Origin of the sequence: Curtobacterium sp. MCLR17_040, from assembly GCF_003234735.1 — a bacterium.
Classification (GTDB): domain Bacteria; phylum Actinomycetota; class Actinomycetes; order Actinomycetales; family Microbacteriaceae; genus Curtobacterium; species Curtobacterium flaccumfaciens.
In genome coordinates this window covers 223,793-278,398 of sequence record NZ_QKTE01000003.1, presented here as the reverse complement: position 1 = coordinate 278,398, position 54,606 = coordinate 223,793, and the positions used below count along the sequence as shown (strand labels likewise).

52 protein-coding genes and 1 pseudogene (1 of these 53 running past the window's edge) are annotated in these 54,606 nt (G+C 71.5%); 35 read left to right on the top strand and 18 right to left on the bottom strand.

The window, feature by feature from the left end:
• From DEJ01_RS18070 to DEJ01_RS05290, 5 genes and pseudogenes are all read left to right on the top strand, one after another.
• Positions 1 to 213 (top strand): annotated as a pseudogene (locus tag DEJ01_RS18070) (hypothetical protein); the annotation flags it as partial.
• Between the two features lie 213 nt (positions 214 to 426).
• Positions 427 to 711, top strand: a complete 285-nt coding sequence (locus DEJ01_RS05305) for a hypothetical protein (protein ID WP_111092398.1) — start codon at positions 427 to 429, stop codon at positions 709 to 711.
• The gene (locus tag DEJ01_RS05300) at positions 711 to 2,468 is read left to right on the top strand and encodes a hypothetical protein (RefSeq protein WP_111092397.1); all 1,758 of its coding nucleotides are present in this window, start codon (positions 711 to 713) and stop codon (positions 2,466 to 2,468) included. The genes DEJ01_RS05305 and DEJ01_RS05300 overlap by 1 nt, the downstream gene beginning before the upstream one ends.
• Positions 2,465 to 2,974, top strand: a complete 510-nt coding sequence (locus DEJ01_RS05295) for a hypothetical protein (protein WP_111092396.1) — start codon at positions 2,465 to 2,467, stop codon at positions 2,972 to 2,974. The genes DEJ01_RS05300 and DEJ01_RS05295 overlap by 4 nt, the downstream gene beginning before the upstream one ends.
• Before the next feature lie 96 nt (positions 2,975 to 3,070).
• Positions 3,071 to 3,538 carry a hypothetical protein gene (locus DEJ01_RS05290; RefSeq protein ID WP_146247561.1) on the top strand — a complete coding sequence of 156 codons (468 nt, stop codon included), beginning with the start codon at positions 3,071 to 3,073 and terminating at the stop codon, positions 3,536 to 3,538.
• A gap of 281 nt (positions 3,539 to 3,819) precedes the next feature.
• Here DEJ01_RS05290 and DEJ01_RS05285 read toward each other — a convergent pair whose 3' ends face one another.
• The 4 genes from DEJ01_RS05285 to DEJ01_RS05270 all read right to left on the bottom strand — a co-directional run bounded on the left by DEJ01_RS05285 (position 3,820) and on the right by DEJ01_RS05270 (position 6,656).
• Positions 3,820 to 4,029, bottom strand: coding sequence for a cold-shock protein (locus DEJ01_RS05285; RefSeq protein WP_071405807.1), 210 nt, complete (start codon positions 4,027 to 4,029; stop codon positions 3,820 to 3,822).
• A 16-nt stretch (positions 4,030 to 4,045) separates the two neighbouring features.
• On the bottom strand, positions 4,046 to 5,155 hold the full coding sequence (locus DEJ01_RS05280) for an acyl-CoA desaturase (RefSeq protein ID WP_110864824.1): 1,110 nt from the start codon (positions 5,153 to 5,155) through the stop codon (positions 4,046 to 4,048).
• Positions 5,156 to 5,289: 134 nt separating this feature from the next.
• The gene (locus DEJ01_RS05275) at positions 5,290 to 6,330 is read right to left on the bottom strand and encodes an AraC family transcriptional regulator (RefSeq protein ID WP_071405798.1); all 1,041 of its coding nucleotides are present in this window, start codon (positions 6,328 to 6,330) and stop codon (positions 5,290 to 5,292) included.
• Positions 6,324 to 6,656: a hypothetical protein gene (locus DEJ01_RS05270; RefSeq protein ID WP_071405799.1), complete on the bottom strand. Its 333-nt coding sequence runs from the start codon at positions 6,654 to 6,656 to the stop codon at positions 6,324 to 6,326. The genes DEJ01_RS05275 and DEJ01_RS05270 overlap by 7 nt, the downstream gene beginning before the upstream one ends.
• A gap of 184 nt (positions 6,657 to 6,840) precedes the next feature.
• Between DEJ01_RS05270 and DEJ01_RS05265 the strand changes: the two genes are divergently transcribed.
• Genes DEJ01_RS05265 through DEJ01_RS05250 form a run of 4 tightly spaced genes read left to right on the top strand, consistent with a single transcriptional unit; the run spans position 6,841 to position 10,146 of the window.
• On the top strand, positions 6,841 to 7,629 hold the full coding sequence (locus DEJ01_RS05265; RefSeq protein WP_111092394.1) for a helix-turn-helix transcriptional regulator: 789 nt from the start codon (positions 6,841 to 6,843) through the stop codon (positions 7,627 to 7,629).
• Positions 7,622 to 8,335, top strand: a complete 714-nt coding sequence (locus tag DEJ01_RS05260) for a GAF and ANTAR domain-containing protein (protein ID WP_111092393.1) — start codon at positions 7,622 to 7,624, stop codon at positions 8,333 to 8,335. Before DEJ01_RS05265 ends, DEJ01_RS05260 begins: the two co-directional genes overlap by 8 nt.
• Positions 8,332 to 9,045 carry a GAF and ANTAR domain-containing protein gene (locus tag DEJ01_RS05255; protein ID WP_111092392.1) on the top strand — a complete coding sequence of 238 codons (714 nt, stop codon included), beginning with the start codon at positions 8,332 to 8,334 and terminating at the stop codon, positions 9,043 to 9,045. The genes DEJ01_RS05260 and DEJ01_RS05255 overlap by 4 nt, the downstream gene beginning before the upstream one ends.
• Before the next feature lie 54 nt (positions 9,046 to 9,099).
• Positions 9,100 to 10,146 carry a LacI family DNA-binding transcriptional regulator gene (locus DEJ01_RS05250; RefSeq protein ID WP_111092391.1) on the top strand — a complete coding sequence of 349 codons (1,047 nt, stop codon included), beginning with the start codon at positions 9,100 to 9,102 and terminating at the stop codon, positions 10,144 to 10,146.
• A gap of 71 nt (positions 10,147 to 10,217) precedes the next feature.
• Here the strand turns inward: DEJ01_RS05250 and DEJ01_RS05245 are convergent, their stop codons facing one another.
• Genes DEJ01_RS05245 through DEJ01_RS05230 form a run of 4 tightly spaced genes read right to left on the bottom strand, consistent with a single transcriptional unit; the run spans position 10,218 to position 15,918 of the window.
• Positions 10,218 to 12,731, bottom strand: a complete 2,514-nt coding sequence (locus DEJ01_RS05245) for a TIM-barrel domain-containing protein (RefSeq protein ID WP_111092390.1) — start codon at positions 12,729 to 12,731, stop codon at positions 10,218 to 10,220.
• Positions 12,732 to 12,741: 10 nt separating this feature from the next.
• On the bottom strand, positions 12,742 to 13,653 hold the full coding sequence (locus tag DEJ01_RS05240) for a carbohydrate ABC transporter permease (RefSeq protein ID WP_111057388.1): 912 nt from the start codon (positions 13,651 to 13,653) through the stop codon (positions 12,742 to 12,744).
• Positions 13,650 to 14,621, bottom strand: coding sequence for a carbohydrate ABC transporter permease (locus tag DEJ01_RS05235; RefSeq protein ID WP_111030381.1), 972 nt, complete (start codon positions 14,619 to 14,621; stop codon positions 13,650 to 13,652). The genes DEJ01_RS05240 and DEJ01_RS05235 overlap by 4 nt, the downstream gene beginning before the upstream one ends.
• A 25-nt stretch (positions 14,622 to 14,646) precedes the next feature.
• Positions 14,647 to 15,918 carry an ABC transporter substrate-binding protein gene (locus DEJ01_RS05230; protein WP_111092389.1) on the bottom strand — a complete coding sequence of 424 codons (1,272 nt, stop codon included), beginning with the start codon at positions 15,916 to 15,918 and terminating at the stop codon, positions 14,647 to 14,649.
• 258 nt (positions 15,919 to 16,176) lie between these two features.
• On the opposite strand from DEJ01_RS05230, the gene DEJ01_RS05225 reads away from it, so the two are divergent.
• Together DEJ01_RS05225 and DEJ01_RS05220 are read left to right on the top strand one after the other, a co-directional pair.
• Complete coding sequence (locus DEJ01_RS05225; protein ID WP_111092388.1) at positions 16,177 to 16,461, top strand: YrhK family protein; 285 nt, start codon at positions 16,177 to 16,179, stop codon at positions 16,459 to 16,461.
• 54 nt (positions 16,462 to 16,515) lie between these two features.
• Complete coding sequence (locus DEJ01_RS05220; protein WP_258371321.1) at positions 16,516 to 18,345, top strand: BCCT family transporter; 1,830 nt, start codon at positions 16,516 to 16,518, stop codon at positions 18,343 to 18,345.
• Between the two features lie 174 nt (positions 18,346 to 18,519).
• Here DEJ01_RS05220 and DEJ01_RS05215 read toward each other — a convergent pair whose 3' ends face one another.
• A complete protein-coding gene (locus DEJ01_RS05215; RefSeq protein WP_181438363.1) occupies positions 18,520 to 19,674 on the bottom strand; it encodes a low temperature requirement protein A in 1,155 nt (384 codons plus the stop codon).
• A gap of 151 nt (positions 19,675 to 19,825) precedes the next feature.
• Here DEJ01_RS05215 and DEJ01_RS05210 point away from each other — a divergent pair, with 151 nt between their 5' ends.
• The 11 genes from DEJ01_RS05210 to DEJ01_RS05160 all read left to right on the top strand — a co-directional run bounded on the left by DEJ01_RS05210 (position 19,826) and on the right by DEJ01_RS05160 (position 35,768).
• Positions 19,826 to 25,297 carry a discoidin domain-containing protein gene (locus DEJ01_RS05210; RefSeq protein ID WP_111092387.1) on the top strand — a complete coding sequence of 1,824 codons (5,472 nt, stop codon included), beginning with the start codon at positions 19,826 to 19,828 and terminating at the stop codon, positions 25,295 to 25,297.
• Positions 25,298 to 25,330: 33 nt separating this feature from the next.
• The gene (locus tag DEJ01_RS05205; protein ID WP_111092386.1) at positions 25,331 to 26,077 is read left to right on the top strand and encodes an NADPH-dependent F420 reductase; all 747 of its coding nucleotides are present in this window, start codon (positions 25,331 to 25,333) and stop codon (positions 26,075 to 26,077) included.
• Between the two features lie 215 nt (positions 26,078 to 26,292).
• On the top strand, positions 26,293 to 27,252 hold the full coding sequence (locus DEJ01_RS05200) for an alpha/beta hydrolase (RefSeq protein WP_111092385.1): 960 nt from the start codon (positions 26,293 to 26,295) through the stop codon (positions 27,250 to 27,252).
• Positions 27,245 to 27,736, top strand: a complete 492-nt coding sequence (locus DEJ01_RS05195; protein ID WP_181433040.1) for a nuclear transport factor 2 family protein — start codon at positions 27,245 to 27,247, stop codon at positions 27,734 to 27,736. Before DEJ01_RS05200 ends, DEJ01_RS05195 begins: the two co-directional genes overlap by 8 nt.
• Positions 27,737 to 27,810: 74 nt before the next feature.
• The gene (locus DEJ01_RS05190) at positions 27,811 to 28,167 is read left to right on the top strand and encodes a nuclear transport factor 2 family protein (protein ID WP_244993449.1); all 357 of its coding nucleotides are present in this window, start codon (positions 27,811 to 27,813) and stop codon (positions 28,165 to 28,167) included.
• Positions 28,168 to 28,261: 94 nt separating this feature from the next.
• Positions 28,262 to 28,777: a MarR family winged helix-turn-helix transcriptional regulator gene (locus tag DEJ01_RS05185; protein ID WP_111030391.1), complete on the top strand. Its 516-nt coding sequence runs from the start codon at positions 28,262 to 28,264 to the stop codon at positions 28,775 to 28,777.
• A 72-nt stretch (positions 28,778 to 28,849) separates the two neighbouring features.
• Positions 28,850 to 31,675 (top strand): LuxR family transcriptional regulator, encoded by a 2,826-nt coding sequence (locus tag DEJ01_RS05180; RefSeq protein WP_220038664.1) that lies wholly within the window; start codon positions 28,850 to 28,852, stop codon positions 31,673 to 31,675.
• A gap of 129 nt (positions 31,676 to 31,804) precedes the next feature.
• The gene (locus tag DEJ01_RS05175) at positions 31,805 to 32,506 is read left to right on the top strand and encodes a hypothetical protein (RefSeq protein WP_111092384.1); all 702 of its coding nucleotides are present in this window, start codon (positions 31,805 to 31,807) and stop codon (positions 32,504 to 32,506) included.
• Positions 32,503 to 33,237 carry an ABC transporter ATP-binding protein gene (locus tag DEJ01_RS05170; RefSeq protein ID WP_111092383.1) on the top strand — a complete coding sequence of 245 codons (735 nt, stop codon included), beginning with the start codon at positions 32,503 to 32,505 and terminating at the stop codon, positions 33,235 to 33,237. The genes DEJ01_RS05175 and DEJ01_RS05170 overlap by 4 nt, the downstream gene beginning before the upstream one ends.
• A 1-nt stretch (position 33,238) precedes the next feature.
• Positions 33,239 to 34,609, top strand: a complete 1,371-nt coding sequence (locus tag DEJ01_RS05165; protein WP_111046538.1) for an FtsX-like permease family protein — start codon at positions 33,239 to 33,241, stop codon at positions 34,607 to 34,609.
• Positions 34,610 to 34,631: 22 nt separating this feature from the next.
• Positions 34,632 to 35,768, top strand: a complete 1,137-nt coding sequence (locus tag DEJ01_RS05160) for a glycosyltransferase (RefSeq protein ID WP_111054331.1) — start codon at positions 34,632 to 34,634, stop codon at positions 35,766 to 35,768.
• 12 nt (positions 35,769 to 35,780) lie between these two features.
• Here the strand turns inward: DEJ01_RS05160 and DEJ01_RS05155 are convergent, their stop codons facing one another.
• Positions 35,781 to 36,380: a TetR/AcrR family transcriptional regulator gene (locus tag DEJ01_RS05155; protein ID WP_111092382.1), complete on the bottom strand. Its 600-nt coding sequence runs from the start codon at positions 36,378 to 36,380 to the stop codon at positions 35,781 to 35,783.
• Positions 36,381 to 36,404: 24 nt separating this feature from the next.
• On the opposite strand from DEJ01_RS05155, the gene DEJ01_RS05150 reads away from it, so the two are divergent.
• The 4 genes from DEJ01_RS05150 to DEJ01_RS05135 all read left to right on the top strand — a co-directional run bounded on the left by DEJ01_RS05150 (position 36,405) and on the right by DEJ01_RS05135 (position 38,511).
• Entirely contained in the window at positions 36,405 to 37,460 is a 1,056-nt protein-coding gene (locus DEJ01_RS05150; protein ID WP_146247560.1) for a hypothetical protein, read from the top strand.
• A 144-nt stretch (positions 37,461 to 37,604) separates the two neighbouring features.
• Complete coding sequence (locus tag DEJ01_RS05145) at positions 37,605 to 37,877, top strand: hypothetical protein (protein WP_146247559.1); 273 nt, start codon at positions 37,605 to 37,607, stop codon at positions 37,875 to 37,877.
• 74 nt (positions 37,878 to 37,951) lie between these two features.
• Positions 37,952 to 38,197, top strand: coding sequence for a hypothetical protein (locus DEJ01_RS05140; RefSeq protein WP_111092379.1), 246 nt, complete (start codon positions 37,952 to 37,954; stop codon positions 38,195 to 38,197).
• Positions 38,198 to 38,202: 5 nt separating this feature from the next.
• Positions 38,203 to 38,511 carry a hypothetical protein gene (locus tag DEJ01_RS05135; protein ID WP_111092378.1) on the top strand — a complete coding sequence of 103 codons (309 nt, stop codon included), beginning with the start codon at positions 38,203 to 38,205 and terminating at the stop codon, positions 38,509 to 38,511.
• On the opposite strand, the gene DEJ01_RS05130 is transcribed toward DEJ01_RS05135, so the two are convergent.
• The gene (locus tag DEJ01_RS05130) at positions 38,480 to 39,400 is read right to left on the bottom strand and encodes an NmrA family NAD(P)-binding protein (protein WP_111092377.1); all 921 of its coding nucleotides are present in this window, start codon (positions 39,398 to 39,400) and stop codon (positions 38,480 to 38,482) included. The genes DEJ01_RS05135 and DEJ01_RS05130 overlap by 32 nt on opposite strands.
• Positions 39,397 to 39,990, bottom strand: coding sequence for a MarR family winged helix-turn-helix transcriptional regulator (locus DEJ01_RS05125; protein WP_111092376.1), 594 nt, complete (start codon positions 39,988 to 39,990; stop codon positions 39,397 to 39,399). Before DEJ01_RS05125 ends, DEJ01_RS05130 begins: the two co-directional genes overlap by 4 nt.
• 93 nt (positions 39,991 to 40,083) lie before the next feature.
• Between DEJ01_RS05125 and DEJ01_RS05120 the strand changes: the two genes are divergently transcribed.
• Positions 40,084 to 41,265: an epoxide hydrolase family protein gene (locus DEJ01_RS05120; protein ID WP_111092375.1), complete on the top strand. Its 1,182-nt coding sequence runs from the start codon at positions 40,084 to 40,086 to the stop codon at positions 41,263 to 41,265.
• On the opposite strand, the gene DEJ01_RS05115 is transcribed toward DEJ01_RS05120, so the two are convergent.
• Genes DEJ01_RS05115 through DEJ01_RS05100 form a run of 4 tightly spaced genes read right to left on the bottom strand, consistent with a single transcriptional unit; the run spans position 41,171 to position 44,254 of the window.
• A complete protein-coding gene (locus tag DEJ01_RS05115; protein ID WP_181438362.1) occupies positions 41,171 to 41,848 on the bottom strand; it encodes a signal peptidase I in 678 nt (225 codons plus the stop codon). The genes DEJ01_RS05120 and DEJ01_RS05115 overlap by 95 nt on opposite strands.
• The gene (locus tag DEJ01_RS05110; RefSeq protein ID WP_111092374.1) at positions 41,845 to 43,113 is read right to left on the bottom strand and encodes a fibronectin type III domain-containing protein; all 1,269 of its coding nucleotides are present in this window, start codon (positions 43,111 to 43,113) and stop codon (positions 41,845 to 41,847) included. The genes DEJ01_RS05115 and DEJ01_RS05110 overlap by 4 nt, the downstream gene beginning before the upstream one ends.
• Entirely contained in the window at positions 43,110 to 43,661 is a 552-nt protein-coding gene (locus DEJ01_RS05105; RefSeq protein ID WP_111092373.1) for a hypothetical protein, read from the bottom strand. The genes DEJ01_RS05110 and DEJ01_RS05105 overlap by 4 nt, the downstream gene beginning before the upstream one ends.
• A 23-nt stretch (positions 43,662 to 43,684) precedes the next feature.
• Complete coding sequence (locus tag DEJ01_RS05100) at positions 43,685 to 44,254, bottom strand: alternate-type signal peptide domain-containing protein (RefSeq protein WP_111033128.1); 570 nt, start codon at positions 44,252 to 44,254, stop codon at positions 43,685 to 43,687.
• 339 nt (positions 44,255 to 44,593) lie between these two features.
• Between DEJ01_RS05100 and DEJ01_RS05095 the strand changes: the two genes are divergently transcribed.
• From DEJ01_RS05095 to DEJ01_RS05085, 3 genes are read left to right on the top strand one after another with little or no spacing between them, the layout of a single operon-like run.
• Complete coding sequence (locus tag DEJ01_RS05095; RefSeq protein ID WP_111054323.1) at positions 44,594 to 45,241, top strand: MerR family transcriptional regulator; 648 nt, start codon at positions 44,594 to 44,596, stop codon at positions 45,239 to 45,241.
• Positions 45,238 to 46,200, top strand: a complete 963-nt coding sequence (locus DEJ01_RS05090) for an NAD-dependent epimerase/dehydratase family protein (RefSeq protein WP_111092372.1) — start codon at positions 45,238 to 45,240, stop codon at positions 46,198 to 46,200. The genes DEJ01_RS05095 and DEJ01_RS05090 overlap by 4 nt, the downstream gene beginning before the upstream one ends.
• Positions 46,197 to 47,156: a hypothetical protein gene (locus DEJ01_RS05085; protein WP_258375644.1), complete on the top strand. Its 960-nt coding sequence runs from the start codon at positions 46,197 to 46,199 to the stop codon at positions 47,154 to 47,156. Before DEJ01_RS05090 ends, DEJ01_RS05085 begins: the two co-directional genes overlap by 4 nt.
• 4 nt (positions 47,157 to 47,160) lie before the next feature.
• Here the strand turns inward: DEJ01_RS05085 and DEJ01_RS05080 are convergent, their stop codons facing one another.
• Entirely contained in the window at positions 47,161 to 47,727 is a 567-nt protein-coding gene (locus DEJ01_RS05080) for a TetR/AcrR family transcriptional regulator (protein ID WP_111092371.1), read from the bottom strand.
• A gap of 78 nt (positions 47,728 to 47,805) precedes the next feature.
• Between DEJ01_RS05080 and DEJ01_RS05075 the strand changes: the two genes are divergently transcribed.
• The 5 genes from DEJ01_RS05075 (at position 47,806) to DEJ01_RS05055 (ending at position 53,511) form a co-directional block, all read left to right on the top strand.
• Positions 47,806 to 48,741, top strand: a complete 936-nt coding sequence (locus tag DEJ01_RS05075; protein WP_111092370.1) for a ketopantoate reductase family protein — start codon at positions 47,806 to 47,808, stop codon at positions 48,739 to 48,741.
• A 116-nt stretch (positions 48,742 to 48,857) separates the two neighbouring features.
• Positions 48,858 to 50,030 (top strand): ROK family transcriptional regulator, encoded by a 1,173-nt coding sequence (locus tag DEJ01_RS05070; protein WP_071246751.1) that lies wholly within the window; start codon positions 48,858 to 48,860, stop codon positions 50,028 to 50,030.
• Positions 50,031 to 50,236: 206 nt separating this feature from the next.
• Positions 50,237 to 51,352, top strand: a complete 1,116-nt coding sequence (locus tag DEJ01_RS05065) for a sugar ABC transporter substrate-binding protein (protein WP_111030413.1) — start codon at positions 50,237 to 50,239, stop codon at positions 51,350 to 51,352.
• 129 nt (positions 51,353 to 51,481) lie between these two features.
• Positions 51,482 to 52,246 carry an ATP-binding cassette domain-containing protein gene (locus tag DEJ01_RS05060; protein ID WP_110864792.1) on the top strand — a complete coding sequence of 255 codons (765 nt, stop codon included), beginning with the start codon at positions 51,482 to 51,484 and terminating at the stop codon, positions 52,244 to 52,246.
• Positions 52,243 to 53,511 (top strand): sugar ABC transporter permease, encoded by a 1,269-nt coding sequence (locus tag DEJ01_RS05055; protein WP_111092369.1) that lies wholly within the window; start codon positions 52,243 to 52,245, stop codon positions 53,509 to 53,511. The genes DEJ01_RS05060 and DEJ01_RS05055 overlap by 4 nt, the downstream gene beginning before the upstream one ends.
• 186 nt (positions 53,512 to 53,697) lie before the next feature.
• Here the strand turns inward: DEJ01_RS05055 and DEJ01_RS05050 are convergent, their stop codons facing one another.
• Positions 53,698 to 54,606: the 3' portion of an SPFH domain-containing protein gene (locus DEJ01_RS05050; protein ID WP_258375647.1), read on the bottom strand. 99 nt of this gene lie beyond the right edge of the window; the window shows 909 of its 1,008 coding nt (coding positions 100-1,008); its start codon lies beyond the right edge, outside the window; the stop codon is at positions 53,698 to 53,700.

Below are 54,606 nucleotides of genomic sequence, written 5' to 3'. Positions count from 1 at the left end.
GGCAAGGTCGCCGCGGCCAACGCGTTCCTGTTCGAGCTGCACGGCGGCTCCCTCAAGCCCCTCCAGCTCGAGGGCGACAACGCCATCCTCACCGGCACCACCGTCCACATCTCCGAAGACGCCGCCGGCCTGCTGAACAAGACCTTCGGCACCGACGCCGTCAAGCGCGGCCTCCTCGTCGGCACCGCCACCATCACCGCCCAGATCAAGTAACACCTGCCGCAACACCGCAATCGGCCCGGACCACGCAGCAGCGTGGCCCGGGCCGACTTGCGTCGGTTGCGGTGGACGTGAGGAATGACGAACTGGAGGCGCGGTGCCAGACCGCACCGCGCCTCCAGTCCGTCTCGTCGGTGCTTCCACAGCCCCACCGCGTGCGGTGGCGACCGCTGCTATGGTCGTTGCAGGCCACGGGAGGGGTGACCGATGGGGGATCTGCAGGTCGACGAGACGACGCTCGATGCGCTGACGAACGCCTTGACGCCGGTACCGCAGGCGGTCCGGCTCGACCGGGCCTTCAGCGATCCGCGAGAGGACGCACTCGGGTCGGCCGAGGTCGCAGACGCGCTGGGGACGGCGGGCACCGCCATCACCGACCGTGCCGAAGTGCTCGCGCAGTCCCTCAGCGCCATCGGGCAGTACCCGCGCGAGGTGGCAACCAAGATCTCCGCGGTCGAGGACGACCTCGCGGGCCGGTCTGGTGGTCGCTGATGTCCTGGACGACCACCGACCCCGGAGCTGGCGACACCGCCGCCGTCGCGGCGCTGGCGACTGCGCGACGCACCAAGGCTGATGACCTGCAGGACGTCGAACGGACCCTGCGTGACATCGCGAGCGACGGCCAGAGCGCCGACTGGAAGGGACGCGCGAAGGAACCGTTCCTGTCGAACATCGGCGATTTCGGCGCGGACACGATGATGCTCCGGGCTGCGCTCGTCGAGCAGGCGTCCGCTCTGGAGCGGTACGCGATGGACCTCGAGGCAGTGCAGCAGGAGCAACAGCGGCTCGAGATCGCCCGGGCTTCGGCCGCAGCGGCTCTCGCGTCCGCCCAGACTGCGTCCGAGACGGCTCGCGACGAAGCACGCTCGGCTGCGAAGGACGCCACCACGACCCCCGAGGCGGGCGCTGCCTTGCAGACCACCGCGAACAGGGCCGACGACCAGCTTTCCCACGCAGTCGCGACGACCCGGTCACTCGACATGGAGTGGGACGCGCTCGTCGAGCAGCGTCGTGCGGCCGACCAGCGGTGCATCGACGCGCTCTCGGCCCGCCGGGCGAACGGACTTCCCCAGAAGCTGAGCGGGTCCGACATCGCGAGTGCGACCCCGTTGACGCTGCTCGCCCTGCTCCAGGGCATGAGCGCCGACGAGGCTGCAGCGTTCCTGAAGGCCCACCCCGAAGTCGTCGAGACCATCCAGCAGGCCGACCCCGGCGCGGTGCGCGCGTGGTGGCAGTCGCTCGGGAGCGGCGACGACGGAACCCTGTCCCCCGAGCAGCAGGCACTCATCGCAGCAGTGCCGTCGGTGCTCGGCGGACTGAACGGCCTCCCGCCCGCGGCGCGCGTCGCGGCGAACAAGAATCTCGCGGGGAACCGCCTCTCAGCCGTGCAGTCTCGGCTCCAGGCGCTCCGACTGGCTCTGGCCTGGTCCGAGGCGCTCTCCGGTCGGACCGACAAGTCGACCAAGGACGAGATCGACCGGCTGGCGCTCGAGGAGAAGTACCTGCTCCGGGTCACGGCCGAGCCGCCGAAGACCCAGCTGTACCTGTACGACCCGGACGACCATCGGATCATCGAGATGATCGGCACGCCGTCGCCGGACACGAAGCACGTGATCACGTACGTGCCGGGGACCTTCAGCAATGTCGAGTCCTTCTACAACGGCAGCGTGCAACAGGTGCCCGAATACCTCCAGGGGTACTCCCCCGAGGACACGGTCGTCTTCGTCGCGAAGGACGGCGTCTTCCCTGGCGAGGAGACAGCCGGCGCCGCTGGGGTCGCGGAAGCCAACGACCCCGACTTCGCTCTCGCTCCCGCAGAACGACTGCGGCAGTTGTCGGCCGGGCTCGACGTGGACCCCGACCTGACGGACGCGCAGACGACGGCGATCGGGCACAGCTGGGGCCTGGCGAACATCACGACCTCGGAGACCCTCGGTGCACAGTACGACCAGGTCGCGTCGCTTTCCGGAGCCGGTATGCCGGAGACGTGGCAGCCCAACCGACAGACCACCTACACGGACTACTCCTACGTCGACATCTTGCAGGTCGGGCAAGCGACGGGCGGGGTGTGGGACGGGAACAATCCTCGCCGGAACCCGGCGTTCGGCCACGGCGAGTACTACGGGCCGCCGCCCGAGGACGTGAACCCGTACGATTTCGGGTACCTCATGGACCAGCACAACAAGGTTGCTCGGATCGAAGGAAACCAGGACGTCCTCGACGACCTCGTGGAGGATCTCTTTCCGTGACCAGACACCCGGCCATCTCATCCGCAATCGGGGCGATCATCGCCCTCGCACTGACCGCATGCACCGGAGGGCAACCCATGACGGCAACACCGACGACCTCATCGGGTTCCGATCAAGCGGAGACCCGCGCTGCGGCCGAGGAGCGCACGGGTGCCGTGCAACGAAAGATCGCCGACACGTTCGACGCCGAGAAGATTTCGTCTGAGATGACTCGGAAGTGGGTGCTGCTCGCATGTTCTGACTCAGAGGTGCAGTCTGCCGGCGGCATCACCCTGCGGCTGACGAAGTCAGAAGCAGTGGATCCCGCGTACGGCAAGATCCGGTCGGAGTTCTCAACGGACCCCTCGTTCACTGCCGAGACAGACCGGACCGGCAATGGCCTCAAGCGGCTCGCGCTCAGCCGCGGCACCGGCGAGCGATACCTGGTCACTGTCGACAACGAGTCGCTGACCGTCCGGATCGCCTCGTTCTCGCCCTGCTATCGGGGTTCCTTGTCCGACCGTTGAGCACACCGATGGGCTGGAGGACCGTGCCGCCCTCGACCGGCTCGCCGAGGAGATCTTCGAGTGACCACCCGTTCCGCCTGGTTCGTCGCGGGCCTCATGACGACGTTCGCACTGTCCATCACTGCCTGCGCTGGCGGACCATCGATGAAGGAACAACACGAGCCGGGCGCAACCGCCTCGGTGTCCCGGACAACTGCCGAACGTCGCACGACGGAGATCCAGGACCGGGTGATCGGTGCGATCCCGGACGACGCGGTCGCCAGCAGCCGCACGATCGACTGGACGCTGTTGGCCTGCTCGGACACCGCTGTCTCGGCAGCGGGCGGCGCCGCAATCACGCTGGCGCGCCCAGTGGACGTCGATGAGACCTACGAAGCGATGACCGCCGCTGTGCGGGACGACGGGTACACGGCCGCCACTGACACGACCGACAAGGGCGCGAAGCGATTGACGCTCACCGGGACGAACGACGACCAGCACCTCATCACGATCTACAACGACACCAGGAAGGTTCGGTTGTCGTCGTTCTCGCAGTGTTTCCCGGGTTCGTTGAACGACGAGTGAGTGAACGACCGCCTCGTTTCGGGCTGAGCGACACCTTGCGTGGTTCACTGGGCGTGGGCTGTCGTTCGGCGCGAGATCACGGCCCGAGCTCGTGGTTCGCCGGGCCGGCGGCCCCTGCCGAGACTCGGTTCCGCGGACACCCTGCGGATGCCGGGTCACGCAACGTGTCCGGCAGGGCGAGACTCGGTCGGCCGCGGCCGCGGCCGCGGCCACGGCCACGTCCGCAGCAACGAGCAACGCCCCGACCGGACCGGTCGGGGCGTTGCTCGTGGTGGTGCCGATCAGCGGATGATCGAGATGTTGTCCGCCTGCGGGCCCTTCTTGCCGGGCCCGATCTCGTACTGCACGTGGTCGTCCTGGGCGAGCGGCCGGGAGCCGGTCGCTGCGACGATGCTGGAGAAGTGCGCGAACAGGTCCTGGGACCCGTCGTCGGGGTGGATGAAGCCGAACCCCTTGCTGTGGTCGAACCACTTGACGGTGCCCGTGGGCATGGCGGTCAACACGGCGTCAGTGGATGCGCAGCTGCGCGACCATGGGGCACGCGAAGGGGTCGCGGGCGGCGAGGCCGACGCGGTTGAGGTACCGGACGACGATGCCGTACGAACGCAGCAACGTGGTCTCGGTGTACGGCACGTCGAGGGTGTCGCAGTGGTCACGGACGAGCAGGCGGGCCTGCTTCAGCGCCGGACGCGGCATCGACGGGAACAGGTGGTGCTCGACCTGGTAGTTCAGGCCGCCCATCAGGAACGACACCCACCAGCCGCCACGGATGTTGCGCGAGGTGCGCACCTGGCGGGAGAAGAAGTCGACCTTCGCGTCGTGGGCGATGGTCGGCATGCCCTTGTGGTTCGGGGCGAACGAGGCACCCATCATCACGCCGAACACGGCCAGCTGCACCCCGAGGAACGCACACGCCATCCCGAACGGCAGGAACCAGAACACCACCGTCAGGTAGATCGCGAAACGGGCAACGAGCAGGGCGCCTTCGATGAGGCGGTGCTTCTTGTCGGCCTTGGTGCCGTTGCCGGTGACGATCGACATCACGGCGTAGCGGTGCAGGTTCAGGCCCTCGAGCGTGAGGAGGGGGAAGAAGAGCCACCCCTGGAAGCGCATGAAGGTCTTCATCGCGCCACCCTTGACGGCGGCGGCGTCCTCCGGCAGGAACCGGATGCCGTCGGGGGCGATGTCCGGGTCCTTGCCGACGGTGTTCGGGTTGCCGTGGTGACGGGTGTGCTTGTTCATCCACCACGAGTAGCTCAGGCCCACGAGGAACGTGCCGAGCCAGCGGCCCGCGCGGTCGTTCCACTTCTGGGACTCGAACACCTGACGGTGCGCGGCTTCGTGCGACAGGAACGCGAACTGCGTGAACAGCACGCCCAGCGCACCGGCCACGATCAGCTGGAACCACGAGTCACCCAGGAACGCGAACGCGACCCAGGTGAGGGCGAGGCTGCCGACGAGTGCGCCGAACAGTGCCCAGTAGAAACCGGTACGACGGCGCAGGAGGCCGTTCTCCTTCACCTGCGCCAGGAGCGCGGAGTAGGTCGAGGTGCCCTTGCGGGCCCCCGTAGCGGGACGAGTGCGGGTGTAACCCGGAGCGAGCGGAGTGGTGGTCATGTGGACCGCCTTCCGGTACGGATCGGTCCTTCAACCGGTTCGAGGGAGTTCACGCGATTGCGCTTGCGGCGACCCTAGGGGCCGAACTTGCGTGTTCACCGTGGTGTCCAGAACACGTTGCGCAGTGCACGAACTCAACCCGCGTGGCGCTCCGGACCGTCCGCGCACCGACCGGACGATGCACGCAACGTCTGCCCCGGGTACTCCCCGAACCGACGGAAGTACGTGCCCGAGAACCGCCCCAGGTGCCGGAAGCCCCAGGCCATCGCGGCCTCGCTCACACTCGTCTCGTGCCGGCTGCTGGACTCCAGTGCCGCGCGCACCCGATCGAGCCGCATCCGCAGTAGGAACGTCATCGGCGACACACCGTGCTCCCGCATGAAGGCCGTCTGCAGGGTCCGCGGGCTCACGCCCACGGCGTCGCAGATGTCGGCCAGGCACAACGTCCGCTCGCAGTGTCCTTCGAGGTAGGCCTCGGCGAGCTCGACCGTCGACGGCGTCACCGCACGGCGGAGGACCGCGGGCGTCCGCACGCCGAAGGCTCCGAGTACGGCCTCGACCAGCGCGACCTGCGCACCGGTCCGGGCACCGGACGTGAACCCGTCGCGCGTCGCGGTGACGGCCACCTGCTCGACGCACCGGCGCAGGTGTTCGAGGGCAGCGACGGCGGGCTCGGCACCCCGCGTCGGCAGTTCGGACGCTGCTCCCAGCGACGAGCGCACCTGGTCGAGGAGCGACCGGTCGATGCTCACGAGCTGCAGCGTGCCCTTCGGGGCGCGCACCGAGAACTCCCCGGACGTCGGCATCAGGACGGGCGTGCCCGGGCGGGTCTCGAGGACGACGCCGTCCTCGACGGCGATGCGGACACCTCCAGTGCTCGACCACCCGACGACGATGCGGTCGATGGGCTCGAAGACCCCGGAGAAGCCGGAGGTCGCCGACGCGGTGACGAGGCTCACGCAACCGTCCCGTCGGGTCCGGTAGCGGAAGCGGAACGGCAGCCGGAAGGCGTCGTCCTCGACGTCGAAGCGCACGTCACGGCCGTGCCCGGCCTGGGCGAGCACGCGTGCGGCGAAGGCCCGGTCGGTACCGGATCGTTCGGTGCGGCGTCGCTGCGCGTCGATCCTCGCGGTGACGGTCCGGGCGGCGTCGGTCCCGTGGACCGCGGTCAGCACGGTGCCTCGTCGAAGCGCTGTCCGCAGCGGTGTTCGAACCAGGCGCGGGCGTCCTGCAGGCTCGCTCGCCGGTCGTGCTCGTGCAGCGCCGCCATGAGCGTGCAGTCGAACCCGTCCACCGTGCGCTCGATGAAGCCGAGGAGCATGTCGGGATCCCCCCACGCAGCTGCGGCGTCGACCACCCGCCAGCACCCGGCGTCGACCGGCTGGACGCGGATGTCCGTCGGGTCCGTCGCGGCGAGCGCACGGATCCGGTCGGTGTGGACGACCTGCTGCCAGACGGCGGCCTCGGTCATCACGGTCGTGGACCCCTGGCGGTGTCCCATCGCGCCCTCCCTGTCGGTTCGATGTGGCGCATCGCTTCGACCGCGATGCACGAGACACTTTCAGTATCGACAGGACGATTCCGGTCATGTCAGGGGTTGACTTCGTACCGCGCAAGGTGGATCATCCGTCGCCTCGATCGGTGCCCTGGGAGCGCGCCATCGGCGGGTCCCGTACGGTCGGCGCATGAGCGACGGGAGCACCGCGACCCAGGACGGCCCGCCCCGACTCTCGCGCGCGGTCCGGGATGCGATGCGGTTCGTCCACGAGCAGGCTGCGACCCACATCACCGTCGCCGACGTCGCCGCGGCCGTGCAGCTGTCGCCGCGGAGCCTGCAGAAGCGGTTCCAGGCCGAGATCGGGCAGTCCCCGGGAGCCTTCCTGCGCGCCGTGCGCCTCGAGGGGGTCCGTCGCGACCTGCAGGCAGCGTCCGGCGCGACGGACCGGAGGACCATCGCCGAGATCGCCGAGCGATGGCAGTTCAGCAACGCGGGCCGGATGGCTGCGGCGTTCCGTGCGGCGTACGGCATCGCGCCGTCGGCGGCGGTGCGGTCCTTCGTGCCCGAGGACGACGAGGACGGTGCACCGAGCCTGTCGGACCGGAACCAGCGGCGGTTCCGCCTGGTGCTCGACTGCGAGGTCGACATCGACGACACGAAGGCGGTGCTCGCCGGTGCGCTGCAGCGAGCGGGGGCCGGTCCGTGGCGGGACTACCGGCCGGACGGCGGCAGCGAGGACCTGATGGCGTTCCTGCTCGGCAACGCGGTGCGGACGGCGGTGCGGGAGACCCCGGGCGTGAACCTCGTCGCCCTCGACGCGATGCTCCGGGTGCAGGACGAGCAGGGGTCCTACCCTCCTGCAGAGCTCCCGGCCTGGCGCGCCGGCCCACCGCCGAACACGCCTGCGCCGTCCGGATCGTCCGACACCGCCCAGCGCGTAGGATCGAGAGACGGCAGGGAAGGCGCCCATGGATGACGCATTCGAGCGTGCACTCCGTGCGCTCCGGTCGGCGGACGTCGCCGACCACGAACTCAGTCGGCCGTTCGCGCTCGCACTGCCGATGGGCGGCGTCTCGATCTCGACGTTCGGCGAACTGTGCCCGAGCGAGACCGTGTCCGCGACCGACGAGGTCGCCACCCGGGTCGACGAGATCCAGTTCGACCTGTCCGAAGGACCCTGCTGGACCGCGCTGGCGAACGACGCCCCCGTCCTGGAGACCGACGTCGTCCGTCGACCGAACGCCGCGTGGCCAGCCTTCAACGAAGCCGTCCGGAGCGAACCCGTCGGTGCGGTCTTCGCGTTCCCGGTCGCGTTCGGGCCGTTCCCGCTCGGCGCCGTCGACGTGTACGTGCCGCAGCCCGCCACGATCGAGGACGACACCGTGCGGCAGGCCATGACCCTCGCCTCAGCCGTCAGCCGACGGGTCCTGCGCCGGGCGCTCCGCTCCATCGCGGACGAGGACGACGCCCTGCTCGACCGCAGCCCGTCGTCGCGGCGCGTGGTGCACCAGGCCACCGGGGTCGTGCTCGCGCAGCTCGACATCAGCCCCGAGGACGCCTACCTGCTGTTGCAGGGCCACGCCTTCGCCCGTCGGACGACGATGCGGCGGGTCGCGGAGGAGATCCTCGACGGCACGGTCCGGTTCGAGAAGCGAGGCGACCTGATCGAGGAGGTCCAGTGACGACGGCAGGCAGAGAAGCCCGGATCCTCGAGACGTTCACGTCGCTCGCCGACACCCTGGTGGACGCCTACGACGTCGTGGAACTCCTGCAGACCCTGGTCGAGACGTGCGCCGACGTGCTCGGCATCGACGCCGCGGGCATCCTGCTGGCGAACGACGACCAGGAGCTCGAGGTCGTGGCCTCGACATCGGAGGCGACGCGGCTCGTCGAGGTGCTGCAGCTCGATGCCGAGGCCGGCCCCTGCATGACCTCGTTCGCGACCGGACGGGTCGTGACGTGCCCGGACATCGAGGCCGCCCCGGCGGAGTGGGCGATGTTCCGCACGGGTGCGCTCGCGCTCGGGTTCCGGTCGGTACACGCCGTCCCGCTCCGGCTGGGGAGCAACGTCATCGGGACGCTCAACCTGTTCGGTGTCAGCGTCGGTTCCCTGGCGGAGTCGGACCTTCGGGTCGCCCGGGCCCTGGCCGACGTGGCGACGATCGGCATCCTGCACGAACGGTCCCTGCGCGAGCACGAGGTCGTCCGCGCGCAGCTGCAGCGGACCATCGGGTCGCGCGAGGTCATCGAGCAGGCCAAGGGCGTCGTGTCGTACCTGCGCGGCGTCTCGATCGAGGACGCCTTCGCGGTGATCCGTGGGTACGCGCTCGAGCACCACGAGCCGCTCTCCGAGGTCGCCCGCGCGATCGTGCAGCGCCGACTCGTCCCGTAACGAGCCCGGCCCGTCCCCCGGGTCCGGTGCCCCTCCGCCCGCTACGGTGAGCGGATGGGCAAGGTCACGCTGCAGGACGTCGCCGCGCACGCCGGCGTCTCGATGAAGACCGTGTCCAACGTCGTCCGTGGCTACCAGCACGTCAGCGACCCGATGCGCAGCCGGGTGCAGGCCGCCATCGACGAGCTCGGGTACCGCCCGAACGTCTCGGGCCGGTCCCTGGCGACCGGACGCTCGAACATGCTCGCCTTCGCGTTCCCCGACCTGCGGCGTCCGTACTTCGCCGAACTGGCCCACGTGTTCTCGCGGGTGTGCGCCGACCGCGGCTACCAGCTCCTGCTCGAGGAGACCGGCGGCGACCCCGACGGTGAACGCTCGGCGGTGCGGGGACGCGAGGCCGGTGTGGTCGACGGGGTCGTGATCCACCCGCAGGTGCTCACGCCCGAGGCGATCGACCGGATCCGCGGGGACACCGCCGTGGTGTTCCTCGGCGAGGACGTCCGGCCCCCGCACGCCGACCAGGTCGTCATCGACAACGCCGGGGCCGCCACCGAGGCCGTCGCGCACCTCGTGGCGCTCGGCTGCCGCCGCATCGGGTTCTTCGGGCACGAGACCGGCCCGTCGTCGCGCACGTCCGGACTGCGTCTGGACGGCTACCGCGCCGGACTCGTCGCCGCCGGCCTGTCGCTCGACGACGCGCTGCTGGTCCCCCGCGAGGTCGGTGACGCCGCCGGCGCCGAGGTCGCCTTCGGCGCCGCGCTCGACGCCGGACTCCGCGTCGACGGTCTGCTCTGCCGCGACGACCTGGCCGCGCTCGGGGCGCTCCGGGCGATGCACCTGCGCGGCCTGGACGCCCCCGGCGACGTCGCCGTCGTCGGGTGGGACGCGGTCGGCCTCGGGTCGAGCCTGGTGCCGAGCCTGACCTCCGTCGCGCCCGACACGGTCGCCCTCGCAGACACCGCACTCGACCTGCTGGTCGAGCGGATGGACGGCTCCGACGTGCCGGGCCGGCTGGTCACGGTCGGCCACCGCCTGCTCGTCGGCGAGAGCGCGCCGTACGCGGACGGCACGTCCGACCGGGCGGCGCACCAGGGCGCGTGAAGGGCGGACGGGAGGCACGGCGCGCGCCCGGCCACGAGCCTCCAGTCCGCCTCTTCCCCCGTCGCGTGCCGTCAGCGGCCTGCGGGAGCCGACTCCCCCGGGTGCACGCTGCCGAGCAGCTCGACGACGACGTCCCGCAGGGCGTCGGGCAGGCCGACGGTGCCGAGCTCGACGATGCGGTCCGCACGCGGCAGGTCCTTCGCCACGACGTCCCACGCCTCGAGCTTCTCCGGATTGCCGGCCTGCGCGCCCTCGAGGACCCGCCGCACGGCCTCCCGTGCGTCGACACCGACGACCGGAGCGCCGACCAGCGTGACCGATCCGCCCGACGCCGAGTCGACGGACACGTCGACCGAGAACCGGTCGGCCGAGCGTGCCGACGTCGGTTGCCCGTCGGCCGGTGCGGCGAGGAACGTGATCCGCCAGTCGCGGTGGGCGGGGACGACGTCGAGGGCTCCGGTGGTGGCGTGCACCCGGAACTCGGCGTGCTCGGGATCCCAGGTCAGGCGGGTCCGGGCGGTGCGGCTGCCCTCGCCCTCGTGGTCCTCGACCAGGGTGAAGTCACCCGCCGCACCCGGTGCGACGAGGACCTCGAACGCCGTCGGGTTGACGGTGGCGTCGAGCTGGTCCTCCGCGGCGAGCGGCAGGATCCCACCGGCGCGCAGCAGGACCGGCACCGTGTCGAGCGTGCGGTGCAGGTCGACGAACCGGTCACCCGCGTACACCGTGCCGGTGAAGACGTCGGTCCAGGTGCCCGGCGGCAGCCAGGCCCGGGCGACCCCGTGTCGGCTGACCGGGTCGCGCGGCGCCACGATGGGGGCGACGAGCAGCTCCGAACCGAACGCGTAGGTGTTCGGCACCCGGTACGCCTCGTCGCGGCGCGGCTCCAGGTGGTACAGCGGCCGGACCAGCGCGGTGCCCTCGGCGGTGCCGTGGTTCATCGTGTGCAGGTACGGCACCAGGCGGTGACGGAAGCGGAGTGCCTCCCCCATCGCGGCGCGGGCCTCGGCGGGGAACGCCCACGGCTCCTTGCGGATGAACGGGTTGTTGGCGGAGTGCAGGCGCATGATCGGCGAGAACACCCCGAACTGCACCCAGCGGGTGGCGAGCTCGTCGTCGCGGACGCCGCGCGTGTGGCCGCCGATGTCGTGGCTCCACCAGGGGTAGCCGATGTTGGCGGCGGTGGCGGTGAACTCGGGCTGGAACGCCAGGGACGCCCACGACACGACGGCGTCGCCGGAGAACCCGACGGCGTACCGGTGGCTGCCGGGGCCGGCGTAGCGCGAGAAGGTCATGCCGTCGACGGGGGCCGGGACCGCGGTTGCGTCGGTGTCTGTGTCCGCGGTGGTGTCGGTGTCCGCGGTCGTGTCGGCGGTTGCGTCGCCGGACGCCGCGTGTCGCGCCGAGTCGAGCAGGTGGAAGTGGTTGAGCAGCCACAGCGGGTCGACCCCGGGCAGCCCGGTCTCACGACCCTGCTGCCAGTCGATCCACCAGAAGTCGACGCCCTGCTCCTCGAGCGGGCGGTGCAGCTGCTCGAAGTAGGCCTGCAGGAACCGCCGGTCCGTCGGGTCGAACGGGATCGGCTGCTCGGTCTCCGGGTCGACGCCCATCGCCCGGGCCACCGCGGGGTAGGCGTCCTCGAATGCCCGCACGCCGTCGGCAGGGTGCAGGTTCAGCGTCGTGCGCATCCCCCGGCGGTGCAGCTCGGCGAGGAACGCCTCGGGGTCCGGGAACAGCGACGGCTCCCAGGAGTACCCCGTCCAGCCGTTGCCGAAGCGCGGCGGGACCGAGTCCACCCGGTGCCAGTCCATGTCGATGACGGCGACCGAGAACGGCAGGTGTTCGGCGGCGAAGCGGTCCAGCAGCTCGAGGTACGAGGTGTCGCTGTACGGGTGGTACCGGCTCCACCAGTTGCCGAGTGCCCACCGCGGCATCCGTGAGGGCGGCCCGGAGACGGCGTGGTACGTGCGGAGCGCGGCGTCGTAGTCGCGGCCGTACGCGAAGACCGTGACGTCGCGGCGCCCGGGGACCCGTGTGCCGATCCAGCCGTCGTCCGCGAACAGGAACGACTCGCTGTCGTCGAGCGCGGTGATGCCGTCGCGGGCCAGGATCCCCGACTCGAGCGGCATCCGGCCGTCGACGTCGTCGAGGGTGCGGCCGGTGCCGCCGAGGTCGCGCGGCTCCTGCCCCCAGCGCCAGCGGTTGGCGTCCGGACCGGTGGTCTCGACGACAAGGCCGCTCGGGCTGAAGGGGCGGCCGTCGTAGCGCAGGCGGGCGCGATCCGTGGTGACGACGACGCCGGCGGCGGTGCCGGTGCCGTCGGCGCCGGCCGTCCGCTCCACGGTGAAGGCCGGCACGGGCAGGCGTCGGCGCATCGCGAAGGTCGATGCGCGGTCCTCGAACCCGCCGTCGTCGCTCCACTCGATGCGGAACGCCCCGGCGTCGAGCACGGTGATGCGCCAGTGGTCGCCGGTGACGACGGCTGCGGGGTCGGCGACCGGGTCCGACCCCGGGAACGGACGGATGGTGGGGAGGACGGCGCCGGTGGTGCCGGTCGTGCTGGTGCCGGTGGTGCTGCTGCTCACGTGGTGCCTCTCAGCTCTTGACCGCGCCCTGCGTCACGCCGCTGATGACCCAGCGCTGCGCGAACAGGTAGACGATGATCGTGGGCGCCATCGCCATCAAGTACGAGGCGAAGGCGACGTTGTAGTTGGTGCCGAACTGACTCTGGAAGATGTTCTGCACCACGGGCAGGGTCTGCAACCCCGGATCCGCCGTGATGAGCGACGGCATCATGAAGTCGTTCCACGATGCCAGGAACGCGAAGATGCCGACCGTCGCGTTCATCGGGCCGAGGAGCGGCAGGATGATCCGCCAGAAGATCTGCCACGTGGACGCCCCGTCGATGCGGGCGCTCTCCTCGAGTTCGACCGGGATCGACCGCAGGTACGCCGAGTAGAGCAGCACGCTGAACGACAGTTGGAACATGGCGTGCAGGATCCCGACGCCGATCGGGTTGTCGAGGCCGATCTCGGCGGTCAGCTTGATCTGCGGCAGCGCCACCACCGGGAACGGCAGGAACATCGCCGCGAGCAGGTAGACGAACGAGTACCGGAAGAACCGCTTGTGCCAGTTCCGGACGATCGCGTACGAGGCGAACGAGCTGAGCAGCAGCGTCGCGACGACGGTGAGCGCCGCGACGCCCAGCGACACCGAGAAGGACACCGGGAACCGGGTCAGCTGCCAGGCCTCGGCGAACGAGCCCGGGTTGAACGGGAACGGCAGCGAGAGTGCATTGCCGTCGACGGACTGCTCGGTCGTCTTGAAGGCCATCGAGAGCGTCACGTACAGCGGGATCAGTACGGTCAGCGACGCGAGGCCGAGGACCACGGTCAGCGTCCAGTTCGTGCCGCCCAGTCGTCGGCGGTGGCCGCGGCCGGAGCGACCGGTGCCGCCGGTGGTCACGGCGCGGGTGTCGGTCGGGGGTCGTGTGTCGATGGCGGTCATGCGAGTCGCAGGTTCCTTCCGCGGGTCGCCGCGAGCTGCAGCACGGAGATGAGGACGGTGATGATGAAGAACACGGTCGCGTTCGCCATCTGGTAGGCGTAGTCGCCGCCGGTGAAGCCGCCGAAGATGGTCATCGCGACGCTGCTCGTCGCGCTGCCGGGGCCGCCGTTGGTCAGACCGACGATCACGTCGTACGCGCCGAGGTAGCCCTTCACACCGAGCACGGTGTTGATGACGATGAAGCCGCCGAGCAGCGGGAGCGTGATCGAGCGGAGCTGCTTCCAGCCGGTCGCGCCGTCGAGCGCACTGGCTTCGTACAGCTCCTCGGGGATGGACGTCAGCCCCGCTGTGTAGATGAGGAGCGCGCCGGGCACGGTCTGCCAGGCGGACACGATCACGATCGCGAGCCAGGCGAGGTTCGGGTCGCCGAGGATGCTCTGCTCGAGCGGGCCGAAACCGACGCTCGTGGCCAGGGCCGGCACGGTGTTCGAGAACAGGAAGTTGAACACGTAGGCGACGATGATCCCCGAGATCACCATCGGGATGACGAACACCGACCGCAGCCCGGCGGCGAACCGGATCTTCTTCGCCAGGGCGATCGCCAGGGACAGCGCGACGACCTGCGTGACGACGACGGTGACGGCCGCGAAGCCGAGCGTGAAGCCGTACGACGCCAGGATCGCCGGGTCGGAGACGAGCGCCCGGTAGTTCTCGACGCCGATGAAGTCCCACTGCCCGAACCCCAGGTAGTCGGTGAAGCTGTAGAAGACGCCGACGCAGGCGGGGGCGACGACGAACGCCGTGAACAGCACGAGGGCCGGCACGAGGAACAGGTAGTACATGCCCTCCGTGCGGCTGAGTGAACCGACACCGCGGGAACCCACACGCCGGTGCGTGCGGGCTGCGTCGGTCGCCGGTCCGGAGGTGTCCGGGTCGGTGTCGCGGGAGAGCGGGGTCTGCATGGTCATGGTGACTCCTGTGTCCTGGTCCGGCTCAGACCGTCGCGGAACGGCCGGCGAGCCGCCGCCAGTCCGAGTCGAGCCGCTGCAGCATCGAGGTGAAGTCCCCGCTCCGGATCGCCGACTGCAGGTAGTTGCCGAGCGGGATCGACGTGGGGATGAAGGTGCCGGCGCCCTGGTAGAACGCCGCGTCGTCGACGTACTGCTGCAGGCCGGCGAGGCGCTCGTCCTGCTGCGGGGGTGCGTCGATGCGGGGCGAGTACGCCAGGTTGTCGCGGTTGTAGGCGTCGATGACCTCGGGCTGCATGAGGAACTCGACGAGCTCCTTCGCCTGCTCCGGGTGCTCGGACGCCGTGGGGATCCAGAGACCGAGATCGATGTTGACCCGGGCCTTCCGGTCGGCCGGGTCGTTCGACACCGGCAGGGCGAAGGTGCCGACGGGCAGCTCGTCGTCGATCAGCGCGATCTGCCCGAGCGCCCACGGGCCCTGCAGGTACATCGCGGCCTCGCCCTTGCCGAACGCCAGGTTGCCGTCGGCGTAGGCCCGGGTGGCGTGGTCGCGGTTGAAGAACGACGAGATGGTCTTCGCGCGCTCCATCGGCACCGCGAAGTCCTTCTCGAACGACACCTCGGAGTCCGGGCCGACGTCGGCGCCGAGGGCCTTCATCTTGCGGAAGAACGAGCCGGTGTCGACGAGGCTGCCCACCGAGTAGTCGAACAGGCCCTGCCAGAGCGTCCACGTGTCCCGGTCGGTGGCGTAGATCGGCGTGATGCCGGCCTTCTGCAGGGTCCGGCAGACCTCGACGAACTCGTCCCACGTCGTCGGGACCGGCAGGTCGTGCTCGGCGAAGATCCGCTTGTTGTAGATCACCCCGGCCGCGGCGAGCGAGTACGGCAGCACGCTCGTGCGGTCCTCGAACTTCGCGTACTGGTTCGTCAGGGTGTCGATGTCCGGTCGGACCCGCGCTGCCGACGGCAGGTCGCTGAGGTCGCTGAGCACGCCGCGTGAGATGTACCGCGCCAGCTCGAGGTTGTCGTTGAAGCACCCGACGTCCGCCGGTTCACCGCGCACGAACTGCGGGGCGATGGCCGCCGTGCTGTCGTGCACGACCGACAAGCCGGTGTGCTCCCCCTCGAACTTCCGCAGCAGCTTGTCGAAGTAGGCGATGACCTCCTGCTTCTGCTCGTAGAAGCGGAGCGTCGTGGCACCACCGGCGGCACGCCCCGGGGTCGCGCACCCGGCGAGCGCCATCGTGCCGAGTGCGATGCCACCGGCCGCGCCCGCGAGGAACCCCCGCCGGCTCACCGCCGCCTGGAGTGTTGCGGTCCTGCTTCCCACCATCGGGTCTCTCCCTCGTCGCGCATCGTCGCGCAGGCTCCTGTTTACAGCGCTGTAAAGCGTACGTCAACGTTGTAATCGCATGTGGCAGTGGTCGGTGCGCCCCACGGACGGGAGGCACGGTGCCAGCCCGCCCCGCGCCTCCCGTCCGCCGCGCAGCGCGTCCACGGCCGCGCGCCGCCGCCCACCGGGACGGACACGGCACGGAGCTGGCAGGATCGTCTGATGGCTGAGGACGAACGGGACATCGCACTCCGGGTGGGGCACGAGGAGCTCCGCATCCGCGGGGTCTACGAGACGATCAGCATCATCAACGACGTGATGGTGGCGCTCTGGTTCATCGTCGGCAGCGTCCTCTTCTTCTCCGAGACCACCACGACGGCCGGCACCTGGCTGTTCCTGATCGGGAGCATCCAGCTGCTCATCCGTCCCGTCATCCGGCTGTCGCGGAGGCTCCACCTCGCCCGGGTCGGCCGGGGGAACCCCGCGGAGTCCGCGCGCGATTTCTGAACCACGACACGCCTGGGCGAACACACAGGAACGCGAGCAGGCACCATGGAGTGCATGGCAAGCACCACTCCTCCCCTGCCCGGACCCGTGACCACGACACCGCAGTTGCGGCGGTGGGTGTTCTGGCCCGCCGCCGTCATCGTGCTGGGGTTCGTGGCCTTCACCCTGATCTCCCCCTCCACCGCCGAGGCGCTGTTCCTCGGTCTGCAGGACGGCATCGTCAAGAACTTCAGCTGGTACTACGTGCTGATCGCCGCGTTCTTCGTCGGCTTCTCGCTGTTCGTCGGCTTCAGCCGCTTCGGTGACATCAAGCTCGGCAAGGACCAGGACGAGCCCGAGTTCTCGACCGGTTCGTGGTTCGCGCTGCTCTTCGCCGCCGGCATGGGCATCGGCCTCGTCTTCTACGGCGTGTCCGAGCCCCTCAGCCACTTCGCCTCCCCGCGCCCCGGCGTCACCGGCACCGAGAAGGAGCTCGCGCAGCAGGCACTGACCCAGACGTTCCTGCACTGGGGCCTGCACGCATGGGCGATCTACGTCGTCCTCGGCCTGGCCCTGGCGTACGCGATCCACCGCCGGGGTCGCCCGGTGTCGATCCGCTGGGCCCTCGAACCGCTGCTCGGCAACCGCGTCCGCGGCGGCTGGGGCAACCTGATCGACGTGATCGCCCTCGTCGGCACGCTGTTCGGTGTCGCGACCTCGCTCGGCCTCGGCGTCATCCAGATCGGCGCCGGACTCGAGAGCGCCGGCATCGCCGACAGCAGCATCGTCAGCCAGATCGCCATCATCGCGGTGATCACGGCCGTCACGATCGTCTCGCTCGTCACCGGTGTGACCAAGGGCATGAAGATCCTGTCGAACTTCAACCTGCTGCTCGCCGCCGCACTGCTGCTGTTCGTGCTCATCGTCGGCCCGACGCAGTTCCTGCTGCGGGACTTCGTGCAGTCGATCGGCTCCTACCTGCAGAACATCGTCGGCCTGTCGTTCAACGTCACCGCGCAGCAGGGCGCCGAGGGCGAGGCCTGGCAGGGTGCCTGGACCACCTTCTACTGGGGCTGGTGGATGTCGTGGGCACCGTTCGTCGGTGTCTTCATCGCCCGCATCTCCAAGGGCCGCACGGTCCGCCAGTTCGTGTTCGGTGTCCTGCTCGTGCCGACCGCGCTCACGTTCCTGTGGTTCGCGGTCCTCGGTGGCACCGCGATCCACCGCCAGACCGACGGTTCGGGTGGCCTGATCGGCTCGGACGGCTCGGTCGACATCGAGGGCTCGCTGTTCGCGGTCCTCGGCGACCTGCCCGCCGGCATGGTCCTGACCTACGGCGCGATCCTGCTCATCGGCGTGTTCTTCGTGACCTCGTCCGACTCCGGGTCACTCGTGATGGCGATGATCGCGTCGGGCGGTGACATCGAGCCGAAGAACTGGCTGCGGGTCTTCTTCGCCGGTGTCGCTGCGCTGCTCGCCGTCGCCCTGCTGCTCAGCGGTGGACTGAACGCGCTGAAGACGGCGGCGATCACGACCGCGTTGCCGTTCAGCATCGTCCTGTTGCTCACCTGTTGGTCGACGATCATCGCCTTCACCCGCGAGCGCCGTGCCTACGACAAGGCCGAGCGCGAGGTCCTGCTCGAGCACGTCGGCGCCTACTACGGCCTCGAGGTCGAGGCGCCGACCGAGCGTCCGGCACGGTCCGGCCTCGGCCGTCCGTGGGCCGCGGTGAAGAACCGTGTGCGCGGCGGCCGCGGAACCACCTCCCCAACGGTGGGCGCCGGTGCGCTCGACGACTTCCCGGTGCGGCCCGAGTCGATCTCGGCCGACCCTGCGGTCGACCCGAGCCTCGACGCGCGACCGGCAGCGGACGACGGGCCCGCCACGGAGCAGCCGGAGCGCTGACGCGGCGCGCCACGCGCCGCGCGCGCACGCGCCATGTGGTGCGAGGTTCCGTGTTCGGTGCGACGAACGTGCCCTCGCACCAGAGACGGAACCGCGCACGGGCCGTCGACGCGACCACCTGACGGACGGGAGGCACGGTGCCAGCTGGCGCCGTGCCTCCCGTCCGTCAGTGCGTCAGGTGTCGGTCCGTGCGGACGCGACCTCGAGGGTCACGACGACCGCCACCACGGCGAGCGCCGTGACCGGCAGCGACACCGCCGGCACCGCGATCGACGCGAGGACGACGAGCACCAGGGCCACCACGACGGCGTTGGCCCGTGCCGACAGCGACGGCCGGATCGCGAGCGCCCAGATCGACAGCACGAACACCGCGACCGGCACCGCGACGGTCGCGGCGACCGAGGCGGACGACAGCGCGACGTGTCCGGCGTCGGCGCTGACCGCGACCTCGATGCCGGCGGGCAGGGCACCGGCGGCGGCGAAGACGAAGTAGTGGCCGTAGCCGAACACGAGCGCGGTGGGGAGCGAGCGGATGTGTGCGTGCTGCTCGCGGGAGAAGTAGATCCACCACATGCCGACGGTGATCACCAGCCCGCACCCGGCGAGCGCCAGCAGGGCTCCGAGGTGCTCGGTGTGCGCGAGGGCATCGATCACCGCGCCGGCCGATGCCACCAGCCCCTCGCCCAGGACGATGAGGGTGAACAGGGAGAACCGCTCGGCCAGGTGCCGGGTGTGCCACGGGGCCGTCCCCGTCGAGGTCTGCGCCCAGATCGGCACCGACAGCTCGGCGAGCACGAGGAACGGTGCGGCGTACCCCCAGACGTCGTCGGGCAGGGCGAGTGAGACCACCCAGAGCAGCTGCACGACGGTGACGCCGACGGCGTGCAGGGTGGCTGTCCGGCGGTAGCGGGTGGAGGACGCGGCGGCGCGGATCCACTGCCCGACCAGGGCCAGCCGCATGACGACGTAGCCGATGACGCCGATCGTGAAGTCGTTCTCGCCCATGGCCGCGTGCACCCCGGCGGCGAGGACGAGCACCCCGGCCATCTGCACGAAGGTCATCACCCGGTAGAGCCAGTCGTCGGTGTCGAACGACGTGGCGAACCAGGTGAAGTTCATCCACGCCCACCAGATCGAGAAGAACACCAGCCCGTAGGCCAGGACGGCGGAGGCGACGTGTCCCTCGAGCTCGATCTCGTGCAGGTTCGTCGCGGCGAAGCCGACCGCGACGACGAACACCAGGTCGAACAGGAGCTCCAGCGGGCTCGCTGCCCGGTGTCGCTGGTCGGGGTCGCGCGGCACCATCCGGCGCAGTCCGATGGTCGGCATGGGGCCAACGGTAGGGCATCCCCAGAACGCGGACTGCTGACGGCGGGACCGGCCCGGCCGATCTGTCCGTGTGCAGGCCCCGCACCACCAGACCCAGCCCGTCTCGGCCGTGTACGTCGTGTCCGGCCGAACCCCTCCGACAGGAGTCCCGGTGACCTCACCGCGTCCCGCCGTCCGTCCCAGGTCGTTCCGCCGAGCGGCCGTCAGCGCCACCGCCGGCGCACTGACCGCCGCCACGCTGCTGGCGTTCGCCGTCACCCCGGCGCACGCCGCGACCTCGGACATCCCGCGCTCACCGGCCGATCCGACCGCTGCGGTGGCCGCACCACAGGAACAGCCTGGAGGCTCGTCCCGCGTCGGCCCGGCCGCGGACGGCGTGCAGGTGGGTTCCGGCTCCTACGCGCCGGCCCCGCCGGACGAGATCACGGACATCGCCGACGTGCGGAAGACGCTGGACCAGCGGCTGTACATCGACCCGTCGAAGGCCGGCGAGCCGGTGCCGACGAACCAGTGGTGGACGGACCTGCTGGTCAGCAAGTACTCCGGCGACATGTGGGCGTACCCGTTCGTCTCGTCGAACAGTGCCGCGGGCACGAAGCTCACGATCCCGACGCGGTGGAACAGCGACGGCACGGCGATGCGCCTGGAGTCCCCCGTGACGGTGGGCGGGACGGTGGAGCCGACCCCCGACGCGAGCGACCGCACCCTCGCCGACTTCGAGGACGGCCTGCCCGACGGCTGGACCGCGACCGGTGACGCCTTCACCGCCACCGCCACCGGGACGGCCGTCGGGCAGAGCGCGGTCTCCGGGTGGCTCGGCGGACGCTTCCTGAACTCGTTCAGCGACGAGGACGGCGACGGCGCGACCGGCACGCTCACGTCGCCGGCGTTCACGATCGACCGTTCGACCCTGGCGTTCCTGGTCGGCGGTGGCCGGCACCCCGACCACGAAGCCGTGCAGCTCCTGGTCGACGGCGACGTCGTGGCGAGCAGCACCGGGACGGACAGCGAACAGCTGCGCTGGGACAGCTGGGACGTCTCCGCCCACCGAGGGCAGTCCGCGCAGCTGCGGATCGTCGATGACCTGCGTGCCGGGTGGGCACACGTGCTGGTCGACCAGGTCCTGCTCACCGACGCCCCGGACGGCCTCGCTGACCGCTTCGCGACCACGTTCCGGGGGAAGCAGGCCGATGCGCTCCGCTGGGGCGACTGGAACGTCAGCTGGCGGATGCCGCAGGACGGCCCGGGCGGGCAGTACATGGACGTCACGAGCGTGCAGGGTTCGCCGTACGAGTGGTTCGAGTTCCACGGCATGACCCCGCGCCTCACCCTGCAGGACGGTGCCGAGATCACCGACGGGGACGGCGAACCGCTCGACCTGCCGGTGACGACGGACCGGTTCGAGATCCGCCAGGACGGCCACGTCTTCGGCGTGCACGCCCCCGACGGGACGACCTTCACCCGTGTCGGGAACGCGCTGGAGGCCTCATCCGGCACGCCCTACCTGGTGCTCAGCGCGGTGCCCGAGCAGGGGCTGTCCCTCGACGACCTGCACCGCACCGCCTTCGCGGTCCCCCGTGACACGACGATGACGTACTCGTACGACCCGGCGGCGGCGAACGTCCGCCAGCAGTGGTCGATCCGCACCGACACGCTGCAGGGCGACGACCACGACACCGTGCAGGGCTGGCTGCAGCACCAGTACGCCGACGCCACCACGAACCTGCGCTTCACCGGCGCCACCTACGAGACCCCGCGCGGCACCATGCGGACCACCGTCGGCCACGACGGCTGGACCCTGGACTACGCGTTCACGGGCATCACGCCGATCGGTGCCACACCCGAGGCGGTCGGCGACGACCCGTACTCCGAGCAGGTCATGCGCGAGTACCTGCACGACTACGCCGCGAAGACGACGTACGGCGGGGACACCTACTGGGGCGGCAAGGACGTCCTGCAGCTCGCCGAGTACATGACGATCGCGCGGCAGATCGGTGCCACCGAGGACGCCCGGACGCTGCAGGACACCCTCGAGCGCGCCCTGACCGACTGGTACACGTACACGGACGGCGAAGCGGAGCACTTCTTCGCGATGTACCCGACGTGGAAGGCCCTGATCGGGTTCGCCGACTCGTACGGGTCGGCCCAGTTCAACGACAACCACTTCCACTACGGGTACTTCGCCGTCGCGACCGCCATGCTCGGCCGGGTCGACCACGAGTGGGCCGCGAAGTACCAGGGCATGGCGACGCTCGTCGCGAAGCAGTACGCGAACTGGGACCGCGACGACGCCCGGTTCCCGCACATGCGCACGTTCGGCGTCTGGGAGGGCCGGTCGAACGCCGGCGGCGTGTCGTCACCCGGCGGCAACAACCAGGAGTCGTCGTCCGAGGCGATCCAGTCCGAGGCGGGGCTCTTCCTGCTCGGCTCGGTCCTCGGCGACGAGGAGATGCAGGCCGCCGGTGCGGTGCAGTACGTCACCGAGCGCGCGGCCGTCCGCGACTACTGGCAGAACGTCCGCGGCAACCCCGCCTCGGCGTCGTACGACGGCAACGGCGCGTTCCCGGACGAGTACGAGCACGGGCAGGCGGGGATCCTGTTCGACTCCGGGCAGGCCCACGCGACGTACTTCTCCGGCGACCCCGCCTGGATCTCCGGCATCCAGTGGATGCCGATCGCCCCGTGGTTCGACTACTTCGGCTGGGACCCGGGCTTCTCGAAGGCCCTGATGCGCGAGATGATGGCCGCCCGCCCGGAGTCCATCGGGCAGGCCGGCGTCACCGACGGCAACGCGGCACGCATCCAGATGCTCACGAAGAAGTGGTGGGGCGTCGGCAGCTACGGCGACGTGAAGATCACCCGCGACCGCCCGGCCGCGATCGGTGAGCTGCAGGACGCGATCCGCGCGGTCGAGACGAACCACCCCGGGTACATCACCCGACGAACCGCGGCGAACCCCCTGTACGTCCCGGCCACCGACACCCTGCTGGTGAGCGTGGAGGACGACGGACGGGTGGTGTTCCCGGACCGGTACTGGACCCCGGAGAACCTGCCCGACTCGCTGGTGCCCACTGAGCTCGACGGTCCCACCGCCGACCGGAAGCCCCAGGACTGGCCGACGCCGTCCCCGCTGATGCCGTTCCTGGTGGACGACTTCCGCGCCGACACCGCGACCATCGACCAGCTGTACGGCGTCGACCTCACCGACCACACCCCGGGCGAGGACACCGAGCACGCCGCACGGGTGTTCAGCGGCATGGGTGACGCCCTCGGCAACGTCGTGCTCGGGTTCCTCGGGCAGTACGACCCGGACACCTACGCCGACGTGCACGCCGCACTGTGGGCCGCCGACGACCCGGCCGTGACCGGACAGTCGATGGCTGGCCTCGTCTACCACCAGGCGATGTCGAACCGGACCGTCGGCACCGAGGTCACCGACCGGCACACCTCGGACCCGCTGAGCCAGGTGTTCCGCGCACCGGACGGCACGATCAGCTACGTGCTCGACAACCCCGACACCGTGCAGCACACGTACGACGTCTACGAGGGCACCGAGGTGATCGGCCAGATCGCGGTCCCGGCCCAGACGCAGATCACGTCGCACCTGGACGCGCGGCTCACCGAGGTGGTCGTCAGCACCCAGGGCGCCCCGAAGACGATCGTCCCAGGCGCGACCACGACCTTCACCGCCACCGGCTACGACCAGTACGGCGCCACCGTCGCGCTGGACGAGGTCACCTGGTCGACCGACACCGGCACGATCAGCGCCGATGGCCTCCACCGCGCATCGGAGCGCGCGGAGCAGGCGACGGTCACCGCCACGATCGGCGGGGTGCACGGGTCGTACGCCTTCCGGGTCGCACCGGCACCGGTCCTCACCGGGTTCGACGTCACGCCCGGCTTCGACCGGCTCGTCGTCGGGACGCCACAGCGGTTCCGTGCCGCCGGCCACGACCAGTACGGCGACCCGGCGGCCCTGCCCGCCGACGTCACCTGGTCGTACACCGGCGCCGGGAGCGCCGGGACCGACGGCACCGTGACGACCACCGCCGCGGGCTCCGGGTACGTCGTCGCGACCGGTGGCGGTGTCGAGGGCTCGGCGGTCGTCGCCTCGGTGACGTCGATCCCCGACGCCGCAGCGGCTGCCGACGTCGACGCGAGCTCCTCGGACGGCGGGAACGTCGCCGGGAAGGCCGTCGACGGGGACCGCAGCACCCGGTGGGAGAGCGCGCACGGTGTGAACGAGGTCGACTACACGATCGACCTCGGGCGGCTGACCGACGTCGACACCGTGCGGGTGGACTGGGAGAACGCCGCCGCCGCACGGTACGTGCTGCAGGTCCGGGACACCGCCGACGACCCCTGGCGCGACGTGCGGATCGTCGACAAGACCACCGCCGACGCGGACACGGTGCCCGTGGGCGAGACCGCCCGGTTCGTGCGCCTGCACCTGACCGACCGCCTCACCGGGTACGGGTACTCCATCTGGGAGGTGCACGTGTCCGGCACACCGGCGGCCTCGACCGTCGACGTCGAGGACGTGCTCGTCGCACCACGCACCACGACCGTCCGCGCCGGTGACACGGTCCGGATGGCGGCCTACGGGTTCGACCGCCACGGGTTCGGCGGGCGGCTCGCCGCGGACCGCCCGGAGTGGGCCGTCGACGGCGGCGGAAGTGTCGAACCGGACGGCGTCGTCACCGCAGCGACCGAGGGCGGCGTGACCGCGACGGTCACGGCCACGGTGCCAGGAGCATCCGGGACGGCCACCGTCACGACCCTCGCCGAGGCGACCGACGGTGACGACGACGGCGGAACGGCACCCGCCCGCTCTCGTGACGTGGCCGCCGGCAAGCCCGTCACCACCTCGTCGGACGAGCGCGGCGACCTGTCCGGCGGCAACGCGGTGGACGGCGACGACCGGACCCGGTGGGCCAGCGCAGCACGCGACGGTGAGTGGTTGGCGGTCGACCTCGGGCAGGTCGTGCCGATCGACCAGGTGCAGCTCGACTGGGAGGCCGCGTGGGCCGAGGCCTACCGCGTCCAGGTCCGCGACGACGAAGACGCCCCCTGGCGGACCGTCGCGGAAGAAGCCCACGGGACCGGCGGCGAGGTGACCCACCGGTTGGAGGGCGACGACGTCACCGGCCGCTGGGTCCGGGTCGTCGCGGACCGCCGGCACACCGCGTTCGGCGTCTCGCTCTGGGCGCTCCGCGTCACCTCGACGCAGGGCGAACCGACGCCGGACCTGGCACGACGGGCGACCGTGTCGTCATCGGCCGACGAGGGCGACGGCGTGCCCGCGCACAACGCCGTGGACGGCGACCCGGGATCGCGCTGGGCGAGCGGGCACACCGACGACCAGTGGCTCGCCGTCGACCTCGGCGCACCGCACCGCCTGCACGGCGCGGTGCTCCGGTGGGAGGACGCCTTCGGACGCTCCTACCGGATCGAGGCGCGGAACGCGGGCGACGACGGGTGGACGACGCTCGCCACCGAGACCAACGGTGACGGCGGGACCGACCGGCACGCCCTGGACGGCTCGTGGCGGTACGTCCGCGTGCGAGGTGTCGAACGGGCGACCCCGTACGGCTACTCGCTGTACGACCTCGAGATCCGGTAGCCGGGGCAGCACCCGTCGGACGACGCCGCCGCGGTGCGGTTACGTCGTCCGACGGATGCCCCCGACCGGCCGGACCACGGATCCTGGCGGGACACCACCCGCACCACGTCAGGAGCACGGACCATGACCAGCACCCCCCTCGAGACCCTCGGCATCATCGGCGCCGGCAACGTCGGCGCGCAGATCGCCCGCCGCGCGATCGCCGTCGGTCTCGACGTCGTCCTCGCGAACTCCCGCGGGCCCGAGACGCTCGAGTCCCTGATCGACGAGCTCTCCCCCGGTGCCGGAGCAGCCACCGTCGCCGACGCCGCCCGGGCCGGTGACGTGGTCGTCGTCTCGATCCCGATCAACGGCTACCGGGACCTGCCGGCCGAGGCGTTCGCGGGCAAGGTCGTCGTCGACACCGGCAACTACTACCCGGAGTTCTTCGGACCGGTGGACGAGCTCGAGCAGGGCGCGGTGCCGACCACCTCCGAGCTGCTCCAGCAGTCGCTGCCGGATGCTCGCGTCATCAAGGCGTTCAACAACCTCGGCGCCGCCGACGTCACCACGGACGGGTCCCCCGCCGGAACGCCGTGGCGCCGAGCCCTGACCGTCGCCGGGGACGATGCGGACGCGAAGGCCGTTGTCACCGAGCTGCTCGACCGGTTCGGGTTCGACGTGGTCGACGTGGGACCGCTGAGCGAGGGCTGGCGGTACGAACGCTACCAGCCGGCGTACGGCGTGCGGCACGACCGGGCCGGCATGACCGCCGCCCTGGCGGCAGCGACTCGCCGCTAGCCCGCGGCCGCCACCCCGGGCGCCGCCTGCGCCGCCTGCGCCGCCTGCGCCGCCTGCGCGGTACGCGCGGTACGCGCTGGACCACGGTGACGCGGAGCGGCTCTGGACGCTGGGTTCCGGATACGTCACCTGACGGATGCTGCCGGGACGGGCCTCCTGTCAGCGTGGAGCACGCCACGCACCATCCGTCACCAGCGATCCACGAGGAGCCCACCATGACCGGAAACCCGAAGCACATCGCCCTGGAGCCCGCCGCCCAGGAGTTCGTCGACGCGACGTCGAACCCGCCGTTCCTGAACGACCTGCCGCCCGCCGAGGGACGCAAGGCGGTCGACTCCGTGCAGGACTCCCCGATCTTCAAGCCCGAGGTCGACGAGGAGTGGCTAGAGATCGAGGGCGGTCCCACCGGCACCGTGAAGATCCGTCTGGTCAAGCCGGCCGGCACCACCGCGAACCTGCCCGTGATCCTCTACGTGCACGGTGCCGGCTGGGTCTTCGGCGACGCCCACACCCACGACCGCCTGGTGCGCGACCTCGCCATCGGGTCGAACGCCGCCGTCGTGTTCCCGGAGTACGACCGCTCCCCCGAGGTCGGCCACCCGGTCGCGCTCGAGCAGTCGTACGCCGCGGCGCAGTGGGTCGTCGAGGAGGGCGGCGAGAAGGGGCTCGACGCCTCGCGCTTCGCGGTCTCGGGTGACTCGGTGGGTGGCAACATGGCGATCGCCCTGGCGCTCCTCGCCGCCGAGCGCGGGGACGTCGAGTTCGTGAAGCTCGTCGCCTTCTACCCGGTGACGAACGCCGCGTTCGACACCGGCTCGTACGAGGAGTTCGCCGACGGCTACTTCCTCACCCGCGCCGGCATGCAGTGGTACTGGGACCAGTACACGACCGACGAGGCCGTGCGCGCCCTGCCCACGGTGTCGCCGCTCCGCGCACCGCTCGAGGTGCTCGCGACGCTGCCGGAGACCCTCGTCATCACCGGTGAGGCCGACGTGCTCCGCGACGAGGGCGAGGCCTTCGCGGCACGCCTGCGCGAAGCCGGCGTCAAGGCCACGAACGCCCGCTTCGGCGGCATCGTCCACGACTTCGTGATGGTGAACGCGTTGCACGACACCGAGGCCGCGAAGCACGCGCTGATGCTCGCCACCGCGTCGCTCCGTGCCGCCCTTGCCTGAGCAGGAGCGTGCCCGCGCGAGCACCCCGGAGACGCTCGAGACGCTCGTCGCGCGCGAGGAGATCCGGACGCTGCTGGCGACCTACGCCCGCGGGGCCGACCGACGCGACGCCGTGCTCGAGGCGTCCGTGTTCACCGAGGACGGGGTCGTCGTGTTGTACGAGGGCGACCCCTCCTCGCACGAGCCGGTCGACACGATCCACGGTCGAGCGCACCTGGCCGAGACGTTCGCCGGACTGATCGCCCGGTACGACGTGACGACGTACCTCAACGGCCAGTCCACGATCCGGTTCACGGGGCCCGACACCGCCGACGGCGAGACGTACTGCGTCGCGTTCCACGTCCTGCACGACGGCGGCGAGCGGGTGCTCCTGACGATGTCCATCCGCTACCTCGACCGGTTCGTCCGGGTCGAGGGCGCGTGGGCGATCGCCCACCGGGACCTCGTCTTCGACTGGACCGACCGGTCCCCGTCGCACACGTGACTGAGACCGCCACCGCACACCGACACCGACCACCGACCACCGACCACCGACCACCGACCACCGACGGAGACACCATGTCGCAACCGCTCGAATCGCTCATGCACGCCAACCTGTTCGAGGTGTTCGGGGAACGCGACCCGGACCGCCGCCGCGCCGCCATCGAGCGGACCTACGCCCCCGACGTCGAGTTCCTGGACCCCGACGAGGTCGTCACCGGCCACGACGCCCTGCACACCAAGGCGCAGCGCCTGCTCGACGAGGCTCCCGGTTTCGTGTTCTCGCCGGCCGGCCCGGTCTACGAGAACCACGGGATGGGGTACCTCGCCTGGCACTTCGGACCGGAGGGAGCGCCGCCCGTCGTGTCCGGGATGGACATCTGCTTCGTCGAGGGTGACCGCATCGCGAAGGTCTACACGCTGCTGACCAGCTGAACCCACACGCAGACGCCCGACCCGCCGCAGTGTCACGCACCCTGCGATGATGGTCGGGCGTCTGGACGGTGGGCGAGGCAGGAGGACACGGGCGATGTCGATGCAGCACGAGGTGCCCCCGGAGTCCCCGTACGCCTACATGAGCGCCGAGCAGGTGCGGACCTGGTACGCCTACATGAAGCTCCAGCTGCGCCTGCGGTACGAGATGAACCGGCAGTTGCGCGCCGACAGCGACATCTCGCTCGCCGACTACGACGTCCTCGTCGCCCTCACGAGCGAGCCGGGCGGCGAGATGACGATGTCGGCCCTGGCGACCCGCATCGGGTGGGAGCGCAGCCGTGCCTCGCACCACGCGAAACGCATGGCCGAACGCGGGTTCCTCGAACTCCGTCGGAGCGAGCACGACCGGCGCACCACCGCCGTCGCCCTGACCGACACGGGCTGGCGGACGCTCCGCGAAGCCACGCCGCGCCACACCGAACTCGTCAAGGACATGTTTTTCAGCGACCTGCGCGAGGACGAGCTGGCGGGCTTCGCCGACGTGCTCGAGCGCGTGTACGAGTCAGTGCTCGAGCACGGCACCCTGCCCCGACCGGCCGACCACCCCTAGCTCCGCTTGCCCTCACGCACCAGCGCGACGTAACTTAGGTGAAAGATCACCTAAACGAGCGAAGGGCAGCGTGTGGACGCCGAACGAGCCGTGTCACCGCCGCTCCCCGACCGTGCACTGTTCGGCCGCGCGGACGAACTCGCGGCCCTCACGCGCCTGCTCGACGACGCCGCGGCGGTGACTGCGGACGGGGCGGCCGAGGATGAAGCGGCAGAGCGCGGCGCCGCGGTCCTGGTCGAGGGTGAGGCGGGCATCGGCAAGACGACGCTGCTCGCCGCCGTCGAGCGGCACGCGCGGCGGACCGGCTTCCGCGTGCTGACCTGCACCGGCATCCAGGGGGCGAACAGCGTGGGCTTCGACGGCCTGCACGAGCTGCTCCACCCACTGCTCCCCTTCGCGTCCGCCCTGCCGCCGCGCCAGCGCACCGCACTGCTCACGGCCCTCGCGGTCGAGGACGGCCCGAGTCCGGACCGCCTGCTGGTGAGCACCGCGACGCTCGGGCTGCTCGAGGAGGCCGCGTCGCACCGTCCGGTGTTCGTCCGCGCCGAGGACCTGCAGTGGCTCGACCGGTCCACCACCGAGGTGCTCGACTTCGTGGGACGCCGGCTCACGCACACCCCGGTCGTCGTCATCGCGGCGGTCCGGACCGGACACGCCCCGGACGCCGTGCCCCCGTGCAGCTTCACGCGGTTCGAGCTCGGACCGCTCGCCCACGACGCCGCCGAGGCCCTGCTCGACGCCCACGCCGGCACCCTGTCCACCTCGGTCCGGCGACGGGTGCTGGCCGAGGCCGGCGGCAACCCACTCGCCCTGCACGAACTGCCCGTCACCTGGACCACGGGCGGCCCGGCCACCATCGCGTCCCGGCTCCCCACCACGCGGCGGCTCGAGCAGGCGTTCCTCGAGCAGGTCGCCGCCGTCCCGTCCGGCAGCCGCTCGTTCCTGCTGCTCGCCGCGGCGGCCGACGACGCCGGCCTGCAGGACGTCATGGCGGCGGCCCGCACGATGGACCTCGGGGTCGACGACCTCGAGCCGCTCGAGGAACTCGGGCTCCTCCGCACCGACCTCGTCTCCTTGCGCTTCCGCCACCCGCTCGTGCGCTCGGCGGTGATCGGCAACGCCTCGGCCGCTGCACGGTCCGCGGCGCACCGGGCACTCGCGTCGGTGGTCACCGACGGCATGCGCGCCGCCTGGCACCGGGCTTCGGCGACGTTCGAGCGGGACGAGTCCATCGCCGCTGACCTCGAGACCGCCGCCGACCGCGCGGCACAGCGGGGTGCCCGCCCCGAGGCGGTCCGGGCCTACGAGCGTGCGGCCACCCTGTCGCAGGGGGTCACCGGTCGGGCACGTCGGCTGGGCCGGGCTGCCGAGACCGCACGGGCCGCCGGCATGACGGCCGAGGCGATCGAGCTCCTGGAGCAGGTCGACTCCCTCGCCGCCGACCCCGAGACGGTCACCGAGACCGCCGTCACGCAGACGGTGCTGAGCCTGACCACGGGTGCTGCCGGTCGACCGCGCATCGAACTCCGCCGGATCCGGCCCGTGCTCGCCGGCCCGGAGCACGCGGACCGGCTCGTGCGGGTGCTCTGGGCGGCGGCCCTCAACGCCCGCGGCCGCAACCTGCCGCGACCGGAGTGGAAGGACATCGAGGCGGCCCTGCTCGCGACACGCTCGGCGAGCCCGCTGAAGTCGGTGGCCCTCGCCGTGCTGGCGCCGCTCGGCTCCGCCCACCACCTGCGCACCGAACTCGCACACCTGGTGCCGCAGCTCACCGAGCAGCCGCTCGCGATGGCGTCCCTCGCGATCGCCGCCGAGTCCCAGCAGGACCTCGAGACCGCGCTGACGTGCTGGGAGCTTGCGTACGAGCGTGCACACCAGCTCGGCGCCGTCGCCGACGAGACCCAGGCGCTCCGCGGCCGGGCGACGGTGCTCATGCTGCGCGGGCGGGTGAGGGACGGGCTGGCCGACGCCGAGTACGCCGTCCGCATCGCCCGCGACGTCCAGCTCCCGCTCATCGCCGGGATGGCCTACGCCACGCTCGCCCGGGGCCACGCCCTGCTCGGCGACGACGAGGCCGCGCTGGCCGCCCTGCGCGAGGGCTCGGAGTTCGCGCACGGCGGGCGGCTCGCCCTGGCCAGCGCCGACGCGCGGTGGGCAGCGGGACTCGTCGCCCTCGGTCAGCGGCGCCACCGGGACGCCCAGATCGAGTTCACACACATGACCGTCCACGCGACCCGGTCCCTGTGGGCGATCGCCGACCGCACCGAGGCCGCGGTCCGGGGCGGGCGACCCGGGTCGGTCGTCGAGAACCTCGCCGAGGCCGAGGCGGTCGCCCGCACCACCGGGTCCGCGCACCTGACCGCCCTCGTCGTGCGGAGCCGGGCCCTGCTCGCCGAGGGCACGGACTCGACGGGAACCGACACCGACGGCGCGGGCGGCGCGGACCCGGAGCCCCTCTACGCCCGCGCGATCGAGGCCGGTCGCCTCGCCGACGCCCCGGTCGAACTGGCGAGGACCCAGCTGCTGTTCGGCGAGTGGCTCCGCCGCGAGCGCCGGGTGGTCGAGGCACGGCTGCACCTCCGCGAGGCGCTCCACGCGTTCGACGCCGCCGGCACCGCGGGCTTCGCAGCCCGCGCCGCGGCGGAACTCCGCGCAGCCGGCGAGGCCCCGGAACGGGCCGACAGCACGACGGCGCCGACACGCGAACGGCTCACACCCCAGGAGCTGCAGATCGCGCGGCTCGCCGCCGCCGGCATGACGAACCGCGAGATCGCGGACCGCATCTACCTGTCGCACCGCACCGTCAGCACCCACCTGTACAAGGTGTTCCCCAAGCTCGGCGTGACGAGTCGCACCGAGCTGGCGGCCGCGCTGGCAGCGTCCGGTCCGACGGACTGACGCACCGGCCCACGGCCTGGAGGCACGGGTTACGTCACGCAACGGATGCGCCGTGAGTGGACCAGCTGCGAGCCTCGTGGCGGCGACTCCGCACCGGGTCGCCGCCACCACGACCACCGGGAGGCGCCCATGCCGGAAGGCTCCGCCGACGACACCGCCGACACCGCCGACCACGCGGCCGCGCGGCTGCCGGACGCGCCGAGCGCGTTCTTCACGGCGCTCGTGACCGAGCACTTCGTGCTCCAGACCGCGCGCGGCATCACCGTCTCGGAGTCGTCGACCCGGGCCGCGATCTACCTGACGACACTGTCGAGCGCCCTGGTGGCGTTCGGGTTCCTGGCCGACACCGACTTCGCCACGGGCTACCTCGCCGTGGTGATCCCGGTCGTCGTGCTGCTCGGGGTCTTCACCTACGAGCGACTCGTCCAGACCTCGCTGGAGGACGTGGTCGCCCTCGCCGCGATGCAGCGGATCCGCCGCTGGTACGGCACGATCCTGCCCGGCGCCCCGCGGTACTTCCCGGTGCCCGAGGACCGGATCGCGCCGAACGAGCTGCTCGACATCGGGCTCCGGCTGTCCTGGCGCGGGGTGTTCTTCACGCTGTCGAGCGCGATCGCGGTCGTGAACTGCATCGTCGCCGGTGCCGGGGCGGCACTGCTGACCGCGAGCACGTGGGCGCAGTCCGGGTCCCTGGCCGCCGGGGTGGTCACGGCCGTCCTGCTCGCCGCTGTGCACGGGATCTACCAGGAGCGTCGGTACGCGCGGGTCCTCGGCATCCTGCGGTCCGACATCCGAGAACGACGACGAGAACGAGACGGACTGACACCATGACCGAACCCCTCCTGCAGGCACACGACCTGACGAAGTCGTTCCCCGGGCCGGAACAGTCGAGGGTCCCGGTGCTCCGGGGTGTCTCACTGTCCGTGCTGCCGGGCGAGTTCGTCGCCGTCGTCGGCCCCAGCGGCTCCGGCAAGTCGACGCTGCTGTACTGCCTGTCCGCCCTCGAGCCCTACGACAGCGGATCGGTGTCGATCGCCGGGCAACGCCTCGAGACCCTCCGACCGAAGCAACTGCAGGCGGTCCGGCGTTCGACGGTCGGCTTCGTGTTCCAGTCCTTCAACCTCATCCCGTCGCTGACCGCGCGGCAGAACATCGCGCTGCCCGCCAGCCTCGCCCACCGGCCGGTCTCCGCGGCCCAGGTCGACGCCGCGCTCGCCTCGGTCGGACTCGCCGACCGCGGGGACCACCGACCGGGTGCGCTGTCCGGCGGGCAGCAGCAGCGGGTCGCGATCGCCCGGGTCCTGGCGTCCGAACCGCACGTCGTGTTCGCCGACGAGCCGACCGGCGCCCTCGACACCACCGCCGGTGACGCGGTCCTCGACCTGCTGCGCCGGGTGGCCGACGGTGACCGGTCAGTGGTGATGGTCACGCACGACCTCGAAGCGGCTGCGCGTGCCGACCGTGTGCTCGTCCTGCGCGACGGGGCCGTGCACCGCGAGCTGGCGCACCCGGACGCCGCCGCGGTCCTCGAAGCACTGACCGCCGCCGCGCAGGAGGCCTGACGTGCTCCGACTCGTCCTGAGCGACCTGCGGCAGAACGCCGGCATCTGGATCGGCGCACTCGTCGTCAGCGCAGCCACCGCGGCGGCTGCCGCCATCGCGGCCGGGATGCTCGAGACCGGCTTCGCGCTCATCGGGTCAGGCAGGCCGACGGACCTGCTCCGGGCCGGCGGCCTCGCCACGCTCGCCTCGCTCGTCGTCGTGCTGACGATCATCGCCGTCACCGCCGTCCTCGGCAGCGTCACCCGCCTGACGATCGACCTGCAGCGGCGGGGCTACGCGCTCTGGCAGCTGGTGGGGGTGCCGTCCCGCACGGTCACGGTCGTCGTCCGGCTGCAGCTCGCCGTCGTGGCACTGGTCGGCAGCACGATCGGCTGCCTCGTCGTGGCCCCGTTCGTGCCGGCGTTCCTGCACTTCGGGCTGTCGGAGTCCGACGGGCTCCGGGACCTCGACGAAGGGTTCGGACCGACCAGCGCCGTCGCGGTCGTGCTCGCGGTGACGCTCGTCGTCGTCCTGAGCAGTCTCCGGCCGTCGCGCCGAGCCGGTCTCGTCCGCCCGATCGAGGTCCTGCGGGAGCCCGAGTCCGTCCGCACCCGGACGACCTGGACCCGCTGGGCCGCGAGTGCCGTCGCACTGCTGCTCGCCGGGCTCCTGACCAGCTCGATCGTCGACGCCGGCGTCCGGACCGGTGGCCAGGTGCTGCTGATCGGGCCGCTCCTGACGGCGGCCTGCACCGCGATCGGCCACGCGGTGTTCCCGGTCGCCCTCCGGGCATGGACCGCGGTGGTGCCCACGCACCGATCGGCATCGTGGTTCCTCGCACGCAACGCCGCCGCGTTCTCCGTCGACCGGAGCAGCGCCACGGTGAGCGCGCTCGTCATCACGATCGCCCTGCCCGGAAGCCTCTTCGCCGGCTTCGACACCCTGGGTGACGCCGTGCACCGGACCACGGGGTCGTCATCGGGTGGTGGACTCGACCTGCAGAGCGTCCTGCTCATGCTCGGCGGGCCGCTGCTCGTTTCGCTCTTCGGCGCGGCCGCCACCGTCCTGATGGCCGGACGCACCCGCGAGCAGGAGGCCGCGCTGGTCGAGGCCGCCGGCGGGTCCCGCGCCACCGTGCTCGCCCGCGCAGCCTGGGAGTCCGTCATCCTCGTCGGCACCGCGGTCCTCGTCGCCGCCGTCGTCCTCGTGCTGACCGGCTGCGGACAAGCCGTCGCGCTCGCGGTCACCGTCCCCGGCACGCAGCCCCACCTGGGTCTGCGAGCCGCCCTTCCGGCCGCCCTCGTGAGCCTCGTGCTCATGGTGGCCGCCGGCACGATCCCCCTCCTCGCGGGACGCAGACGCAGCATCCCGCTCGTCCTCGCCGCCGACTGACCCCGAACCAGGAAGACCCCTCTTGCGCATCCTCTTCTCCGGCGTCCCCGCACTCGGACACCTCCTGCCCCTCGTCCCGCTCGCCCGTGCCGCACAGGCGGCCGGCCACGACGTCGCCCTGCTCACCAGTGGTGGGATGCGCGAGCCCATGGCGACCGAACTGCCCACGGTGCCGGTCCTGGCGGCCGGACCCATGCCTCCCGACCTGTTCGCCGAGGTGGCCCGCCGCATCCCCGGCAGCGACCCCGCGAACCGGCCCGAACCGGCGGCCGTCGCCGAGTTCTTCGCTGGCACCCGCGTCGACCTGACCGCCGACGACGCCGAGCGCGCAGCGCGCGGGTGGGCGCCCGACGTGGTCGTCGCGGACGCCGTCGACCTGGTCGGACCGCTCGTCGCCGCGGAACTCGGCGTGCCGTACGCGATCGTCGCCTTCGGCCCCGAGGTCCCCGAGGAGTTCCGCCGCCCGATGGCCGAGCTCGTCCTCCCCCGCTACGCCGAGCGAGCAGTGGTGCCCACCCCGCCCATCGCCCTGCTCGACCCGACGCCGGTGTCGCTGCAGGCACCCGGGTGGACGCAGCCGCCCGTCACGATCCCGTTCCGTTCCGAACCGCACAGCCGACCCGACACCGCCGCCGCCGAGCCGCTCGCACCGGTCTCGGTGCGCGGAGGACGACCGCGGGTGCTCGTCACCCTCGGCACGGTCTTCGGCGACGCCGCGCTGCTGACGGCGATCCTCGACGGGTTCCAGCCCGACGAGGCCGACCTGGTGGCGACCGTCGGGGTCATCGGCGAGCGCCTCGACGACAGCGAGCACGTGCACTTCGTGCCGTTCCGCCCGATGCGCGAGCTGCTCGAGGGCGTGGACCTGGTCGTCGCAGCGGCCGGCGCCGGCACGGTGCTCGCCGCGGCCAGCGTGGGCGTGCCGATGGTGCTGCTCCCGCAGGGCGCGGACCAGTTCATCAACGCCGCCCGTGCCGCCGAGGCCGGTGTCGCGGTCGTGGTCGACGAGCCGTCGGCGGTCGGTCCTGCGGTGCACCGGATGCTCGCGGAGCGCAGTCACTTCGCCGCGGCACGGCGACTGGGCGACGAGACCGCGCAGCGCCCGAGCGCGACGGACGCCGTCAGGGAGCTCGTCGAACGGGTCGAGCGCGTCGCCTGACGACGGGTCTGGTCAGCGGTCGGTCGGCCCGGGTCCTGCGGGTTCCGGGTCGAACACCGTCTGGGTGAACCGCTGCGCGAGCGGGTCGTCCTGGTCCCCGAGCCGGATGCCGAGCAGCGTGTTGATGAGCATCCCCTTGGCCAGGAACGACTCCGCCGCGGACTCCGACAGCCCGGCCTCCTCGACCAGGAAGTGCAGGATCCGGGTGAAGCCGCCTCGGGCGACCGGTCCGACGACGGGGTCGGCACCGAGCATGTACGACTGCATCACGATGAGGTGCACGCCGTCCTCGGTCGCGAGCGCACGGTAGGCAGCGCCGAGGCGGGACGCGACGGTGCCCGGCTGCCCGTCGTCGAGCGCCGCCCGGAACGCGTCGAGCACGGCTTCGAGGCACCCGTCGACGACGGCGAGGAACAAGTTCTCCTTCGAGCCGAACATCCGGACGACGTACGGCTGGCTGATGCCCGCGGCCTGGGCGATGCGCTCCGTGGTCGCGCCGTGGTACCCCTGCCGGGCGAACACGGCGGCCGCCGCGGTCAGGGTGGCCTCGCGCCGCTGGCTGCCGGCCATGCGCTCCGCACCCTTCTGGACCGGACCCCTTGCTGTCGTCATGCCGCGAGGGTATCATCCGATTCCATGAGTAATGAATCGATTACTAACAGCGCTGCGAAGTCTGCCGGCTTCCCCCCGGTCCGCCGGGTGCTGCCCGTCCTCGTCACCCAGGTCCTGGTCGCGATGACCGTCGCCGGAGCGTTCGCCGGCCTGTACATCGGCCTGCAGAAGGCCCCGACACCCCACCACCTGCCCATCGCCGTCGTCGGCACCCAGGTGGCCGACGCGGCGGGCGAGGCGCTCGGCGACCGCGCCGACGTGCGCACCGCCGGTTCCCCCTCCGACGCACGCGACCTCGTCCGGTCCCGCGACGCGGTCGCAGCCCTCGTCCCCGGCAGCGACGGTTGGTCCCTGTACACGGCAGGCGCCGAGGGACGGAGCGCGACGACCGCCGCGACCACGATGCTCTCCGGGGTCGCGGCCGGCGCCGGTGCCTCCGTCACCAGCACACAGGACGTCGTCCCGCTCGCGACGAACGATGCCCAGGGCATCGCGGGGTTCTACCTGGTCTTCGGCACGACCCTGGCGGCGTTCATCCTGGCGCAGGTCATGAACTCACTCGGCGCCCTCGCTCGGCTCCGCACCCGGATCGTCGTCACGGTGGTGGGGAGCATCGCCGCAGCCGCGGTGGTCGCCGTCATCGCCGGGCCGATCGACGGCGCCGTCCCCGCAGCGACGGGCGCCGTGATCGTGGTGCTCTCGCTCCTCGCCGTCGCCGTCTCGCTGTCCACGATGGCGATCACCTCGATCGTCGGACCGATGGGCGTGATCGTCTCGACGCTCCTCTTCACAACCCTCGGCAACGCGACGAGCGGTGCGACGATCAGCACCCACCTGTTGCCACCCGTGCTCGCCACCGTCGGACAGGCCCTCCCGCCGGGTGCCGCGTTCGGCGCCGTCACGGGGTTCAGCTACTTCGACGGGGCTGGCGCGACGGGCGCGCTCCTCACGTTGGGTGCGTGGATCGTCGCCGCAGCCGTGTCCCTGTCGGTGGCGCACGGGGTGCGGACCGGCGCCGCACGGCGACGGGACGTCGCGGCGATCGTCGGACCGGTGCCGCCGGCCGCCGTCGTGGCGTGAGCGATGCGGTCACCGCGAGCGGCTGACGGACTGGAGGCCCGGTGCCAGCTGGCACCGGGCCTCCCGTCCGCCTGTCGGCACGGCCGATTCGTTGCCGGATCGAGACACCGGTCCGGTCCGTCGTGCGGGATGGTTGAGCCACCGATGGCAGGCAGAACGGAGCGCACGGTGGAACGAGTGGTGGGGTGGGCCACGGTCGCGGTGGTCGTCACCGTGACGGTGTCGATGCTGACGCTGATCCCGACGACCACCTGCGCCGATGCCGTTCCCGGAGAAGCGACGAGCTACTGCACGACCACGCCGATGATCGGTGTCGCCGGCACGTGGGTCGCGGCTGTCACCGGCGCCGTCGTGCTCGCGGTCTGCGTGTGGCAGATCGTCCGGGCGGCCCGAGCCGGCCGCGTGCCGATCGACTGATGCCGCTCCAGGAATGTGCGGCGGAACAGCCGTGCGAGGATTCGTCAACCGCACTTCCGAGGGGAACGACCACCATGACCACAACCCGCACGCTCCACTGGGTCAGCACCGTGCTCCTCGCCGTGGGGTTCCTCGGCGTCGGGGCGCTGATGTACGACGCGTCCTACGGCCCGGAGGGCGGCGGCGCGAACATCGGCCTGGGCCTCGCACTCATCCCGTGCCTCGGATCAGGCGTCGTCGGGCTCGCACTGGGAGCCGCAGCCTTGGTCGCCACGTGGTGGGGCACCCGGGCCGAGCGCTCGCGGACTGCGGTCCGGTGACACAGATGTCCGCCCCGTCCGCTACGCGTCCCTGGACGCTGATCGCCGTCGTGGTGCTGGTCGGCTGGGCGATCGTGACGGCGCTGCTGTTCCCGGTCACGGGGATGGACGAGCACGAGGGGCCCGGCGACCAGGTGTGGCGGACCTCGTCGAGCACGCTCGGCGTGCCGCTCTCACCGGAGTGGGACGTCCTCGTCTGGGTCGCCGCACTCGCGCTGGTGCCGGTCGTCGTCGTCGGTCTCGCGTTCCTGTTCCGCCGCCGACGACCGCACACCGCGCCCGTCAGTCCGTCGCCGGGTGGCCCTGTCCGCTGAGGTGCGCGCGGAGCACGTCACGGACACTCGTCCACGACTGCACGCCGTAGCGGTCGTTGTCGACGTGGTGCAGCTGCGCCTGCCCACTGAACATGCTCACGAAGTACTGCATCCCCTGCCATGCCGGGAACGTCTCGTCGGGGTCCTTCGACAGGCGCCTGCCGACGGCGCTCATCGCGGACAGGGTGCCGGTGGTGCCGGCCCACTGCAGCCGGAAGCGCTCCCCCGTCAGCTCGCTCATGGTGCGTGCGACGTCGCGTGCGGTGACCTGGTCGCCCGCCATCTCGATCACCCGCGGAGCATCGTCGTCCAGCGCGGCGAGGGCCGTGACCCGGGCGACGTCGTCCTTCGTGGTGAAGTCGAGCACCTGGTCCGCCGACGACCAGAACAGCACGAGCCGACGGCCGGACAGGATCATCGGGGCTTCGCCGGTCAGCAGGTCGGTGAACATGCCGGTCAGGATCGAGGTCGCCTGCACCGGGGCCGCGTCGAGGTCGGCGGCGAACTCGCGCCGCAGCTCGAAGTTGCGGTTGGTGCCGGGTGCGATCCGCCGGTAGTCGGCCGAGTAGTCGGACGGGATGAACCGCCGGACGCCCGCCGCCACGGTCGCCGCGAGCAGCGCGCGCTGGGCGTCGACGATCACCGGGCGGGTCCCGCTCACGGCGGAGACCACGACGTCGGCCCCGCTCACGGCCCGGGTCAGGGCGTCGTGGTCACCGTACTCGGCGGCGACGACGTCGACACGGGGGTCATCGCCGAAGCGTTCTGCGGCGGTCCTGCTGCCGGGCCGGGTGAGGACCCGGGCCCGCACGTCGTGCTGGGTGAGCTCGCGGACGATGCGGTGCCCGAGGTCGCCGGTGGCGCCGGCGACGAGGATGGTGGTGGTCATGGGCGGGGCCTCACTGCAGTGGTGGTCGACGTGGTCGTCGCGGTGCGCCGTCGGGATCGCTCCGGGACGGCGAGGGGGTGTTGGAACGTGGGGTCCGCCTGGTCCGGTCCGGCGGTGCCGAGCCCGGCGGTGAGCGCGACGCGGGCCAGCAGCCGGCGCAGTGTCGTCTGTTCGTCGTCGTCGAGGTGCCGCATGAGCACGCCCTCGGCGCCGCGCAGGGCGGACCGCGTCCGGGCGAGCAGGGCACGGCCGGCGTCGGTGGGGTGGACCTGCCGCACTCGCCGGTCGGTCGGGGCGGGGCGGCGCTCGACGAACCCGCCCGCCTCGAGCGCGTCGACGATGTAGGTCATCTGGGTCTTGTCGATCCCGAGGCGCTGCGCAAGCCCGAGTTGCGACGACGGCTCCTCGGTGGTGATCGCGACGAGCACCTGGTAACCACGGGGACCACCCGGCACGTCGGCGACCGCCTCGCTGCCCAGCCGTGTGAAGCCCTGGAGCGCCAGCGGCAGCGCCCACCCGAGTTCGGATTCGATCCCTTCGGCACCCCAGTCGATCTCGGGGAGTGCGTCGGTCGACGTCGGACTGTCCATACCGGAGACCGTACCGGAACAAGATCGTCTTGTGCAAAGATCATCTGCGATCAAGACGGACAGCCGCCCTGACGCCGAGCAGCCGAGGACCCCATGACGGACACCGCAGCCATCACCCCGTTCACCCTCGACGTCCCCCAGGTGGAACTCGACGACCTGCGCCGCCGTCTCCTGACCACCCGCTGGCCCGATGCCGAGACCGTCGGAGACACCTCGCAGGGACCCCGACTCGAGAAGGTCCGCGCCCTCGTCGAACACTGGACGACGGAGTACGACTGGCGCCGGACCGAAGCACTGCTGAACGACTGGGGCCAGTACACGACCCACATCGACGGGCTCGAGGTCCACTTCCTGCACGTCCGGTCCGCCGTCCCCGGTGCCCGCCCGCTCCTGCTCACCCACGGCTGGCCCGGTTCCGTGCTGGAGTTCCGCCACGCGATCGGTCCGCTCACCGACCCGGTTGCGCACGGCGGCGACGCGGCGGACGCCTTCCACGTCGTGATCCCGAGCCTGCCCGGGTTCGGCTTCTCCGGGAAGCCGACGACGACGGGGTGGAACACCGCCCGGACCGCGAGGGCCTGGTCGGTGCTGATGTCCCGGCTCGGGTACACGGACTGGTTCGCCCAGGGCGGTGACCTCGGCGCCACCGTCACCGCGGAGCTCGCCGCACTGCAGGCCGCCGGGGACATCGGGCTCGCCGGGATCCACCTCAACATGGCCCTGTTCATGCCGACCGACGACGAAGTCCGGAACGCCTCCCCCGACGAGCGGGTGATGCTGCAGGAGAGCGGCCACTACTGGCAGGAGCTGTCGGCCTACTCGCAGCAGATGTCGACCCGCCCGCAGACCATCGGGTACTCGTTGGCGGACTCCCCCGTCGGGCTGGCGTCGTGGATCTACGCGATGTTCCAGGACGTCGGCGGCTCCCACGACGAACACGGCGATGCCGAACGGCTCTTCCCGCTCGACGAGATCATCGACGACGTCATGCTGTACTGGCTGCCGAACACCGCTGCGTCCTCGGCGCGCATCTACTGGGAGGCGACGCGGACCGGCTGGGCCACCCCGGGCACCGTCGAGGAGCCGCTGACCCTGCCCGTCGGCCTGAGCATCATGCCGGGCGAGTACGTCCGCCGGTCGCGCCGCTGGGCAGCGCGCCGGTACACGGACCTGGTGTTCTTCAACGAGGTCGCGCGCGGCGGGCACTTCGCGATGCTCGAACAGCCGGAGCTGCTCGTCGACGACGTCCGTGCGACGTTCCGCGGGCTCCGGTGACGGCGAGCGAGCGGATCACCAGCAGCAGGGCGTAGCCGATCATCACGCCGCCCAGCGTCGGCACGAGCCAGGCGCGCGCGTCGCCCGCGACGGCGGTGTTCACGAACCCCAGGCCGGGGATCGAGTACCAGACCCGCCCCATGACCTGCGCGGCGACGACCCGTTCGGGATCGACGGCGGAGTTGTTGTCGCCCTTGAACGTGAACAGACGGCGGCCGTCGGCCCCGATCGCGACGGCGACCACCCGGTGCGAGATCACGCCGGGCCGATCGACCCGGATCTGGTAGGTGACGATGTCGCCGACACCGATGTCCGAGGGGTCCACCGGGCGGACGACCGCCAGCGTGCCCGGTGGCATCCCCGGCTCCATCGAGCTCGTCAGCACGGTGAGCGGTACCGAACCGGTGATCCGCGGAACGAGGATCGCCAGCGCCGCGAGCCCGACCACGACGATCAGGAGCAGGACCGCGGCCGTCTGCCCCAGCAGCCGGAGGGCGCCCGACCAGCGGGCACCCTGCGGCTGCGGCTGCGGCTGCGGCTGCGGCTCCCGCTCCGGCTTCGCCTGCAACACTGCGGTCGTCACGACGTGGCCCGGAGGGAGAACAGCTGGAGTCCGGACGTGCTGCAGTCGGCGACCGTCATCGGGTTGGTGGCGGCGGACCCGCTCGACGCCGTCAGGCAGAGGTCGTTCCGGTTGCGGAACCGGAAGAGCCCACTGCCCGCGCCGACCGCTTCGGCCGTCCACTTCTGGGCGCTGATGTCGTTGTCGGGACGGAGCAGGGCGGAGCGGTCACTCGGGGCGTCCCAGTACAGCGACGGGTTCGACGGAGACGTGATCCGGAGCCAGTCGTCCTCGGGCGTGAAGCGCCAGGTCTGCGTCGCGCTGGTCGTGCAGGACGTCGTGGTGATCGGCGAGCCGGACGCCGACCCACCACTCGCGACGCACGTGCCGGTGGCGTCGTTCCGCAGGACGTACCGGCTCGTCGACGTGTACCAGCCGGTGGCGTGCTGGATGCCGGGAGACGACGGCGACGCGTGGCCGCCCGTCCCGCTGGCGACCGCTCGCACCGTGTACGCGTAGTACTTCGAGACCTGCAGACCGGTGTCGGTGAAGGACCGGACGGACGCCGACGTCACGCTGACCAGGACGCCGTCCCGGTACACGGCGTAGGAACCGATGCCGCTGGCGTCCGCGGGCGCTGCCCAGGTGACGGTGATGCTGCTGTCGGTCTCGGCGGTCTTCGACGGCACCGACGGGGTGACGGTGTCGGCGACGTTCTGGGCGGCGCGGGCGTGCGCGGTGCCGAACCAGGCCCCCTGACGGGCGGTGACGGTCGCGTCCAGGGTGGTCGAGCCTCCGGAGAGGTCGAAGCGCTGGCCCTGGCTGACCGACGTCCGCACACAGGTCGAACGGCTCGCGCCGGCGGCGAGGGTGGCGACCACGGGGGCGATCGTCGTGCCCGAACCGGTGATCGCCGCACTCGACGGAGCACCGGAGCAGGGGTTGGCGTTCGTGGACTGCCAGACGTCGACCCGGACGGCGCTCGACACCGCTGACCCGGCGGTCGCCGCGAGCGAGAGCGAGGTGGTCGCGGGGACGGACCCCGAGTTCGACACCGTGACGAGCGCCGTGCGGGACAGCGCGGCCGAGGAGTACGTCGTGGCGAGGTCCTCGACGCCGCGGATGCCGACCGAGACGGAGCCGGTCGTCGCGGCGGCCCGGACGGACTGGGCCGGGGCGGTCCACGTCGCCCACGCCGTCCCGCCGCTCACGAGTTCGAGCAAGACGACCGCGGCCGCCGTCGCTCCGAGCAGGAGCACGCGTCGACGCGGAGTGCGGTCGGTCATGATCCTGCCTGCGTCCCGCTGATGGTCGTGGTGAAGTCGGTGGAGAGGCCCTGCTGCGAGGCGGCTGCATCGGCCGGCATCGCGACGGCGAGACAGAGGACGACGGCGGCGCCCGGGGGCAGCGCGATGCCTGCGGACCGCGGCGAGGTCGAGTCGAGCGTGCCGGACCACGTGGGGCGCACGCTGCCGGCCCGGCACACGGCCGCCGACGTCGCAGCACCGACGGTCACCCGCAGGTCACTGCGGACACCGGAGGCCGACGTCGTCGTGCCGGCTCGCGCCGTCGCGACGCCGAGGTCGAGGGGGACGTCGCCGGTGTTCGTCGCGGTGACCACGCCGAACTCGGTGGCACCGGGGTAGAGCGGTGCGGACGGCAGCGCGAGACTGCTCAGCGACAGGTCCGCGGACCCGGCGGTGATCGTCGCGGGCTCGGTCGAGGACCGGGCGCTGAGGAGGGCGAACGTGCCACCGTCGGTGGAGATGGCGACGACCGCCACGATCCCCACCGCGGCGACGGCGAGCAACGTCGCCGTCGGCCAGCCGGTCATCGCGCCCCCTCGGCGCCGGCGGCTCACGCCTGGGTCAGGGTCACGGCGATGGCGTCGAGGTCGACCGACCCGTTCTGCGTGCCGTCCTCGACACCGGGGGTGGTGCTCTTCGGGAAGGCGATGGTCACGCCGACGCGGACGTCCTGCTGCGAGCCGGTCTGCCCGGTCACCGTGTACGGCGCAGCGGCACCGGAGACCCCGTCACCGGACGCGGTGAGCACCGCGTTCGCCGACAGGTACTTCGCCAGTGCGACGTCCGCCGGGGCCGACGTCGAGGTGGCCTCGACCGAGGCCGGGTCCACGGCCAGGGTGGCCTTCAGGCCCTTGCCGTTCGCGGTGACGACCATGTCCTGCGAGTAGGTGACGACGTCGCCCGGCACGATCGGGTAGCCGTCCAGTGTCGAGAGCGGCGACCCGCCGTTGACGGTCCAGCTCGCCGCCTGTGTGGTCGGCTTGATCGAGAGTGCGCCGGCGACGATGGTGCCCCCGGCGGTCTCGGCGCTGGAGTTCCAGAGCGCGAAGGTGCCGGCGCCTCCGAGCAGGAGGGCGACGCCCGCTGCGCCGATGATCGAGGCGGTGATGATCTTCTTCATGGTGTGCTCTCTGCGACGTCGAACGTCGGATCTGCGTCGACCACGTGCGGGCGGACAGCTCGATGAGCTGCTGGCAGCCACGCCCCGGGGAAGGGCGCGGCGCATCGACCGGAGAACGTGGTGCTCGACCTGCTGGGAGCGGCAAGTGCAGGAGACGAAGCCCTGCGAGCAGGGACCCGCCGACGGCCGGTCGTGCTGCTTCGCTGAGTATGACATGACAATTCCCCGCGTGCCGATCTGCGCGCAGACACAGGCGGACTGGCAGGTTGACACACCCTCACCTGCCCACCCAGAGGCGAGAGCCTTGTGGACATAACTAGATACCGCTACTCTCCGATAGTGCGAATATCCGAACTTGCCCGAGCGGCGTCCACGCCGGTCACCGCCGTCAAGTACTACCAACGCGAAGGCCTGCTGCCTCCCGGCGAGAAGTCGGCGCCGAACCAGACCGCCTACGACGACCGGCACGTCGAACGGGTCCGGCTCGTGCGGGCCCTCCTGGAGACCGGCGGGCTCTCGGTCGCCGTGACGAAGCAGGTCCTGGCCGTGCTCGACGCCGAGACCGCACCGCTGGCCGAGGTCTTCGCCGTCGCCCAGTACGCGATGACCACCCCGCGCTCCCCCGAATCCGAGGCGACCCCGGAGGCCCGTAGCCGGATCGAGGAACGGGTGTCGGCCGCCGGCTGGTGCGCGACGTCGGACAACCCGGGACTCGAGACCGCGGCCCGGGCACTCGACGGGCTGCGCACGATCGGGTTCGACGCTCCGGACGACTACCTCGACGCCTACGTGTCGGCAGCGGCGAGCGCGGCACGTGCCGACGTCGCCGCGCTGCAGGACCGCGACGGCCGGACCGCGATGGCGGAGTTGATGGTGATCGGCACCGTCCTCGGCGATCCGCTCTTCGCAGGACTCCGGCGCCTGGCGCAGCAGGACGCCACCCACGACCTGTTCCCCGTCGCCGACACGGACGAGGCCGGCGCATGACCGCTCCACTGCACGTCGTCCTGGGCGGCAACGGTGTCGTCGGCCGCGAGACGCTCCGAGCCCTCCGCGAGCACGACGTCGCCGCCGTGTCCGTCGGCCGGCGCCCGTCGACACCAGCAACGGCAGGCAACAACGAGAGCGAGAGCGCCGACGCCCGCACCGACCACGTCATCGCCGACCTGCTCGACCCCACCGCGGTCCGCCGCGCACTGCACGGCGCCGACGTCGCGTACCTCGTCGCCGGCCTGCCGTACTCGTCGGGGGTCTGGGCCGACCAGTGGCCGCGGATCGTCGACAACACCGTCGAGGCAGCCCTGGCCGAGGGCACCCACCTGGTGTACCTCGACAACGTCTACGCCTACGGCCGCGTGTCCGGGCCGATGACCGAGGCGACCCCGATCAACCCCTCCGGCCGGAAGGGTGCGGTGCGCGCGGCCGCCCTCGAGCAGCTGCGGACCGCGGCCGACCGCGGACTGGCCGTCACCATCGGGCGGAGCGCCGACTTCACCGGCCCCGGGGCGACGACGAGCGTGTTCAACGGGTTCGTCGTCGATCGGATCGCCGCCGGCAAGCGGCCGACCTGGCTGCTCGACGCCGACCAGCCGCACTCCCTCACCGCCACGACCGACATCGGCGACGCGCTCGTGGTCCTCGGCACCGACGACCGTGCGACGGGCCGGACCTGGCACCTGCCGACCGCCCCGGCGTTGACCGGGCGGCAGTACGTCGAGCTCGCCGGGGTACCCGCCGCTCGCACGGCCGTGATGTCGTCGGCCACGCTGCGCTTCGGCGCCCTGTTCAACACGTCCGCCCGCGAGACGCTCGAGCTGCGGTACCAGTACACCGACCCCTACGTCTTCGACTCGTCGGCGTTCGAGCAGACCTTCGGCGTGCACCCGACCCCCACCGCCGACGTCGTGGCCGCCGCCCTGCTGCACGCCCGGAGCGTGACCCGGTGATCGCCGCCGTCCGCCGAGCGGTCGCGTGGCACCCGGCACTCATGGCCGTCGCCGGCCTGATGGTCGTGTCCACCGCGGTCTGCCTCGTCGGACTCGTCGTGGATCCCCGGACCATCCTCGGAGCACCGGCGTGGATGAAGCCCCTGAAGTTCTCGCTGTCGATCCTGCTCTACGCCGTCACGTGGGCGTGGCTCATCGCCCACCTGCCGAAGTGGCAGACGCTGGCTCGCCGACTCGGCACCGTGGTCGCCGTGGCCCTGGTGGTGGAACAGGTGCTCATCGTGTGGGCCGCCGCCACCGGCACGACGAGTCACTTCAACGTGTCGAACAGCGTGCACGTGGTGGTGTGGGCGGTGATGGCGGTGGCGATCACGACGCTCTACCTCTGCACCTTCGTCACCTCGATCGCGCTGTTCTTCCTGCGCCTGCCCACACCGGCACTGACGGTCGCCGTCCGTGCCGGTGCCGTCATCGCGCTCGGCGGCATCGGGGTCGCGTTCCTGATGACCGGCCCGACCCCCACCCAGCTCAGCGCCCCGGACGGGATCGTCGGCGCCCACACGGTGGGGATCGCGGACGGCGGACCCGGGGTGCCGCTGCTCGGGTGGAGCACGGTCGGCGGCGACTACCGGGTCGCCCACTTCGTCGGCATGCACGCCCTGCAGGTGCTCCCGCTGGTGGCGCTCCTGGTCGCCGCCGCCGGTCGGCGCCTGCCGTGGCTGGCGGAACCGACCACGCAGGTGCGGATCGTGGTCGTCGTCGCGGTCGCGTGGGCGGCGGGCACCGTGCTCCTCACCGTGCAGGCCGCGGTCGGACAGTCGGTGGTCCACCCCGCTGGCGCGGTGGGCGCGGTGGCGTGGTCACTCGTCGTGCTCGCCGCAACTGCGAGCGCGGCCGTGCTGCTCCGTGCCCGCTTGCTCCGTGCCCGCACCGCTCCGGCAGCGCGACCGCGCTGACGGATCAGCGGGCCCGGAGCCCTCGGGAGATCAGGTCGGCGGCAGCACGGGCTTCCGTCGCCCACCCGGGGCGATCGATCCCGGCCCCGATGCCGTGCAGCAGCATGAGCACCGTCCCGGGGGCGACGTCGGACCGGATGGTGCCGTCGGCAGCAGCGCGCGCCATCAGCTCGGCGAGCGTCCGCTCCAGGTCTCCCCCGCCCTCGGCCTGCGTGGTGGCGTCGACGACGGCGGCGAGGGTGCGCGCGAGCCCCGCGTGGTCGACCACGTACTCCACGAACCCGTGCAGGAAGTCGTCGAGGCTCTCGGCCGCTCGTCGCGTCGAGTCACGAGCACGGCGGCAGAGGACGTCGACCTCACCCCGGTAGACCGCAGCCGCCAGCGCTTCGCGTGTCGGGAAGTGTCGGTAGAGGGTGCCAACGCCGACTCCCGCGCGTCCGGCGAAGTCGTCGAACCGGAGCTGCTCGTCACGCTCGAACGCCGTCCGGGCAGCGGCCACGATCGCGTCGCGGTTCCGACGGGCATCGGCGCGCATCGGCTTCTCGCCAGGCAGGGGCTCTTCGACCGGCACGGGCGCTCCTTGACAAGTGGAAACAATCTCCATATCTTCCAAGTGGAGATCGTCTCCAGACTAGCGGACAGGTGCCTGATGCGGATCCTCATGCTCGGACGGGGCGTCATCGCGACGATCTACGGCCAGGCCTTCCAGCACTCCGGGCACCAGGTCGACCACCTGGTGCGGCCGGGGCGCGCTGCCGAGTACGGCGACACCGTGCAGACCGACGTCATCGACGGCCGCCGCGGACCCCTGGGTCGGCGGACCCGATCGACGTCGCCGACGCGACTGGTCGAGTCGGTCGACACGGCGGACGCGTACGACCTGGTCGTCCTCAGCGTCGGCCACCACCGGCTGCAGGAGGCCGTGGCCACCCTGGCGCCCCGCATCGGCGACGCCACGGTGCTGGTCCTCGGCAACGTGTGGGACGAACCCCTCGCCGCGGTCGCACCGCTCGCCGCGGACCGGGTGCTGTTCGGGTTCCCGGGCGCCGGCGGCGGGTTCGACGCCGACGGGGTCCTGCACGGCGCCGTCCTCCGTTCGGTGCGGCTCGGGACGACCGGCACGGCTCCGGACCGGCGGGAGCTGGTGCGGTCGGTGTTCCGGCGGGCGGGGTTCACCGTGCAGGACGAGGATGACATCCGTGGCTGGCTGTGGCTGCACTTCGTGCTCGACGCCGGCATGTTCGCGCAGGCCCTGCAGAGCGGTGGCCTGGCGACGATGGTCGGGGATCGGCAGGCGCTCCGCGAGGCGTTCCTGACCGGCCGCGAGCTCCTCCCGGTCCTGGAGGCACGGGGCGTCGACCTCTCCCGACACCGCTCCACGACCCTGCCCGTCCGACGCCCGGGGGTGACGGCCGCCGTGGTGGCCGCGGCCACGGCGCTCGTCCCGATCGCGCGGGCGAGCCTCGCCGCGCACGACGACCCGACCGCCGCCGAACCCCTCGCGGTCCTCGCGGACGTCCGCCGCACCGCCGCCGCCCTGGGCATCCCGACCCCGCGCCTCGACCGGACGGCGCGACGCGTCTGACGACGGGTGCGGGCCGTGGACGCGACCACCCACGGCCTGGAGGCACGGTGCCAGCTGGCACCGTGCCTCCAGGCCGTCACGGCGAGCGTTCCGGACCCGCCCGTTACGCTGTCCCCGTGTCAGAGCCGCGCCGCAGTCCGGGGAACCAAGCTTCACTGCGTGAAGCCAACCGGGGCCGGGTCGTCAGCGCGGTGAAGCGGCACGGCGGGCTGACGCAGGTCGAGCTCGCCGGGGTGACCGGACTCTCCCCCGCGACCGTCTCGAACATCGTCAAGGAACTCGTCGCGACCGGTGCCCTGCACGCGACGCCGAGCACCTCGAGCGGCCGTCGGGCGCTCCGCGTGACCCTGCCGCACGGCCTCGGGCTGGTCGCCGGGGTGCACGTCTCGCCGCGGCACCTGCGGCTGGCGCTGTCGGACCTGAACGGCGCCGTCCTCGCCGAGCGGCACATGCCCCTGGCCCGCGACCACCGCGCCGACGCCGAGCTCGACAAGACCGCGCTGCTCGTGCTGGACATGGTGGAGTCCATCGAGTCGTCGATGGACGAGGTGCTCGCTGTCGGCTTGGCCGTGGCCGCCCCGATCGACGCCCGCACCGGGATGACGGCGCGTGGCGGGATCCTGCGGGGTTGGGACGGCATCGCGCTCGGCCAGTCGCTCGCCCGGCGGATGGACAAGCCCGTGCAGGTCGACAACTCCGCCAACCTCGCCGCCCTGGCGGAACACCGGAGCGGGGCGGCCCGTGGCCGAGACACCGTGGTGACGCTCGACGTCGGCAACGGCATCGGTGCCGGACTCGTGCTGGGCGGACACCTGTTCCGTGGGCACCACGGCATCGCCGGTGAGTTCGGGCACACCCCCGTCCTGCCGAACGGGCCCCTGTGCCGGTGCGGCAACCGCGGGTGCCTCGAGGCGATCGCCGGCGCACCCGCCGTGCTCGAGGGCGTCCGCGACGAGGTCGGCACCCTCAAGCTGGCGGACCTGATCCTGCGCGCGATGGGCGGCGACCAGGTCTGCATGCGCGCCGTGGCGGACGCCGGGCGCGCGATCGGTTCGGCGGCGGTGGGCCTGTGCAACGTCCTCGACCCGGAGCGGGTGGTGGTCACGGGCGAGTTCGCACGAGCCGGGGAACTCCTGCTCGGCCCGATGCGGCACGCCCTCGAGTCGTCGTTGATCGTCGACGTGGACGGCACGCCGGACGTGGTGCAGGGGCAGCTCGGCGAGAAGGCCTCGGTGACCGGCGCGCTGGCGCTGGCGATCGAAGCCGTGGACGTGACGCGCGCACGCTGAGCGAAGGCGCTCCGTGCCGTGCCGGCCGGGGCACCCCGTGCAGGCCGGGGCGCTCCGCGCTGCGCCGGCCGTGCCGCTCCGCGCCCTCCGGATAACGTTTTCGTCACGGCGCGCGGTCCTTGCGTTCAACTCTTGCAGCCAAGAACGCTCGCTGTCACACTCAGGGCACCGCCGATGGGGGCGGTCCACTGTTGGAGGACGTTTCAATGAAGAAATCCACCACACGAGCGATGCTGGGCGTCAGCGCCCTGCTGCTCGCGATCACCACCCTGGCGGGCTGTTCCAACGGCGCAGACGCCGGGACCGGTTCCGGCGGAGGCGGCGGCGACGCGTCGAAGGCCAAGATCGGCCTGCTCCTGCCCGACTCCGTCACCGCCCGCTACGCCAGCGCCGACCGTCCGCTCTTCACCGCCGAGGTGAAGAAGCAGTGCAGCGGCTGCTCGGTCATCTACGCGAACGCCGACGGCGACGCGTCGAAGCAGCTGCAGCAGGCCCAGTCGATGCTCACGCAGGGCGTCAAGGTCCTGGTCCTCGACCCGTTCGACGGCGAGGCCGCAGCGTCCATCGTCCAGCAGGCGAAGGCCAAGAAGGTGCCGGTGATCTCCTACGACCGGCTCATCAACAGCCCCGACCTGAGCTACTACATCTCGTTCGACAACGAGAAGGTCGGTGAGCTGCAGGGCCAGGCACTCGTCGACGCCCTCAAGGCGAAGAAGGTCCCGGAGGGCTCGGGCATCATCATGGTGAACGGCTCCCCCACCGACAACAACGCCTCGCAGTTCAAGAAGGGCGCCCACTCGGTCATCGACGACAGCGGCTACGAGGTGCTCGCCGAGTACGACACCCCCGGATGGGACCCCGCCAAGGCGCAGGACTGGGCAGCCGGCCAGATCAGCAAGCTCGGCAAGGACAAGATCACCGGCGTCTACGCGGCGAACGACGACACCGGCGGCGGCGTCATCGCGGCCCTGAAGTCGGCGGGTGTCACCGAGCTCCCGCCCGTCACCGGGCAGGACGCCTCGCTCGCGGGGATCCAGCGGATCCTCGCCGGTGAGCAGTACATGACGGTCTACAAGGCCTTCAAGCCCGAGGCGTCGAAGGCTGCCGACCTGGCGATCCAGTTCGCGAAGGGTGAGACCCCGAAGGGCGACACCACCGTCGACACCGCCGGGGGCGCCAGCGTCCAGTCGACGCTGCTCGACCCGGTCGCCGTCACCACGGACAACGTCCAGTCGACGGTGGTCAAGGACGGCCTGTACGAGGTGTCGAAGATCTGCACCGCGCAGTACAAGTCGGCCTGCGACAGCGCCGGCATCAAGTAGGTCCGACCCCCTCTGCCCGCCCGGTCCGACTGCGGACCGGGCGGGCCTCACCGATCGAGGACGACACCCGTGAGCACGACACCCGTGAGCAACGCGTCACCAGCAGCACACCCCTCCGCCGACCCGGTGATGTCCCTGCGCGGGATCACCAAGCGGTTCGGCGCCGTCCAGGCCCTCAGCGACATCGACTTCGACGTCTACCCGGGCGAGGTGGTCGCCATCGTCGGCGACAACGGCGCCGGCAAGTCGACGTTCGTGAAGATCCTCGCCGGGGTCTACACGCCGGACGGTGGCACGATCACCTTCGGCGGCGACGAGGTCAGCGTCCCGAACCCCGCGGCGGCCCAGACCCTCGGCATCGCCACGGTGTTCCAGGACCTCGCCCTCGCCGACAACCTCGACGTGGTCTCGAACCTGTTCCTCGGGCGCGAGATCGCGCACCCGTTCCTCGACGAAGAGGAGATGGAGCGCCGCTCGTGGGAGCTCCTCCAGCAGCTCGCCGCCCGGATCCCCTCGGTGCGCATCCCGATCGCGTCGCTGTCCGGTGGGCAGCGGCAGACCGTGGCGATCGCCCGCTCGTTGATCGGCGACCCGCAGGTGGTCGTCCTCGACGAGCCCACCGCAGCACTCGGCGTCGCACAGACCGCCGAGGTCCTGAACCTCGTCGAACGCCTGCGCGAGCGCGGACTCGGCGTCGTCCTCATCAGCCACAACCTCGCGGACGTGCAGGCCGTCGCCGACCGGGTCGCGGTCCTGCGTCTCGGGCGCAACAACGGCACGTTCCGCATCGACGACGTCTCCTACGAGGAGATCATCGCGGCCATCACCGGCGCCACCGACAACGCCGTCACCCGTCGCGCCGCCGCCCGCACCGAGCAGGAGACCAGCGCATGAGCAAGACCGACGAGACCCTCACCGCAGCGACCCCGACTCCTTCGGCCGCGGACCTGCAGGACGAGCGGCTCCTGCGCGACCAGGGGATCGGCGGCGCGGCGAAGGCGTTCGTCCGCCGGGTGCGCGGCGGTGACATCGGTTCGCTGCCGGTGGTCGTCGGGCTCATCGTCATCTGGGCGGTGTTCCAGGCGCTCTCCCCCGACTTCCTGTCCTCGGGCAATCTGGTCAACCTCGCCCTGCAGTGCGCCGCGGTCGGCACCATCGCGATCGGCATCGTCCTCGTGCTGCTGCTCGGAGAGATCGACCTGTCCGTCGGCAGCGTCAGCGGGCTCTCCGCCGCGATCCTCGGTCAGGGCCTCACGACGCTCGGCTGGCCGCTGTGGCTCGTGCTCACCGTCGCCCTGGCCGTCGGTGCCGCCGCCGGTCTGCTCTACGGCCTGCTGTTCACCCGCTTCGGGGTGCCGAGCTTCGTCATCACGCTCGCCGGTCTGCTCGGGTTCCTCGGGCTGCAGCTGCTCATCCTCGGCCCGAACGGCTCGATCAACCTGCCGTACGACTCCCCGATCGTGCAGTTCGCCTCGGCCTCGTACCTGCCGCCGTGGCTCGCCTACCTGCTCGCCGTCCTGGCCGCCGGAGGACTCTTCTTCACCGAGGTCCGACGCGCTGCCCGCCGCCGCCGTGCCGGGCTGTCGACCGGCGCGATGTCGCTGACCATCGTGAAGGCCGTCGCCCTGTTCCTCGGCCTCGCGCTCATGGTCTGGTACCTGTCGCGCGACTTCGGCACCGGCACCTCGTTCGTGTTCTTCATCGTGCTGGTCGTGCTGATGAACTTCGTGCTGAAGCGCACCCGTTGGGGCCGCTCGGTCTTCGCGGTCGGCGGCAACGTCGAGGCTGCACGGCGCTCCGGCATCCGGGTGAACCGCATCTACATCTCGGTGTTCATGCTGACCTCGCTCTTCGCCACCGTCGGCGGCATCCTCGCCGCAGCCCGCCTCAACTCGGCGAGCCTGTCCTCCGGTGCCGGGGACACGAACCTCAACGCGATCGCCGCAGCCGTCATCGGCGGGACCAGCCTGTTCGGTGGCCGTGGCAGCGCCTGGTCGGCACTGCTCGGCATCATCGTGATCCAGTCGATCTCGAACGGGCTCACCCTGCTGAGCCTCGACTCGTCGATCCGCTACATGATCACCGGCGCGGTCCTGCTGCTGGCCGTCATCATCGACTCGCTCTCGCGGCGCAGCCGCGCCAGTCACGGCGCGGCCTGAGCGGGGCCCTGGACCCCGCCACGCGGACTGACTGGAGGCACGGTGCCAGCTGGCACCGTGCCTCCCGTCCGTCTCGGCGCGCGTCTCGGATCCGGAAGACGCCGTCGTGTTCCCGCGACGCCGCCCCGTGCGCGAGACGCCTCTGAAAACGGAGGCGTCTCGGCGACTGGGCGGCGTCTCGGCGCGCTACTTGCTCTTCGAACCCGAGGTGCCGGGCAGGCTGAGGATGTTGTCGGTGCCCTGCGGCACGACGATCAGCGAGCCGTTGTCGCCGGCGCTCTTGAGCGCCTCGATCTCGCGCTGCTTGAGGGCCGCGTCGGAGAGCGGGTGCTCGTTGAGGACCTCGTTGGCGTCGGCCTGACCCTGCGCCTCGGCGACCTGCTGCTGCGCCTGCACCTTCTTGGCGTCCAGGAGCGCGCGCTCCTTCGTGACCTGGATCTGCGCCTGCTGCGCGGTGGCGTACGCGTCGATGACCGACTTCGGCGGGGTGATCTCCTGCAGCGCGAAGTTGTCGACGTGCACGCCCGAGCCCTTCCAGCGCGTCTCGAGCGCCTGGATCATCGCCTTCTCGACGGTGCCGCGCTTGGTGATGAGCTCGATGGTGGTGAAGTCGTTCGGCACCTGGCGGACGACGCTGCGCACCGAGTTGCCGATGAACTGCGTCTTGAAGTTCTCCTCGGTCTTGTACGACCGGTAGATGTCGGTGACCGACTTCGCGTCGATGCTGTACTGCAGGTTCAGGCTGACGTTCGACGAGACGCCGTCCTGGTCCTGCACCGTGACGTACGGGCCGGAGCGGACGTTGCCGTTGTTGTCCGAGTCGGAGCCGTTCACCGCGTTGATGTAGGTGACGGTCTGGTTCCGGATGTTGAACGTGTGGAGCGTGGCCCACGGTGCCTTGAAGTGGAACCCGGAGTCCGTGGTCTGCCCGACGATGTTGCCGGAGATGTCCACCTGGACCTTCGACTCGCCCGTGTCCTGCGCGTACAGGGTGCTGCCGAGCGTGAGCCCGACGAACAGGACGCCGGCGGCTGCTGCTGTCCACGTCGCGATGAGGTTCGGGCGGCGGGTCGGGATGGCGGGACGTGCCTCGCG

Bases quoted from the DNA above. Each gene is read 5' to 3' on its own strand.
- DEJ01_RS05140 (WP_111092379.1), top strand. From the start codon at position 37,952: ATGACCACAACCCGCACGCTCCACTGGGTCAGCACCGTGCTCCTCGCC.
- DEJ01_RS05240 (WP_111057388.1), bottom strand. From the start codon at position 13,653: ATGACCGCCATCGACACACGACCCCCGACCGACACCCGCGCCGTGACC.
- DEJ01_RS05100 (WP_111033128.1), bottom strand. From the start codon at position 44,254: ATGAAGAAGATCATCACCGCCTCGATCATCGGCGCAGCGGGCGTCGCC.
- DEJ01_RS05110 (WP_111092374.1), bottom strand. From the start codon at position 43,113: ATGACCGACCGCACTCCGCGTCGACGCGTGCTCCTGCTCGGAGCGACG.
- DEJ01_RS05135 (WP_111092378.1), top strand. From the start codon at position 38,203: ATGTCCGCCCCGTCCGCTACGCGTCCCTGGACGCTGATCGCCGTCGTG.
- DEJ01_RS05090 (WP_111092372.1), top strand. From the start codon at position 45,238: ATGACCGCTCCACTGCACGTCGTCCTGGGCGGCAACGGTGTCGTCGGC.
- DEJ01_RS05265 (WP_111092394.1), top strand. From the start codon at position 6,841: ATGAGCGACGGGAGCACCGCGACCCAGGACGGCCCGCCCCGACTCTCG.
- DEJ01_RS05200 (WP_111092385.1), top strand. From the start codon at position 26,293: ATGACCGGAAACCCGAAGCACATCGCCCTGGAGCCCGCCGCCCAGGAG.
- DEJ01_RS05290 (WP_146247561.1), top strand. From the start codon at position 3,071: ATGACGACGTTCGCACTGTCCATCACTGCCTGCGCTGGCGGACCATCG.
- DEJ01_RS05170 (WP_111092383.1), top strand. From the start codon at position 32,503: ATGACCGAACCCCTCCTGCAGGCACACGACCTGACGAAGTCGTTCCCC.
- DEJ01_RS05065 (WP_111030413.1), top strand. From the start codon at position 50,237: ATGAAGAAATCCACCACACGAGCGATGCTGGGCGTCAGCGCCCTGCTG.
- DEJ01_RS05250 (WP_111092391.1), top strand. From the start codon at position 9,100: ATGGGCAAGGTCACGCTGCAGGACGTCGCCGCGCACGCCGGCGTCTCG.
- DEJ01_RS05260 (WP_111092393.1), top strand. From the start codon at position 7,622: ATGGATGACGCATTCGAGCGTGCACTCCGTGCGCTCCGGTCGGCGGAC.
- DEJ01_RS05190 (WP_244993449.1), top strand. From the start codon at position 27,811: ATGTCGCAACCGCTCGAATCGCTCATGCACGCCAACCTGTTCGAGGTG.
- DEJ01_RS05300 (WP_111092397.1), top strand. From the start codon at position 711: ATGTCCTGGACGACCACCGACCCCGGAGCTGGCGACACCGCCGCCGTC.
- DEJ01_RS05220 (WP_258371321.1), top strand. From the start codon at position 16,516: ATGGCAAGCACCACTCCTCCCCTGCCCGGACCCGTGACCACGACACCG.
- DEJ01_RS05105 (WP_111092373.1), bottom strand. From the start codon at position 43,661: ATGACCGGCTGGCCGACGGCGACGTTGCTCGCCGTCGCCGCGGTGGGG.
- DEJ01_RS05075 (WP_111092370.1), top strand. From the start codon at position 47,806: ATGCGGATCCTCATGCTCGGACGGGGCGTCATCGCGACGATCTACGGC.
- DEJ01_RS05125 (WP_111092376.1), bottom strand. From the start codon at position 39,990: ATGGACAGTCCGACGTCGACCGACGCACTCCCCGAGATCGACTGGGGT.
- DEJ01_RS05305 (WP_111092398.1), top strand. From the start codon at position 427: ATGGGGGATCTGCAGGTCGACGAGACGACGCTCGATGCGCTGACGAAC.
- DEJ01_RS05235 (WP_111030381.1), bottom strand. From the start codon at position 14,621: ATGACCATGCAGACCCCGCTCTCCCGCGACACCGACCCGGACACCTCC.
- DEJ01_RS05130 (WP_111092377.1), bottom strand. From the start codon at position 39,400: ATGACCACCACCATCCTCGTCGCCGGCGCCACCGGCGACCTCGGGCAC.
- DEJ01_RS05285 (WP_071405807.1), bottom strand. From the start codon at position 4,029: ATGCCCACGGGCACCGTCAAGTGGTTCGACCACAGCAAGGGGTTCGGC.
- DEJ01_RS05185 (WP_111030391.1), top strand. From the start codon at position 28,262: ATGTCGATGCAGCACGAGGTGCCCCCGGAGTCCCCGTACGCCTACATG.
- DEJ01_RS05215 (WP_181438363.1), bottom strand. From the start codon at position 19,674: ATGCCGACCATCGGACTGCGCCGGATGGTGCCGCGCGACCCCGACCAG.
- DEJ01_RS05055 (WP_111092369.1), top strand. From the start codon at position 52,243: ATGAGCAAGACCGACGAGACCCTCACCGCAGCGACCCCGACTCCTTCG.
- DEJ01_RS05270 (WP_071405799.1), bottom strand. From the start codon at position 6,656: ATGGGACACCGCCAGGGGTCCACGACCGTGATGACCGAGGCCGCCGTC.
- DEJ01_RS05150 (WP_146247560.1), top strand. From the start codon at position 36,405: ATGAGTAATGAATCGATTACTAACAGCGCTGCGAAGTCTGCCGGCTTC.
- DEJ01_RS05060 (WP_110864792.1), top strand. From the start codon at position 51,482: ATGTCCCTGCGCGGGATCACCAAGCGGTTCGGCGCCGTCCAGGCCCTC.
- DEJ01_RS05280 (WP_110864824.1), bottom strand. From the start codon at position 5,155: ATGACCACCACTCCGCTCGCTCCGGGTTACACCCGCACTCGTCCCGCT.
- DEJ01_RS05175 (WP_111092384.1), top strand. From the start codon at position 31,805: ATGCCGGAAGGCTCCGCCGACGACACCGCCGACACCGCCGACCACGCG.
- DEJ01_RS05120 (WP_111092375.1), top strand. From the start codon at position 40,084: ATGACGGACACCGCAGCCATCACCCCGTTCACCCTCGACGTCCCCCAG.
- DEJ01_RS05155 (WP_111092382.1), bottom strand. From the start codon at position 36,380: ATGACGACAGCAAGGGGTCCGGTCCAGAAGGGTGCGGAGCGCATGGCC.
- DEJ01_RS05225 (WP_111092388.1), top strand. From the start codon at position 16,177: ATGGCTGAGGACGAACGGGACATCGCACTCCGGGTGGGGCACGAGGAG.
- DEJ01_RS05145 (WP_146247559.1), top strand. From the start codon at position 37,605: ATGGCAGGCAGAACGGAGCGCACGGTGGAACGAGTGGTGGGGTGGGCC.